This is a genomic window from Geodermatophilus sp. SYSU D01180, assembly GCF_054050415.1.
The window spans coordinates 1-57,671 of the sequence record NZ_JBJGZH010000010.1 but is presented as its reverse complement, the minus strand read 5'-3'; the positions used below and the strand labels follow the sequence as shown (position 1 = coordinate 57,671).

At 76.2% G+C, this 57,671-nt stretch carries 50 protein-coding genes, 2 tRNA genes, 1 other RNA gene and 1 pseudogene (1 of these 54 running past the window's edge); 18 read left to right on the top strand and 36 right to left on the bottom strand.

Annotated features, from left to right (window positions below; genetic code table 11):
• From ACI8AA_RS11415 to ACI8AA_RS11400, 4 genes are all read left to right on the top strand, one after another.
• Positions 1-24 (top strand) — tRNA-Pro (locus ACI8AA_RS11415) (it extends 50 nt beyond the left edge of the window).
• 82 nt (positions 25-106) lie between these two features.
• Complete coding sequence (locus tag ACI8AA_RS11410; protein ID WP_457044530.1) at positions 107-1,456, top strand: hemolysin family protein; 1,350 nt, start codon at positions 107-109, stop codon at positions 1,454-1,456.
• On the top strand, positions 1,453-2,571 hold the full coding sequence (locus tag ACI8AA_RS11405; protein ID WP_457044529.1) for a hemolysin family protein: 1,119 nt from the start codon (positions 1,453-1,455) through the stop codon (positions 2,569-2,571). Before ACI8AA_RS11410 ends, ACI8AA_RS11405 begins: the two co-directional genes overlap by 4 nt.
• Positions 2,572-2,575: 4 nt before the next feature.
• Positions 2,576-4,357: a prolyl oligopeptidase family serine peptidase gene (locus ACI8AA_RS11400; RefSeq protein WP_457044528.1), complete on the top strand. Its 1,782-nt coding sequence runs from the start codon at positions 2,576-2,578 to the stop codon at positions 4,355-4,357.
• 55 nt (positions 4,358-4,412) lie between these two features.
• Here the strand turns inward: ACI8AA_RS11400 and ACI8AA_RS11395 are convergent, their stop codons facing one another.
• The 3 genes from ACI8AA_RS11395 to ACI8AA_RS11385 all read right to left on the bottom strand — a co-directional run bounded on the left by ACI8AA_RS11395 (position 4,413) and on the right by ACI8AA_RS11385 (position 8,006).
• Positions 4,413-5,600 (bottom strand): glycosyltransferase 87 family protein, encoded by a 1,188-nt coding sequence (locus tag ACI8AA_RS11395; RefSeq protein ID WP_457044527.1) that lies wholly within the window; start codon positions 5,598-5,600, stop codon positions 4,413-4,415.
• A gap of 91 nt (positions 5,601-5,691) precedes the next feature.
• A complete protein-coding gene (locus ACI8AA_RS11390) occupies positions 5,692-6,741 on the bottom strand; it encodes an aspartate-semialdehyde dehydrogenase (RefSeq protein WP_457044526.1) in 1,050 nt (349 codons plus the stop codon).
• The gene (locus ACI8AA_RS11385; RefSeq protein ID WP_456942929.1) at positions 6,738-8,006 is read right to left on the bottom strand and encodes an aspartate kinase; all 1,269 of its coding nucleotides are present in this window, start codon (positions 8,004-8,006) and stop codon (positions 6,738-6,740) included. Before ACI8AA_RS11385 ends, ACI8AA_RS11390 begins: the two co-directional genes overlap by 4 nt.
• 94 nt (positions 8,007-8,100) lie before the next feature.
• Here ACI8AA_RS11385 and ACI8AA_RS11380 point away from each other — a divergent pair, with 94 nt between their 5' ends.
• The 3 genes from ACI8AA_RS11380 to leuA all read left to right on the top strand — a co-directional run bounded on the left by ACI8AA_RS11380 (position 8,101) and on the right by leuA (position 12,564).
• The gene (locus tag ACI8AA_RS11380; RefSeq protein WP_457044525.1) at positions 8,101-9,693 is read left to right on the top strand and encodes a phospholipase D family protein; all 1,593 of its coding nucleotides are present in this window, start codon (positions 8,101-8,103) and stop codon (positions 9,691-9,693) included.
• A gap of 294 nt (positions 9,694-9,987) precedes the next feature.
• The gene (locus ACI8AA_RS11375) at positions 9,988-10,650 is read left to right on the top strand and encodes a helix-turn-helix domain-containing protein (RefSeq protein ID WP_457044524.1); all 663 of its coding nucleotides are present in this window, start codon (positions 9,988-9,990) and stop codon (positions 10,648-10,650) included.
• Between the two features lie 177 nt (positions 10,651-10,827).
• On the top strand, positions 10,828-12,564 hold the full coding sequence (gene leuA / locus ACI8AA_RS11370; protein WP_457044523.1) for a 2-isopropylmalate synthase: 1,737 nt from the start codon (positions 10,828-10,830) through the stop codon (positions 12,562-12,564).
• A gap of 26 nt (positions 12,565-12,590) precedes the next feature.
• Here leuA and mnhG read toward each other — a convergent pair whose 3' ends face one another.
• From mnhG to ACI8AA_RS11330, 8 genes are all read right to left on the bottom strand, one after another.
• Positions 12,591-12,956 carry a monovalent cation/H(+) antiporter subunit G gene (gene mnhG, locus ACI8AA_RS11365; protein WP_456928369.1) on the bottom strand — a complete coding sequence of 122 codons (366 nt, stop codon included), beginning with the start codon at positions 12,954-12,956 and terminating at the stop codon, positions 12,591-12,593.
• On the bottom strand, positions 12,953-13,255 hold the full coding sequence (locus ACI8AA_RS11360; RefSeq protein ID WP_457044522.1) for a monovalent cation/H+ antiporter complex subunit F: 303 nt from the start codon (positions 13,253-13,255) through the stop codon (positions 12,953-12,955). The genes mnhG and ACI8AA_RS11360 overlap by 4 nt, the downstream gene beginning before the upstream one ends.
• Complete coding sequence (locus ACI8AA_RS11355; RefSeq protein WP_457044521.1) at positions 13,252-13,806, bottom strand: Na+/H+ antiporter subunit E; 555 nt, start codon at positions 13,804-13,806, stop codon at positions 13,252-13,254. The genes ACI8AA_RS11360 and ACI8AA_RS11355 overlap by 4 nt, the downstream gene beginning before the upstream one ends.
• Positions 13,803-15,461, bottom strand: coding sequence for a Na+/H+ antiporter subunit D (locus ACI8AA_RS11350; RefSeq protein ID WP_457044520.1), 1,659 nt, complete (start codon positions 15,459-15,461; stop codon positions 13,803-13,805). The genes ACI8AA_RS11355 and ACI8AA_RS11350 overlap by 4 nt, the downstream gene beginning before the upstream one ends.
• Positions 15,458-15,976, bottom strand: a complete 519-nt coding sequence (locus tag ACI8AA_RS11345; protein WP_457044519.1) for a Na(+)/H(+) antiporter subunit C — start codon at positions 15,974-15,976, stop codon at positions 15,458-15,460. The genes ACI8AA_RS11350 and ACI8AA_RS11345 overlap by 4 nt, the downstream gene beginning before the upstream one ends.
• Positions 15,973-18,840: a Na+/H+ antiporter subunit A gene (locus tag ACI8AA_RS11340; RefSeq protein WP_457044518.1), complete on the bottom strand. Its 2,868-nt coding sequence runs from the start codon at positions 18,838-18,840 to the stop codon at positions 15,973-15,975. The genes ACI8AA_RS11345 and ACI8AA_RS11340 overlap by 4 nt, the downstream gene beginning before the upstream one ends.
• Before the next feature lie 117 nt (positions 18,841-18,957).
• Positions 18,958-19,617 (bottom strand): response regulator, encoded by a 660-nt coding sequence (locus tag ACI8AA_RS11335; RefSeq protein WP_457044517.1) that lies wholly within the window; start codon positions 19,615-19,617, stop codon positions 18,958-18,960.
• A complete protein-coding gene (locus tag ACI8AA_RS11330) occupies positions 19,614-20,792 on the bottom strand; it encodes a sensor histidine kinase (RefSeq protein ID WP_457044516.1) in 1,179 nt (392 codons plus the stop codon). Before ACI8AA_RS11330 ends, ACI8AA_RS11335 begins: the two co-directional genes overlap by 4 nt.
• A 184-nt stretch (positions 20,793-20,976) precedes the next feature.
• Between ACI8AA_RS11330 and ACI8AA_RS11325 the strand changes: the two genes are divergently transcribed.
• The gene (locus ACI8AA_RS11325) at positions 20,977-21,684 is read left to right on the top strand and encodes a hypothetical protein (protein WP_457044515.1); all 708 of its coding nucleotides are present in this window, start codon (positions 20,977-20,979) and stop codon (positions 21,682-21,684) included.
• A gap of 59 nt (positions 21,685-21,743) precedes the next feature.
• Here ACI8AA_RS11325 and ACI8AA_RS11320 read toward each other — a convergent pair whose 3' ends face one another.
• Positions 21,744-23,504: an ABC-F family ATP-binding cassette domain-containing protein gene (locus tag ACI8AA_RS11320; RefSeq protein ID WP_457044514.1), complete on the bottom strand. Its 1,761-nt coding sequence runs from the start codon at positions 23,502-23,504 to the stop codon at positions 21,744-21,746.
• Positions 23,505-23,724: 220 nt separating this feature from the next.
• Between ACI8AA_RS11320 and ACI8AA_RS11315 the strand changes: the two genes are divergently transcribed.
• The 6 genes from ACI8AA_RS11315 (at position 23,725) to ACI8AA_RS11290 (ending at position 29,621) form a co-directional block, all read left to right on the top strand.
• Positions 23,725-24,498, top strand: coding sequence for a hypothetical protein (locus ACI8AA_RS11315; RefSeq protein ID WP_457044513.1), 774 nt, complete (start codon positions 23,725-23,727; stop codon positions 24,496-24,498).
• A 119-nt stretch (positions 24,499-24,617) separates the two neighbouring features.
• On the top strand, positions 24,618-26,123 hold the full coding sequence (locus ACI8AA_RS11310; RefSeq protein ID WP_457044512.1) for a Mur ligase family protein: 1,506 nt from the start codon (positions 24,618-24,620) through the stop codon (positions 26,121-26,123).
• Positions 26,124-26,201: 78 nt separating this feature from the next.
• On the top strand, positions 26,202-27,188 hold the full coding sequence (locus ACI8AA_RS11305; protein ID WP_457044511.1) for a pirin family protein: 987 nt from the start codon (positions 26,202-26,204) through the stop codon (positions 27,186-27,188).
• Between the two features lie 90 nt (positions 27,189-27,278).
• Positions 27,279-28,190: a DUF5996 family protein gene (locus ACI8AA_RS11300; protein ID WP_457044510.1), complete on the top strand. Its 912-nt coding sequence runs from the start codon at positions 27,279-27,281 to the stop codon at positions 28,188-28,190.
• A 34-nt stretch (positions 28,191-28,224) separates the two neighbouring features.
• Complete coding sequence (locus ACI8AA_RS11295; protein WP_457044509.1) at positions 28,225-29,196, top strand: pirin family protein; 972 nt, start codon at positions 28,225-28,227, stop codon at positions 29,194-29,196.
• Positions 29,193-29,621 carry a PPOX class F420-dependent oxidoreductase gene (locus ACI8AA_RS11290; protein WP_457044508.1) on the top strand — a complete coding sequence of 143 codons (429 nt, stop codon included), beginning with the start codon at positions 29,193-29,195 and terminating at the stop codon, positions 29,619-29,621. Before ACI8AA_RS11295 ends, ACI8AA_RS11290 begins: the two co-directional genes overlap by 4 nt.
• A gap of 11 nt (positions 29,622-29,632) precedes the next feature.
• Here the strand turns inward: ACI8AA_RS11290 and ACI8AA_RS11285 are convergent, their stop codons facing one another.
• The 3 genes and pseudogenes from ACI8AA_RS11285 to ACI8AA_RS11275 form a co-directional block, all read right to left on the bottom strand.
• The gene (locus ACI8AA_RS11285) at positions 29,633-30,070 is read right to left on the bottom strand and encodes a VOC family protein (RefSeq protein ID WP_457044507.1); all 438 of its coding nucleotides are present in this window, start codon (positions 30,068-30,070) and stop codon (positions 29,633-29,635) included.
• Between the two features lie 65 nt (positions 30,071-30,135).
• Positions 30,136-30,393, bottom strand: a pseudogene (locus ACI8AA_RS11280) (VOC family protein); the annotation flags it as partial.
• Positions 30,394-30,465: 72 nt separating this feature from the next.
• On the bottom strand, positions 30,466-32,538 hold the full coding sequence (locus ACI8AA_RS11275; RefSeq protein ID WP_457044506.1) for a TPM domain-containing protein: 2,073 nt from the start codon (positions 32,536-32,538) through the stop codon (positions 30,466-30,468).
• 98 nt (positions 32,539-32,636) lie between these two features.
• On the opposite strand from ACI8AA_RS11275, the gene ACI8AA_RS11270 reads away from it, so the two are divergent.
• A complete protein-coding gene (locus tag ACI8AA_RS11270; RefSeq protein ID WP_457044505.1) occupies positions 32,637-32,996 on the top strand; it encodes a Rieske (2Fe-2S) protein in 360 nt (119 codons plus the stop codon).
• A 66-nt stretch (positions 32,997-33,062) separates the two neighbouring features.
• Here the strand turns inward: ACI8AA_RS11270 and ACI8AA_RS11265 are convergent, their stop codons facing one another.
• The 20 genes from ACI8AA_RS11265 to ffs all read right to left on the bottom strand — a co-directional run bounded on the left by ACI8AA_RS11265 (position 33,063) and on the right by ffs (position 54,300).
• Positions 33,063-34,772 (bottom strand): ABC transporter ATP-binding protein, encoded by a 1,710-nt coding sequence (locus ACI8AA_RS11265; RefSeq protein ID WP_457044504.1) that lies wholly within the window; start codon positions 34,770-34,772, stop codon positions 33,063-33,065.
• Entirely contained in the window at positions 34,769-35,788 is a 1,020-nt protein-coding gene (locus tag ACI8AA_RS11260; protein WP_457044503.1) for an ABC transporter permease, read from the bottom strand. Before ACI8AA_RS11260 ends, ACI8AA_RS11265 begins: the two co-directional genes overlap by 4 nt.
• Positions 35,788-36,891, bottom strand: coding sequence for an ABC transporter permease (locus ACI8AA_RS11255; RefSeq protein WP_457044502.1), 1,104 nt, complete (start codon positions 36,889-36,891; stop codon positions 35,788-35,790). The genes ACI8AA_RS11260 and ACI8AA_RS11255 overlap by 1 nt, the downstream gene beginning before the upstream one ends.
• A 131-nt stretch (positions 36,892-37,022) precedes the next feature.
• Positions 37,023-38,669, bottom strand: coding sequence for an ABC transporter substrate-binding protein (locus ACI8AA_RS11250; protein ID WP_457044501.1), 1,647 nt, complete (start codon positions 38,667-38,669; stop codon positions 37,023-37,025).
• Between the two features lie 180 nt (positions 38,670-38,849).
• Positions 38,850-39,449 carry a recombination mediator RecR gene (recR, locus tag ACI8AA_RS11245; protein ID WP_387987503.1) on the bottom strand — a complete coding sequence of 200 codons (600 nt, stop codon included), beginning with the start codon at positions 39,447-39,449 and terminating at the stop codon, positions 38,850-38,852.
• A gap of 35 nt (positions 39,450-39,484) precedes the next feature.
• Positions 39,485-39,826: a YbaB/EbfC family nucleoid-associated protein gene (locus tag ACI8AA_RS11240; RefSeq protein WP_456928344.1), complete on the bottom strand. Its 342-nt coding sequence runs from the start codon at positions 39,824-39,826 to the stop codon at positions 39,485-39,487.
• 59 nt (positions 39,827-39,885) lie between these two features.
• Entirely contained in the window at positions 39,886-42,237 is a 2,352-nt protein-coding gene (locus ACI8AA_RS11235) for a DNA polymerase III subunit gamma and tau (RefSeq protein ID WP_457044500.1), read from the bottom strand.
• Between the two features lie 69 nt (positions 42,238-42,306).
• A complete protein-coding gene (locus tag ACI8AA_RS11230) occupies positions 42,307-43,278 on the bottom strand; it encodes a sugar kinase (RefSeq protein WP_457044499.1) in 972 nt (323 codons plus the stop codon).
• A complete protein-coding gene (locus ACI8AA_RS11225) occupies positions 43,275-43,934 on the bottom strand; it encodes a bifunctional 4-hydroxy-2-oxoglutarate aldolase/2-dehydro-3-deoxy-phosphogluconate aldolase (protein ID WP_457044498.1) in 660 nt (219 codons plus the stop codon). The genes ACI8AA_RS11230 and ACI8AA_RS11225 overlap by 4 nt, the downstream gene beginning before the upstream one ends.
• Entirely contained in the window at positions 43,931-45,079 is a 1,149-nt protein-coding gene (locus ACI8AA_RS11220; RefSeq protein ID WP_457044497.1) for a pyridoxal phosphate-dependent aminotransferase, read from the bottom strand. Before ACI8AA_RS11220 ends, ACI8AA_RS11225 begins: the two co-directional genes overlap by 4 nt.
• A gap of 28 nt (positions 45,080-45,107) precedes the next feature.
• Positions 45,108-46,004 carry an amidohydrolase family protein gene (locus ACI8AA_RS11215; RefSeq protein WP_457044496.1) on the bottom strand — a complete coding sequence of 299 codons (897 nt, stop codon included), beginning with the start codon at positions 46,002-46,004 and terminating at the stop codon, positions 45,108-45,110.
• Entirely contained in the window at positions 46,001-46,978 is a 978-nt protein-coding gene (locus tag ACI8AA_RS11210) for an ABC transporter permease (RefSeq protein WP_457044495.1), read from the bottom strand. The genes ACI8AA_RS11215 and ACI8AA_RS11210 overlap by 4 nt, the downstream gene beginning before the upstream one ends.
• Complete coding sequence (locus ACI8AA_RS11205; RefSeq protein ID WP_457044494.1) at positions 46,975-48,492, bottom strand: sugar ABC transporter ATP-binding protein; 1,518 nt, start codon at positions 48,490-48,492, stop codon at positions 46,975-46,977. Before ACI8AA_RS11205 ends, ACI8AA_RS11210 begins: the two co-directional genes overlap by 4 nt.
• Positions 48,493-48,496: 4 nt before the next feature.
• The gene (locus tag ACI8AA_RS11200; protein WP_457044493.1) at positions 48,497-49,693 is read right to left on the bottom strand and encodes a substrate-binding domain-containing protein; all 1,197 of its coding nucleotides are present in this window, start codon (positions 49,691-49,693) and stop codon (positions 48,497-48,499) included.
• Positions 49,690-50,730 (bottom strand): ABC transporter permease, encoded by a 1,041-nt coding sequence (locus ACI8AA_RS11195; protein ID WP_457044492.1) that lies wholly within the window; start codon positions 50,728-50,730, stop codon positions 49,690-49,692. Before ACI8AA_RS11195 ends, ACI8AA_RS11200 begins: the two co-directional genes overlap by 4 nt.
• Positions 50,727-52,001, bottom strand: coding sequence for a M20 family metallopeptidase (locus ACI8AA_RS11190; RefSeq protein WP_457044491.1), 1,275 nt, complete (start codon positions 51,999-52,001; stop codon positions 50,727-50,729). Before ACI8AA_RS11190 ends, ACI8AA_RS11195 begins: the two co-directional genes overlap by 4 nt.
• Positions 51,965-52,435, bottom strand: coding sequence for a pyridoxamine 5'-phosphate oxidase family protein (locus ACI8AA_RS11185; protein ID WP_457044490.1), 471 nt, complete (start codon positions 52,433-52,435; stop codon positions 51,965-51,967). Before ACI8AA_RS11185 ends, ACI8AA_RS11190 begins: the two co-directional genes overlap by 37 nt.
• Positions 52,432-53,292: an IclR family transcriptional regulator gene (locus ACI8AA_RS11180; RefSeq protein ID WP_457044489.1), complete on the bottom strand. Its 861-nt coding sequence runs from the start codon at positions 53,290-53,292 to the stop codon at positions 52,432-52,434. The genes ACI8AA_RS11185 and ACI8AA_RS11180 overlap by 4 nt, the downstream gene beginning before the upstream one ends.
• A 102-nt stretch (positions 53,293-53,394) precedes the next feature.
• Positions 53,395-54,066 (bottom strand): YceI family protein, encoded by a 672-nt coding sequence (locus ACI8AA_RS11175; protein ID WP_457044488.1) that lies wholly within the window; start codon positions 54,064-54,066, stop codon positions 53,395-53,397.
• 138 nt (positions 54,067-54,204) lie between these two features.
• Positions 54,205-54,300: signal recognition particle sRNA small type (ffs, locus tag ACI8AA_RS11170), an RNA gene on the bottom strand.
• 190 nt (positions 54,301-54,490) lie between these two features.
• On the opposite strand from ffs, the gene ACI8AA_RS11165 reads away from it, so the two are divergent.
• Positions 54,491-55,432, top strand: a complete 942-nt coding sequence (locus tag ACI8AA_RS11165; protein ID WP_457044487.1) for a DMT family transporter — start codon at positions 54,491-54,493, stop codon at positions 55,430-55,432.
• A 47-nt stretch (positions 55,433-55,479) separates the two neighbouring features.
• Here the strand turns inward: ACI8AA_RS11165 and ACI8AA_RS11160 are convergent.
• Positions 55,480-55,564, bottom strand: a tRNA-Ser gene (locus ACI8AA_RS11160).
• 164 nt (positions 55,565-55,728) lie between these two features.
• Between ACI8AA_RS11160 and ACI8AA_RS11155 the strand changes: the two genes are divergently transcribed.
• Positions 55,729-56,076 carry a hypothetical protein gene (locus tag ACI8AA_RS11155; RefSeq protein WP_456928340.1) on the top strand — a complete coding sequence of 116 codons (348 nt, stop codon included), beginning with the start codon at positions 55,729-55,731 and terminating at the stop codon, positions 56,074-56,076.
• A 43-nt stretch (positions 56,077-56,119) separates the two neighbouring features.
• The coding region (locus ACI8AA_RS11150; protein ID WP_457044486.1) for a protein kinase domain-containing protein at positions 56,120-57,671 on the top strand (1,552 nt) is incomplete at its 3' end.

Below are 57,671 nucleotides of genomic sequence, written 5' to 3'. Positions count from 1 at the left end.
CAGGTTCAAATCCTGTCACCCCGACTCCAGCTCAGGGGCCGCCTCCGGGCGGCCCCTGAGTCGTTCCCGGGGTTGGCCGGGTGCCGATGCGGGCACCGGGGACCCGATGACCGAGTGGCTGCTCCTCCTCGCCGCCGTGCTGCTGACGGCACTGACCGGCTTCTTCGTCGCGGCCGAGTTCTCCCTGACCACGGTCGACCGCGGCCGCGTCGAGGAGGCCGCCCGCGCCGGGGACGCCCGGGCCGGCGGCGTGGCGACCGCGCTGCGGACCCTGTCGACCCAGCTCTCGGCCGCCCAGCTCGGCATCACGCTGACGACGCTCGTCGTCGGCTACCTGGCCGAGCCCGCGATCGGTCAGCTGCTGCACGGCCCGCTCGAGGCGCTCGGCCTGTCGCAGGCGGCGGCCACCGGCGTCTCCTACGGCCTGGCGCTGGCCCTGGCGACGACGCTGCAGATGCTGCTCGGCGAGCTCGGGCCGAAGAACCTGGCGATCGCCGACCCGCTGGGCATCGCGAAGGTCGTGGCGCCGGGGATGCGGGCGTTCACCGCGGTCGCGGGCGTCGTCGTCAACGCGCTGCAGCGGCTGGCCAACGCGATCGTGCGCCGGCTGGGCTTCGAACCCCGCGAGGAGCTGGACTCCGCCCGCGGCGCCGAGGAGCTGGCCGCGGTGGCCCGCCGGTCGGCGGCCGAGGGCGACCTCTCCCCCGTCGCCGCCCGCCTGCTCGAGCGCTCGCTGGGCCTGCGCGCCAAGTACGCCACCGACGTCATGACGCCGCGGACCCGGCTGTGGACGCTGCGGGCCAGCGCCACCGCCGCCGACGTCATCGCCGCGGCCACCGAGTCGGGCAACTCGCGCTTCCCGGTCTACGGCTCCGACCTCGACGAGGTCACCGGGGTCGTGCACGTCAAGCGCGCGGTCGCCGTCCCGGAGGCCGAGCGGGGCCGCCGCACCGCCGGCGAGCTGGCCGACCCGGTGCTCGCCGTCCCCTCGTCCCTGCGGCTGGAGCGGCTGCTGGACCTGCTGCGCGAGCAGGGCCTGCAGATCGCGCTGGTGGTCGACGAGTGGGGTGCCACGCACGGCGTGGTGACGCTGGAGGACATCGTGGAGGAGCTGGTCGGGGAGATCACCGACGAGACCGACCGGCCGCTGCGCACCATGCGCCGGGTCGACGACGTGCGGTGGGCGCTGTCCGGGCTGCTGCGCCCCGACGAGGTGCTCGAGCGGACCGGGATCGCGGTGCCCGAGGGCCGGTACGAGACGCTGGCCGGGTTCCTCGCCGAGCGGCTGCAGCAGCTGCCCGAGGTCGGCGACTGCGTCGAGTTCGACGGCGCGCGGCTGACCGTGCAGAGCCTCGACGGCCGCCGGGTCGCCCGGATCCTGGCCGAGCGGACGGTGGTGCTGCCGCCGGGCGCCACGGCCTCGCGGGCACGGGCGCGGCAGGAGGCGACGGCGTGAGCGACGTCGTCAGCCTGCTGATCCTGGTCGGCCTGCTGCTGGGCAACGCGTTCTTCGTGGCCGCCGAGTTCGCGCTGGTGTCCGCGCGGGTCGACCAGATCGAGCCGCGCGTCGCGCAGGGCTCCGCGCGGGCGGCCAGGACCCTGGCCGCGATGCGCAACGTGTCGCAGAACATGGCGGGCGCCCAGCTGGGCATCACGCTGTGCTCGCTGGGCCTGGGCGCCGTCGGCGAGCCCGCCGTCGCCCACCTCATCGAGGCCCCGCTGCACGCGCTCCACGTGCCGGACGCCCTCCTGCACCCGATCGCGCTGGTCGTCGCGCTGGCGCTGGTGACCGTGCTGCACATGGTGCTCGGCGAGATGGTGCCCAAGAACATCACCATCGCCGGCCCGGACCGCGCGGCGATCGCGCTCGGTCCGCCGCTGGCCGCCTTCACCCGGCTGCTCAAGCCGGTCATCTGGTTCTTCAACACCACGGCGAACGGCTTCGTGCGGGCGTTCGGCGCCACGCCCACCGACGAGGTGGCGGCCAGCTTCGACGAGGCCGAGATCCGCTCGATGATCACCCAGTCGCGGCGCGAGGGGCTGCTGGGCACCGAGGTCAGCGAGCTGGCGGCCGGCGCGCTCACCTTCGAGCAGCACACCGTCGAGGACGTGCTGCTGCCGATGGACACCGTCGTCACCGTGCCGCGCTCCACCACGCCGCGGCAGCTCGAGGCCGTCGTCGCCGAGCACGGCTTCAGCCGCTACCCGGTCCAGGCCGACGACGGGGCGCTGACCGGCTTCGTGCACGTCAAGGACGTGCTGGGCATCGGGGCCGAGGGCCGGGACCGGCCGATCCCGGAGGAGCACGTCAACCGGCTGGTGCCGATCGCGCCCGGCACGGGGCTGCCCGAGGTGCTCTCGGAGATGCGCGCGCAGGGCGCCCACCTCGGCGGCGTGGTGGACGTCCGCGGCGGGGAGCGGCACACCGTCGGCCTGGTGGCGCTGGAGGACGTGCTCGAGCTGCTCATCGGCGACGTCCGCGATGCCGCCGCCGACGCCGCGGCCGAACAGGCCCGGGCGATCGCCGCCCGGGGCGGCCGGAGGGCCGGGGCGGGCGCCGGGGGAAGATGAGCGGGTGAGCGCCCCCGTCCTGTCCCCGGAGGTCACCGCCCGCTGGCAGGCCCGCTTCCGCGCGCCCCGTGTCAGCCTGCCCGACTGGGCGCTGCGCGCGCCGCAGCGCTGCCTGTACGCCTCGGACGTCAGCGGCGTCGTCGAGCAGTACGCGTGGGACCGCACCACCGACGCGCACCGCCAGGCCACCGACCGGCCCAACGGCACGCTGATCGGCACGCTGTCCCCCGACGGCGAGACGATCTGGTGGTTCGCCGACACCGACGGGGACGAGTTCGGCGTCTGGATGGTGCAGCCGTTCGCGGGCGGCGACGACCGGGTCGCCGTCCCGGAGGTCGGGCCGGCCTACCCGGCCGGGCTGGAGATCGGCTCCTCGCTCGTGGCGATCGGCCGCTCCACCGACGACGGCAGCGAGCTGTGGCTGGCGCCCACCGGCGGGACGCCGCGGGTGGTCTACCGGCACGAGGACCCGGCCTCGGTGGACGCCCTCACCCTCGACGACGAGCTGCTGGTCATGTCGCACTCCGAGCACGGCGACCCGCGCTACCCGGCGCTTCGGGTGCTGCGGACCGCCGACGACGCGGTCGTGGCCGAGAAGTGGGACGGCGAGGGCCGCGGCCTGCACGCGCTGGAGTTCGCCCCGCTGCCCGGCGACCGGCGGCTGCTGGTCGGCCACGAGCGGCGCGGCCGGGAGGAGCTGCTGGTCTGGGACGTCGCGGCCGACACCGAGACCGAGATCGTGCTCGACCTGCCCGGCGACGTGACCGCCGGCTGGTACCCGGACGGGTCGGCGCTGCTCGTCGGCCACGACCACGCCGCCCGCAGCGAGCTGTACCGCTACGACCTCGCCACGGGCGCGCTGGAGCGGCTGGACACCCCGCCCGGCGTCGTCCGCGGGGCCACCGCCCGCCCGGACGGGACCGTGGAGCTGGCCTGGTCGTCGTCGGAGCGCCCGCCGGTGATCCGCCGCGCCGACGGGCCCGTGGTGCTCGCCGCGCCCGGCGAGGAGCCGCCGGCCGCGCACCCGGTCGAGGACCGCTGGGTGCCCGGCCCGGGCGGGGACGTGCACGCGCTCGTCGTCCGGCCGGCCGGGGAGCCGCCGTACGCGACGGCGTTCCTGGTGCACGGCGGCCCCGAGTCCGCCGACGACGACTCCTACCGCGCCCGCCGCGCCGCCTACGTCGACGCCGGCTACGCGGTCGTGCACGTCAACTACCGCGGCTCCACCGGCTACGGCAGCGCCTGGCGCGACGCGCTGACCGGCCGGCCCGGGCTCACCGAGCTCGAGGACGTCGGCGCGGTCTACGACGCGCTGGCCGCCGAGGGCTTCCTCGACCCGGCGCGGGCGGTGCTCACCGGCGGCTCGTGGGGGGGCTTCCTCACCCTGCTGGGCCTCGGCACCCAGCCCGAGCGCTGGGCCGCGGGCATCGCCGAGGTGCCCGTGGCCGACTACCTGGCCGCCTACGAGGACGAGATGGAGGGCCTGCGGGCCTACGACCGGGCGCTGTTCGGCGGCTCCCCCGACGAGGTGCACGAGCGCTACGTGCGGTCCTCGCCGATCACCTACGTCGAGCAGGTGCGGGCGCCGGTGCTCGTCGTCGCCGGCGCCAACGACCCCCGCTGCCCGATCCGGCAGATCGAGAACTACCTCGCCGAGCTGGACCGGCTGGGCCGCCCGCACGAGGTGTACCGCTTCGACGCCGGCCACGGCTCGCTGGTCATCGAGGAGACGATCCGGCAGGTCGAGACGGCGCTGTCGTTCGCGCTGCGGCACGTCACACCGTGACGTGTGGTCTCGGGAGCGGGGGCCGGAGGCTCCCCGACCGGGACCACGGAGCGGCTCAACGGCGGTCGGGGACGGCACGTGGCCGCGGTGTCGGCCGGTAGGCCGACGGTGTCATCGCCCTCGAGGGGAGCAGGGCGACGACGGCGAGCGTCGTCAGCAGGTAGAGGTCCTCGACCACGAGCCCCGGGACGCCGAGGTCGTGGTGGTGGCCGGGGTCGGCCTCGGCGAACCAGATCGACGACGACGCCAGCACCAGCCCGGTGACGACGGCGAGCGCCGCGGCGGGCCGGCGCCCGGACGGCCACCCGGGTGCCGCCGGGCTGCCCGCGGCGACGTCCACGAGGACGATCAGCGCGGGCACCAGCCAGACGAAGTGGTGCGACCAGGCGATCGGGCTGACCAGGCAGGCGGCCAGGCCGGTGAGCGCCACGCCGGCCAGGTCGTCCCCGGCGCGGGCGGCCCGCACCGCGCGGGTGAGCACCAGGGCGAGGACGGCGACGGCGAGGACCAGCCACACCGCCCGCGGCGGCTCAGCGGGGTCGGTGAGCCGCGCCAGCCCGCCGAGGATCGACTGGTTGGACGTCTTGTCCAGCCGGCCCACCCGCTCGGTCTGCCACAGGGTCTCGGTGAAGAACCGCCACGAGGTCGCCGGCGCGACGGCGAACGCCAGCCCGGTCACGACCGCCGCGGTGCCGACCGCCACGGCTGCCGCCCGCCAGCGCCGCGTCAGCAGCAGGTACACGACGAACAGCCCGGGCGTGATCTTGAAGGCCGCGGCCAGGCCGATGCCGACGCCGGCCCACCGCCACCCGCGGCGCAGCGCGGCGACGTCGGCCAGCACCAGCGCGAGCAGCAGCAGGTTGACCTGGCCGAAGCCGATCGTCTCCCGCACCGGCTCGAGCACGAACACCACCGGCAGTGCGGCCGCCACGGCGAAGACCACCGGCCACCCGTGCCGGCGGGCCGGCGGGGCGACCAGCCACGCGGTGGTCCCGGCCAGCACCAGCAGGTTGAGCCCGGCGTGCACGGCCGCGACCGCCTCGATGGACAGCAGCGTCATGGGCAGCACCGCCAGCGCCGCGAACGGCGGGTAGGTGAAGCCGTAGTCGGTGCGGCCGAACGTGTAGTCGTAGAGCGGCCGGCCCGAGCGCCACCACTCGACCGCGCCGTCGTAGACGCGCAGGTCGAACCAGTTGTGCCAGGGGTCGTTGGGCCCCAGCGCCGAGACCAGGCCGGCGAGCACCGCCAGCGCGAGGACGACGGCGACCTGCGCGGCGACCCGCCACCCGGCCCCCGGACGGCCGACGGGTGCCCTGTCCCTCAGCGCGGCCCGCTCAGCGCCGGAGCAGCAGCTCGGCGATCTGCACGGTGTTGAGCGCCGCGCCCTTGCGCAGGTTGTCGTTGCTGACGAACAGCACCAGCCCGCGGTCGTCGTCGACGCTCTGGTCCTGCCGGATGCGCCCGACGTAGCTGGGGTCCTGCCCGGCGGCCTGCAGCGGCGTCGGGACGTCGGTGAGCTGCACGCCCGGCGCCCCGGTGAGCAGCTCGGTGGCGCGGGCGACGGTCAGCGGCCGGGCGAACTCGACGTTGAGCGACAGCGAGTGCCCGGTGAAGACCGGCACCCGCACGCAGGTGCCCGCGACCCGCAGGTCGGGGATGCCGAGGATCTTGCGGCTCTCGTTGCGGAGCTTCTGCTCCTCGTCGGTCTCGAACGAGCCGTCGTCGACGACGCTGCCGGCCAGCGGCAGCACGTTGAACGCGATCGGGCGCACGTACTTCTGCGGCTCGGGGAAGGCCACCGCCGCGCCGTCGTGGGTGAGCTCGGCGGCCTTGTCGCCGACGGCCCGGACCTGCCCGTCGAGCTCCTCGACGCCGGCCAACCCGCTGCCGGAGACCGCCTGGTAGGTGCTGGCGACCAGCCGGACCAGCTGCGCCTCGTCGTGCAGCGGCTTGAGCACCGGCATCGCGGCCATCGTGGTGCAGTTCGGGTTGGCGACGATGCCCTTGGGGATGTCGGCCAGGGCGTGCGGGTTGACCTCGGCGACGACCAGGGGGACGTCGGGGTCCCGGCGCCACGCGGAGCTGTTGTCGACGACGGTCACGCCGGCCTCGGCGAACCGCGGCGCCTGCGCCCGCGAGGTGCTCGCGCCCGCGGAGAACAGCGCGACGTCGAGCCCGGTCGGGTCGGCGGTGGCGGCGTCCTCGACGGTGATCTCGCCGTCCGCCCAGGGCAGGGTGCTGCCGGCGCTGCGGGCGCTGGCGAAGAACCGCAGCTCGCTGAGCGGGAACTGCCGCTCGGCGAGGATCCGGCGCATGACGGCGCCGACCTGGCCGGTGGCGCCGACGACACCGACCCGCAGGCCGTCGCGCTTGGAGATGCTCATCGTCCGGTCCCTCCGTAGACCACGGCCTCCTCCTCGTCGCTGCCGAGGTCGAAGGCGTCGTGCACCGCGCGGACCGCGAGGTCCACGTCGCTGTCGCGGCAGACCACGGAGATGCGGATCTCCGAGGTGCTGATGAGCTCGAGGTTGACGCCGGCGTCGGCCAGGGCGCCGAAGAAGCGCGCCGAGACGCCGGGGTGGCTGCGCATGCCGGCGCCGACCAGGCTCACCTTGCCGATGTGCTGGTCGAACCGGACGTCGCTGTAGCCGACGGTGTGCTTGACCTTCTCCAGCGCGGCGATGGCGGCCGGGCCGTCGCTCTTGGGCAGCGTGAAGGAGATGTCGGCGAGCTTGCTGGCCTCGGCCGACACGTTCTGCACGATCATGTCGATGTTGATCTCGGCGTCGGCCAGCACGCGGAAGATCTGCGCGGCCTCACCCGGCCGGTCCGGGACGCCGTAGACGGTGATCTTGCCCTCGCTGCGGTCGTGCGCGACGCCGGTGATGATCGCCTGTTCCACGCTGAGGTCCTCCATCGAGCCGGTCACCACGGTGCCGGGGAGCTGTGAGTAGGAGCTGCGGACGTGCACCGGGATGCCGTAGCGGCGGGCGTACTCGACGCAGCGGAGCATGAGCACCTTCGCGCCGGAGGCCGCGAGCTCGAGCATCTCCTCGTAGGTGACCGTCTCCAGCCGCCGGGCGTTGGGGACGATCCGCGGGTCGGCGGTGAAGACGCCGTCGACGTCGGTGTAGATCTCGCAGACGTCGGCCTGCAGCGCCGCGGCGACGGCGACCGCGGTGGTGTCCGACCCGCCGCGGCCGAGCGTGGTGACGTCCTTGGTGTCCTGGCTGACGCCCTGGAACCCCGCGACGATGACGACCGAGCCCTCGTCCAGCGCCGAGCGCAGCCGGCCGGGCGTGACGTCGATGATCCGCGCCTTGCCGTGGCTGGAGGTCGTGATCACGCCGGCCTGCGAGCCGGTGAAGGACCGGGCCTCGTAGCCGTGCGTGCTGATCGCGATGGCCAGCAGCGCCATGGAGATGCGCTCGCCCGCGGTGAGGAGCATGTCCAGCTCGCGGCCGGGCGGCTCGTCGGTGATCTGCGCGGCCTGGTCGAGCAGCTCGTCGGTGGTGTCGCCCATCGCCGAGACCACGACGACGACGTCGTTGCCGGCCTTCTTCTCCGCGACGATGCGCTCCGCGACGCGCTTGATGTGGGCGGCGGAGGCCACGGAGGAGCCACCGTACTTCTGCACGACGAGGGCCACGGGTCCACAGGCTACCGATGCCGGCCTCCTCCCCCGTGAATCAGCCCGGCGCGGTCCCGTTGCGCCCCGCCGCCGCGGGCGATGTGATCACCGGGTGACCGCTCCCGAGCACTGGCTGCTCAGCGCCGAGGAGCGCGGCAACGCGGCCACGGAGCTGCCGGCCTGGACCGAGGGCAACCTCGCCGTGCCGCTGGTGCACGGCGCCACCTACTTCGACCGGCTGGTCGAGTGCGTCGAGGGGCTCGACGAGGGCGACCACCTGTTCTTCACCGACTGGCGCGGCGACCCCGACGAGGAGCTGCGCCCGGGCGGGCCGACCGTCGCCCAGCTGTTCACCGAGGCGGTGCGCCGCGGGGTGACCGTGCGCGGGCTGGTGTGGCGCTCGCACGTGGACTGGCTGTCGTTCAGCGCCCGCGAGAACCGGGCCCTGGACCGGGAGGTCGAGGACGGTGGCGGCCTGGTGGTGCTCGACCAGCGGGTGCGCCGTGGGGGCAGCCACCACCAGAAGCTCGTCGTCTGCCGGCACGACCAGGACCCGACGAAGGACACCGCCTTCGTCGGCGGGATCGACCTGTGCCACAGCCGCCGCGACGACGCCGAGCACCGCGGCGACCCGCAGACGCTGCCGATGGCCGCGGCGTACGGCCCCACCCCGCCCTGGCACGACGTGCAGCTGATGATCCGGGGCCCGGCCGTCGCGGCCCTGGACACGGTGTTCCGCGAGCGGTGGGACGACCCCACCGACCCCGACGAGGGCAACCCGATCGCGCACGTCGTCGACCGGTTCCGCCGGGGCCGCATGTTCGCCGACCCGCTGCCGCCGCAGCTGCCGCCCCCGCCGCCGATGGGGCCGCACCTGGTGCAGAACCTGCGGACCTACCCGGCGATCCGGCCGCGCTACGACTTCGCCCCCGACGGCGAGCGGTCGGTGGCCCGCGGCTACTCGAAGGCCATCCGGCGGGCGCGGCGGCTGATCTACCTCGAGGACCAGTACATGTGGTCGGCGGAGGTGGCGGAGCTGTTCGCCGACGCGCTGCGCGAGCACCCCGACCTGCACCTGGTCGTCGTCGTGCCGCGGGTGCCCGACCAGGACGGTGCGGTCGCCCAGCGGCCGCAGTACGTGGGGCGCTGGCAGGCGATCGAGATGTGCCGCCGGGCCGGTCGGGACCGGGTGCACGTGTACGACGTCGAGAACCACGAGGGGACGCCGGTCTACGTGCACGCGAAGGTGTGCGTGGTCGACGACGTATGGGCCAGCGTGGGCAGCGACAACTTCAACCGCCGCTCCTGGACCCACGACAGCGAGCTGTCCTCGGCCGTCCTCGACACCACCCTCGACCCCCGCGAGCCGCGCGACCCGGCCGGCACCGGCGACGGTGCGCGCCCCTTCGCCCGCGACCTGCGGCTGGTGCTCGCCCGCGAGCACACCGACCGGGCCGAGGACGGCAGCGAGGACGCCGACCTGCTCGACCCGGCCACGTTCGTCGCGACCCTCGACGCCGCGGCCGACGCGCTCGACGCCTGGTACGACGGGGGCCGCCGTGGCCCCCGCCCGCGCGGCCGGCTGCGCCACCACAGGGCCGAGCGGCTGACGCTGCCCACCCGCCTCTGGGCGACGCCGCTGTACCGCCTGGTCGACGACCCCGACGGCCGTCCCCTCCGCCTCCGCCGCCGCCGCGAGTTCTGACCCGCGGGACGCCTCACCGCACCACCCGCCGGCGGCGGCCGCTCCCACCCCGCCTCCGCCCCACCGGTCCGACCGGCCGGTCCCGGCGCACCCGCCCCGCCCGTGCCGGCCCGGGCAGTGCCACCTCCCGAGCGAACTCGTGCTCTGCCCACACCTGTGTGCAGAGCACGAGCGTCCGCAGACCCATAACAGGACCGGCCTTCGTGCACTGCCTACACCTGTGTGCAGAGCACGAGCTTCCACAGGAGGACATCCGGCAGCTCTCGCGCGAGTCCCGGCAGCGACGCTGGCCGGGTGTCCGACTTCTCCCTGTCCGGACTGCTCCGACGCATCCGTCGCGTCGCGGACCTGTCGCAGCGGGAACTGGCCCAGGCCGGAGGGCTGCCCAGCTCGACGGTGGCGGCCGCAGAGGCCGGGACGCGCGGGCTCGACGCCCGCGCGCTGGCCCGCCTGGCGGCCGTCGCGGGCTTGCGGCTGGCGCTGCTGGACGACGAGGGGCGGGAGGTGGCGCCGATGGACGGCGCGGCCGTGCGGGACGAGGGCGACCGGCACTTCCCCGCGCACCTCGACACCCGGCACGGCGACGACGGCTGGTGGCACGGGCCGCACCGGTACGACCGCACGCCGGTCACCTACACGTTCACCCGCGACCGGAGGAGCAGGGACGACCGCCGCCGGGTGCGCGGGACCCCGGAGGACCACCAGCTCCCCCGGCCGGGGGACGCCCTGGCCGACCGGGCCGCGGCCCGGCGGGCCGATGCGGCGAGGGCCCGCGCGGGGGAGCTGGAGCGCCGGCGGGCGGCCGGGCTGCTCCCGCCGCCCGCGCCGGAGTTCCGCTGCGTGTGCCCGCCGGCCTGCGACGACCTGCTGCTCGACGAGCCCCCGCCGGCGCCGGGCCGGCCCGCACCGCCCGCCCCGCACGCGCCGGACTGCGCGTGTGGCTGCGACCTGAGCTGACCCGCTGCTACCGTGGGCTCCGTGCGCGGCAGCCTCCTGCTTACCCGCCGCGGCGAGGCCTCCTCCTAGGTCGGCTCCCTCGCCGCGGAGATCCTGCCGTGGTCGATGACGTCCCGGTGCCCGCTGACCGCCCCCCAGGAGCGACAGTCCAGCCCGCACCAGAGGAGTCATCCCACCGTGACCAGCCCCCAGCACCCGCACGCCCGCAACCCCCAGCGCCCGTCGGGGATGCCGATCTCCCGCTACGCCCCGTTCCAGCCGGTCGACCTGTCCGACCGCACCTGGCCGCAGAAGGTCACCACGGTGGCCCCGCGCTGGTGCGCCGTCGACCTGCGCGACGGGAACCAGGCCCTGATCGACCCCATGAGCCCCGACCGCAAGCGCCGGATGTTCGAGCTGCTGGTGCGGATGGGCTACAAGGAGATCGAGGTCGGCTTCCCGGCGGCCAGCCAGACCGACTACGACTTCGTGCGCCAGCTCGTCGAGGACGACCTGGTACCCGACGACGTCACCATCCAGGTCCTCACCCAGGCCCGTGACGAGCTGATCGAGCGCACCTTCGAGTCGCTGCGCGGCGCGAAGCAGGCGATCGTCCACCTCTACAACTCGACCAGCACGCTGCAGCGCCGCGTCGTCTTCGCCAGCGACCGCGCCGGCATCGTCGACATCGCCGTCCACGGCGCCCAGCTGGTCCGCAAGCTGGCCGAGCAGGCCGGCGACACCGAGATCCGGTTCGAGTACAGCCCCGAGTCCTTCACCGGCACCGAGCTGGACTTCGCCGTCGAGATCTGCAACGCGGTCACCGACGTCTGGGAGCCGACCCCCGACCGGCCGACCATCCTCAACCTGCCGGCGACCGTCGAGATGGCCGAGCCGACCGTCTACGCCGACCAGGTCGAGTGGATGCACCGCAACCTGGGCCGCCGCGACGCCGTCGTGCTGAGCCTGCACCCGCACAACGACCGCGGCACCGCCGTCGCCGCCGCCGAGCTGGGCTACCGCGCCGGCGCCGACCGCATCGAGGGCTGTCTGTTCGGCAACGGCGAGCGCACCGGCAACGTCGACCTGGTCACCCTGGGCCTGAACCTGTTCAGCCAGGGCATCGACCCGCAGATCGACTTCTCCGACATCGACGAGATCCGCCGCACGGTCGAGTACTGCAACCAGCTCGGCGTGCACGAGCGGCACCCCTACGGCGGGGACCTGGTCTACACCGCCTTCTCCGGCTCCCACCAGGACGCCATCAACAAGGGCTTCAAGGCCCTCGAGGCCGACGCGGCCGCCGCCGGGAAGCCGGTCGAGCAGATGCCGTGGGCGGTGCCGTACCTGCCGATCGACCCCAAGGACGTCGGCCGGAGCTACGAGGCGGTCATCCGGGTCAACAGCCAGTCCGGCAAGGGCGGCGTCGCCTACATCATGAAGACCGAGAACCACCTCGACCTGCCCCGGCGGCTGCAGATCGAGTTCAGCGGGGTCGTCCAGCGGCACACGGACGACGAGGGCGGGGAGGTCACCGCCCAGCAGATGTGGGCCGCGTTCACCAGCGAGTACCTGCCCGACCCCGACGCCCCGTGGGGCCGGTTCGCCCTCAGCGGCCACCGGCACACCGCCCACGGCGAGCAGCTCGACGAGATGGTGGTCGAGCTGACCGCCGACGGCGTCCCGGTCACCGTGCAGGGCCGTGGCAACGGCCCTATCGCCGCGTTCGTCGACGCGCTGAAGACCCTCGACGTCGACGTCCGGGTCCTGGACTACGCCGAGCACGCGCTGTCCGCCGGTGGCGACGCCCGCGCCGCCGCCTACGTCGAGTGCGCGGTCGGCGAGCGGGTGCTGTGGGGCGTGGGCATCGACCCGAACATCGTCAGCGCCTCGCTGCGCGCCGTCGTCTCGGCGGTCAACCGGGCCCTGCGCTGAGGACGCGGACCCGGGGCTCCGCGGTGTCAGTCGCCGCGGAGCCCCGGGTCCGCGTCCCGGCCGGCGTGCTCGGCCACCTCGTCGACGACCAGCAGGTCCCGGCGCACGTGCCGGCGGCGGTAGGCGATCCGGCTGACCATGTGCGCCGACAGCGGCGCGGTGAGCACCTGCAGCATCGCCACCAGCAGCAGCACCCACATCGCGGGCGTCCCGGCCAGCCGGATCGCCCCGCCGACCAGCACCAGCAGCAGCCCGGTGACCTGCGGCTTCGTGGCCGCGTGCAGGCGGGTCAGCACGTCGGGGAAGTGCAGCAGCCCGAGCCCCGCGGTGAACGCGAGGAACGACCCGAGCAGCAGGCAGACGGTCGCGACGACGTCGAGGACCGCGCTCACGGCCGCTCCTGCCCCGCCGGGTCCTCGCCGGAGGGCCGGTCGAGCACCATGCCGCCGACGTAGCGGACCACCGCGATCGCGCCGATGTAGCCCAGCAGCGACACGACGACGAGCACCGGCACCGCGGACGCGTCGCGGGACAGCGCCACGTGCACACCGAGCCCGCCGGCCGTGATCACCAGCATCGCGTCCCCGGCCACGACCCGGTCCAGCAGCGACGGCCCGCGGGCCAGCCGCACCAGCGCGAGCAGTGCCCCCGCCCCGATCAGGCCGAACGCGACGACGCCCACCCAGTTCACCGCGCCACCTCCGCGGGCTCCCGGTCCAGCGCGGCGCGCTCGCGGGACCGGCCGAACGCCCGCACCACCCGGTCCTCCATGGCCAGCACCCCGGCGCGCTGGCGCTCGAGGTCGTCGCGGTCGCGGACCTCGAGCAGGTGGACGGCCAGCACCCGGTGCTCGCGGTCCAGGTCGAGCACCACCGAGCCGGGGACCAGGCTGAGCGCCTCGCTGATGACGGCGAGCAGCAGGTCGGAGTCGGTGCGCAGCTGCACCCGGATGACGGCGCTGCGCAGCGGCGGGCCCGGCCGCAGCGCGCGCCAGGCCACCTGGGCGCTGGAGACGACGAGGTCGACGGCGAACACCGCGAGGAACCGCAGCAGCGCGAGCGGCCGGATGCGGATGTTCTCCACCACTGCCGGGAGCGGCACCACGCGGGTGACGAGGACGGCGACCAGCACGCCGCCCAGCACGTTCGCCCACGACCAGGTGCCCCACAGCAACACCCAGACCAGCACCAGCCAGACCAGCGCGGGCAGCTGGCGCAGCAGGTGGCGGGCGCGGTCGCTCACCGCTCCCCCTCCACGGCCGTGCGGTAGGGGCCGCGGTCGAGCAGGTCGGTGGCGGCGCGGCCGGCCAGGCCGTAGAGCGGGCCGGCCAGGGCGGTGAGGGCGACGGTCAGCGCCACCAGCGCCGCCGTCGCGCCGACCAGCAGGCGCGGCAGCCGCTCCGCGGGCTCGCCCGGGTACTCGTCGGCCTCCTCGGGCCCCTCGGACGCCGTCGCCACCGCCACCTGCCGCTGCCACGCCGCCGACGGCCGGGCAGCGCCGTTCCCCGACGGGCGGGCCCCGGCGCGCGGCCCCGCGTCGGCCGCCGCCGCGGCCGCGGTGTCGGCGCCGGGCTCCTGCGCCCGCGGCCGCCAGAACGCGCGGGTCCACACCCGGGCCACCGCCAGCAGGGTGAGCAGGCTGGTCACCAGCCCGGCGCCGACCAGCACCAGCGCCAGCGGGCGGCCGTCGGCGACCCCGGCCTGCAGCAGGCCCAGCTTGCCGAGGAACCCGGACAGCGGCGGGATGCCGGCCAGGTTCAGCGCCGGCAGCAGGTACAGCACCGCGAGCAGCGGGGAGGCGGCGGCCAGCCCGCCCAGCCGGCGGATCGACGTCGACCCGCCGGTGCGCTCGACCAGCCCGGCGACCAGGAACAGCGTGGTCTGGACGACGATGTGGTGGACGACGTAGAACACCGCGGCGGTCAGCCCCGCGACGCTGCCCAGCGCGATGCCGAACACCAGGTAGCCGATGTGGCTGACCAGCGTGAAGGACAGGATCCGCCGCAGGTCGGTCTGCGCGACCGCGCCGAGGATGCCGACCACGAGCGTGGCCAGCGCCGCCGCCATCAGCAGGGTGTCGAGCGCGCCGTCGGGGAACAGCAGCGTCTGCGTGCGGATGATCGCGTAGACGCCGACCTTGGTGAGCAGCCCGGCGAACACCGCGGTCACCGGCGCCGGCGCGGTCGGGTAGCTGTCGGGCAGCCAGGCCGAGAGCGGGAAGACGGCGGCCTTGATGCCGAAGGCGATGAGCAGCAGCGCGTGCAGCAGCGTGCGGGTGCCCTCGGGGAGCTCGGCGAGCCGCACCGACAGGTCGGCCATGTCCACGGTGCCGGTGGCCGCGTACACCAGGCCGATCGCGGCGAGGAACAGCAGCGACCCGACCAGGCTGACCACGACGTAGGTGATCCCGCCGCGCACCCTCGGCGCGGACCCGCCGAGGGTGATGAGCACGTAACTGGCGGTCAGCAGCACCTCGAAGCCGACGTAGAGGTTGAACAGGTCGCCGGAGAGGAACGCGAACCCGACGCCGGCCATGAGCACGAGGAACGTCGGGTGGAAGATCGACACCGGCGCCTGCTCGCCGCCGTCGGCGGCGCCCTGGCCGACGGCGAACAGCAGCACGCCGAGGCCCACGGTGTGCGCCACCACCAGCATCAGCGCCGACAGCCGGTCGACCACCAGCGAGATCGCCTGCGGCACCGGCCAGTCGCCGACCGCCACCGCGACCGCCCCCGACCGGTCGGCGAGGGCCAGCAGGGCCACCGACACGCCCAGGACCGCGGCGAGCACCGCGACGCTGAGCGCCCGCTGGGTCCGCGTGTGGCGGCTGAGCAGCAGCGAGACGGCCGCGCCCAGCAGCGGCAGGACCACCGGCAGCGGGGCGAGGACGCGGATCACCGGGACCGCCGTCGGGCCGAGGGCAGGTCGACGTCGTCCGCGGGGGTGCCCGGCGGCGGCTGCCCGCGGCGCCGGGGCGGCTCGGCGTGGAACGGGCGCCGGTCCTCGGCGGCCAGCCGGTCCGGGTCGATCTCGTCGGGGTCCTCGCGGCCGGTGCGGCGGCCCTCCCGGGTGGCCAGCCGGCGGTCCTCCTCGTCGGCCTCCACCGCCTCCTGGCGGGCCAGCCGCCACGAGCGGTGGATCACCGCCAGCAGGAACGCCGAGACGCCGAAGGTGATGACGATGGAGGTGAGCACGAACGCCTGCGGCAGCGGGTCGGCGAGATCGCCGTCGCCGCGGCCGAGCAGCGGCGCGCTCCCCGCCGGGCCGGCGGCGCTGATGAGCAGCAGGTTGGTGGCGTTGCCCAGCAGCAGGAAGCCGAGCAGCACCCGGGTGAGGCTGCGGTCGAGCAGCAGGAAGACCCCGGCGGCGTACAGGCCGCCGATGACCACGGGCAGGACGACGGTCGGCGTCACCGGGCCACCACCTCCCCCGGCGCGACCTCGACCGGGTCGTCCTCGTCCTCCTGGCGGTCGAGCTCGGCGCCGAGGCTGCGCAGCACGTCGAGCACCAGGCCGACGACGACCAGGTAGACGCCGACGTCGAAGAACAGCGGCGAGACGAGCTTGACGTCCCCCAGGACCGGCAGCGTCCACTCCCAGTAGGTGGACTCGAGCACCTGCCCGCCCAGCACGAGCGCGGCGACGCCGGTGCCGCCGGCCAGCAGCAGGCCCGCGCCGAGCAGCCGGCCGGGGTCCAGCGGCGCGGCCTCGCCGAGCTCGTAGCGGCCGCCGGCCAGGTAGCGCAGCACCAGCGCGAGCCCCGCGACCAGGCCGCCGGCGAACCCGCCGCCGGGGGCGTTGTGGCCGGCGAACAGCAGGTACAGCGAGAAGACCAGGACGGTGTGGAACAGCATCCGGACGACGACCTCGAGCACCACCGACCGGCGCCGCGGGTCCAGCGTGCCGCCGGCGGCCAGCCACTCCCCGACCGGCGCGCGCCGGGACCGCCCGGTGGCCTGGTCCTCGCGCTCGGCGCGCTCGATCGCCCCGGTGCGCCGCCGCAGGAAGACCAGGCTGGCCACGCCGGTGGCGGCGACGATGAGCACCGAGATCTCCCCGAAGGTGTCCCAGGCGCGGATGTCGACCAGGGTCACGTTGACGACGTTGTCCCCCTGCGCCTCCTCGGCGAGCCGGGCGTACTCGTCGGACACCGGGGCGGCGTCGCGGGCGGACAGCGCCACGGCGGACACCGCGCCCATGAGCAGGCCCACGCCGACGGCGAGCAGGCCGCGGCCGGTGCGCTCGCGGCGGCGGTGCCGCTCGGACACGTCCTTGGGCAGCTTCCGCAGCACCAGGACGAACGCCACGATGGTCACCGTCTCGACGAGGAACTGGGTGAGCGCGAGGTCCGGCGCGCCGGCGATCACGAAGAACACCGCCAGCCCGTAGCCGGTGACGCCGACGACCAGCGCCGCCGACAGCCGCTGCCGCACCCGCACCGCCATGGCCGCGGCCAGCAGCACGACGACGCCCACCAGCACCTGGACCGGGCTGTCCCAGGCCCGCCACTCCGCCGGCCGCTCCGCGACCGTGGTGAGCAGCGCGCCCGGCAGCAGGACGACCGCGGTCAGGATCGTGCCGAGGTAGGCCGGCAGCGACCCGCGCTGCGTCGTCCCGGTGACCAGGACGGCGAGCCGGTCGACGCCCTGCAGCACGTTCCAGTAGCCCTCGTCGGCCGATGCCCGGACCGTGAGCCGCCGCTGCACCCGGTCCACCGTCGCCCGCCCGGCGAACAGCGCGGCGCCGCCGAGCAGGGTGAGCGCCGACAGCGCCAGGGCCGGCTGGAGCCCGTGCCACAGCGCGAGCTCCTCGGCCTCCGGCGCGTACGTGGGCAGCTCGTCGGCGTAGCGGCCGACGACCGGCTCGAGGCCCTTCGCGAGGACGCCGCCCACGAGGCCGAGGCCGGCGAGGACGACGGGGGCGGCGAGGAACAGCGGCCCCGGCGGGTGCGCCACCTCCGTGGCCGGGCGGCCGGCCTTGGCGGCGAACGCGCCCCACAGGAAGCGCAGCGTGTAGCCGACGGTGAGCACCGACCCGAGCACCAGCCCGGCGAGGACCAGCAGCGCGGCGGTGCGGCCGGGCAGGCCGCCGTCGAGCAGCGCGGTGAAGGCCGCCTCCTTGCCGACGAAGCCGAGCAGCGGCGGCAGCCCGGCCATCGACGCCGCGGCCAGGCCGGCGACGGCGGCGAGCACCGGCATCCGGCGGCCGAGGCCGGACAGCTCGCGCAGGTCGCGGGTCCCGGTGGCGTGGTCGACGACGCCGACGGTGAGGAACAGCGTGGACTTGAACAGCCCGTGCGCGAGCACCATGGCCAGCCCGGCGCGGGCGAGCTCGGCGCTGCCCGCGCCGACCAGCGCGACCAGGAAGCCGAGCTGGCTGACCGTGCCGAAGGCGAGCAGCAGCTTGAGGTCGGACTGGCGCAGCGCCCGGTAGCCGCCGACCAGCATCGTGGCCACGCCCAGGCCGAGCACCAGCGGCCGCCAGCCGGGCAGGTCGGCGGTGCCGGGCGCCAGCCGCGCGACCAGGTAGACGCCGGCCTTCACCATGGCCGCCGCGTGCAGGTAGGCACTCACCGGCGTGGGCGCCTCCATGGCCGCCGGCAGCCAGAAGTGGAACGGCACCAGCGCGGACTTGGTCGCCGCGCCGGCCAGCACGAGCAGCACGCCGGCGACGACGGCCGGCCCGCTGCCGGGGTCGGCGACGATCGCCGACAGCCGCGACGTGCCGGCGGCGTGGGCGAGCACCACGAGCCCGGCCAGCATCGCCAGGCCGCCGGCGGTGGTGAGCACCAGCGCCTGGGCGGCCGCCCGCCGCGCCGCCAGCGCCGTCCCCGACCCGCCGATGAGCAGGAAGGAGAAGACCGTCGTCAGCTCCCAGGCCACGTAGAGCAGGTAGACGTCGTCGGCGAGGACCAGCGCCAGCATGGAGCCGGCGAAGGCGGTCAGGCAGCCGGCCAGCCGGCCGGTGCCCTCGGCGTCGGGCTCCACGTAGCGGCTGCAGTAGAGGAGCACCAGCGCGCCGACGCCGGTGACCAGGCCGGCGAACACGAGGGCGAGCGGGTCCAGCCGCAGCGTCACCGACAGGTCGAGCGCGGGCACCCAGGGCACGGTCTCGCGGACGTCGTCGCCGGACGCGACCGCCGACAGCTGCGCGAGCGTCCAGGCGAACCCGGCCGCGGGCACCAGCGCGAGGGCGAGGAAGGCGTCGCGCCCCCACCACCGCACCAGCACCGGCGCGGCCAGGGCGGCCACCAGGTGCGCGAGCAGCAGTGCGGTCACGGGGCTCCCGGGTCGGCGGCGGAGGGGAGCACGCGACGACGGCGGTGCGGCGGCGTCACCCCCTCGTGGGGGTACCGCCGCTCCGGCGCCGGGAAACCGACGGCGCGGAGAACCGGCTCACCTACCCGGCGTCACCAGGCCCGACTCGTAGGCGAAGGCGACCGCCTGGACCCGGTCGCGCAGGCCCAGCTTGAGCAGCACCCGGCTGACGTGCGTCTTCACCGTCGCCTCGCCGAGGTACAGCCGCGCGGCGACCTCGGCGTTGGACAGCCCGGCGGCGACCAGCGCGAGGACGTCGGTCTCCCGCTCGGTCAGCGCGGCGAGCGCGGCGGCGCGGCCGGGGTCGGGCGCGGGCGCGGCGGCGAAGGACCGGATCACCCGCAGCGTCACGGCCGGGTCGAGCAGCCCCTGCCCGGCGGCGACGGTGCGCACCGCGGCGACCAGGTCCTCGGGCGGGGCCACCTTGAGCAGGAACCCGCTGACCCCGGCGCGCAGCGCGGCGGCCACGTACTCGTCCTCGTCGAAGGTGGTGAGGACGACGACGCGGGTGGGCAGGCCGGCCTCGACGATCCGGCGGGCCGCCTCGAGCCCGTCCGTGCCGGGCATCCGGACGTCGAGCAGCACCACGTCGGGCGCGAGCTCGGTGACCACCCGCACGCCGCCGGCGCCGTCGCCGGCCTCCCCGACCACCTCGATGTCGGGCTCGGCGGCCAGCACCATCCGCAGGCCGGTGCGGATCATCGACTGGTCGTCGACCAGCACCACCCGGATCGTCACGCGCCCACCGCCGCGGGCGCGCTCGCCGGCGCGGGCACCGGGAAGCCGGCGCGGACCCGGTAACCGCCGCCGCGGACCGGCCCCACGGAGAGGTCGCCGCCGGCCACGGCCACCCGCTCGCGCATGTGCAGCTGCCCGTGCCCGCCGGTGCCGGGGACCGGCGGCGGCACGGGGACCCGCGGCCGGCCGTCGTCGGTGACGGTCACCGTCACCCGGCCCGGCGTCCAGGTGACCTCCACGCGCGTGGCCGCGGCACCGGCGTGCCGGACCACGTTGGACAGCGCCTCCTGCGCCACGCGGACGGCCGCGACGTGGACCAGCTGCGGCAGCTCGGCCGGCTCCCCGGTGACGACCAGCTCGACCGGCATCCCGCCGGCGCGCAGCTCGGCGAGGACGGCGTCGAGCCGGGACAGCGACGGCTGCGGCGCCGGGTCGCCGGCGCCGGACTCGCGGAGGATGCCGACCACCCGGCGCATCTCGTCGACCGACTCGCGGCCCAGCCGCTCGAGGCCGAGCAGCACGTCCTGCGCCTCGGGGTGGTCGGGCAGCAGCCGGCGCAGGCCGCCCATCTGCAGCACCATCACGCTCACCGCGTGCGCCACCGAGTCGTGCACCTCGCGGGCGATGCGCGCCCGCTCGGCCACCACCGCGGCGCCGGCCACCGCCTCCTGCTGCTCGGCCAGCCGCACGGCGAGCGCCTGCAGCGCCAGCGAGCGCTGGTGCGACTGCCGCACGAGGACCCCGACCGCCCAGGCGGTGCCGGTGACGACCAGGTAGAAGACGCTCTCCCAGGTGGAGGGGCCGAACACGACCCCGCTGACCACCACGACCAGCGTCGCGACGACGGCCGCGCGCAGCCCCCGCCGCACCGGCAGCACCGCGGCGGCGTGCCCGACGAGCACCGCCATCGCGATCAGCTGGGCGCCGCCGGGACCGGGCGTCCCCAGCGCGTAGTTGCCGAGCACGCTCAGCCCGCCGGCCACCGCGGCCGCCTCGGGCCGGCGGGTGCCCAGGGCCACCACCGCCCCGACGACGACGCCGGGCACCGCGGTGACCAGCGGGAAGCGGAAGGTCTCGTCGATCGCCGTCTCCACGACCGCCAGCACCGCGAGCAGCAGGCCGAGGGCCGGCCAGAACAGGCGGCGGAGGGACGGGGAGGCGGACCAGCGGGGCACGGCGAGCACGGTAGGGGCCCGCGGGGGTGCCCGGGATCCCCCGCGCGGCCGATGGACACCCGCCGTCCCTCCCCCTCGCGGCGGAGGACGGTCGGTCCGCCGGGACGGACGTGCGGAGGGCCGCGCGGCCGGAGGGTCCTCGCCGACGCACCGCAGACGGCGGTGCCTGGACCGACGAGGACCGATGACCACCACCCCGCTCCCCACCCGCACCTCCGCCGCTCCCGAGGCGCGCCCGGCACGCAGCGCCGGCTCGCTGATGCTCCCGCTCGCCGGCGCCGCCCTGGTCGGCGGCTCGCTGCTCTACGTCGCCGGCCTGGCCACCTCCCCGCCCCAGGCGTCCCCGGCCGATGCCGACTACATCGCCTCGCTGGCGGCCGACCCCGGCCGGACGGCGCTGTCGGCGCTGCTCCTGCACTACGGCAACATGGCCCTCGGCCTCGCCTGGCTGGCCGCCCCCGCGCTGGTCCGCGGCCGCCGCGGCCGGATCCCGACGGTCGTCGGCGCCCTGCTGTCCGCGATCGGCCTGGTCACCGTGACCGGCATGGTGCTCTACGACTTCTGGACCGGCGGCATCGGCCGGGAGCTGCCCGCCGACACCGCGCTGGCGCTGTTCGAGTCCGTGCAGAGCTCCCCGGCCGTGGCGGTGGTCGGCACCGTGACGCTGTTCGGCCTGCTCGGCCCGCTGGTCGGGTTCGCCGGCCTGGCGCGGGCCGGCGTGATCGGCTGGTGGCTGCTGGTCCCGGCCGTGGCCTGCCTGGTGGCGTCGGCGGTGCTGACCTTCAGCCCGCTGCTGTACGCCGGCTTCGCGCTGGTCGGCGCCGTCCCCGCGTTCGTCGTCGGGGCGCGGATGGTGCAGCGCCGCCGCGCCGAGGCCGCCGTCGCCGCGTGAGCACCCTCCGCCCCCGGACGGCGCCCCGGCCCCTCGACGGGCCGGGGCGCGGTCCCGCGTCAGCCCTCGGCGAGCTCCGCGGCGGCCAGCCAGTCGGTCTCGACCTGGTCCTTCTCGGCCAGCAGGGTCCGCAGCCGGCCGTCGAGCTCCATGACCCGCGCGTGGTCGGTCGCCGCGGCGGCGAGCTCGGTGTGCAGCCGCTCCTCCTCCGCGCCCAGCTTCTCCAGCCGGCGCTCGAGCCGGGCGGCCTCCTTGCGGGCGGCGCGCACCTCGGCCGCCGAGGGCCCGGCCGGGGCGGGCGCCGGGGCCGCGCCGCCGGCGGGCGCGAGACCGGAGCCGGCCGAGGGCAGCGCGGCCTCCCCGGCGGCCCGGCGGGCGAGGTACTCCTCCACCCCGCCGGGCAGCGCGGCCAGCGAGCCGTCGCCCATCAGCGCGACCACCGAGTCGCACACCCGGTCGACGAAGTACCGGTCGTGGCTGACCACCAGCACCGTGCCGGGGAAGGAGTCGAGCAGGTCCTCGAGCTGGGTGAGCGTGTCGATGTCGAGGTCGTTGGTCGGCTCGTCGAGCAGCAGCACGTTGGGCTCGGCCATGAGCAGCCGCAGCAGCTGCAGCCGCCGCCGCTCGCCGCCGGAGAGGTCGCCGACCGGCGTCCACTGCCGCGACGCCGGGAAGCCGAACCGCTCGGCCAGCGACGACGCGGAGATCTCCTGGTTCCCGATCCGGGCGATCCGCGCGACCTCCTGCACCGCCTCGAGCACCCGCAGCCGGCCGGGCAGCTCGGTGACGTGCTGGGACAGGTACGCCGGCGCGACGGTCTGCCCGCGCACCACCCGGCCGCGGTCGGGCTCGGTCTCGCCGACCAGCAGCCGCAGCAGCGAGGTCTTGCCGGCGCCGTTGACGCCGACCACGCCGATCCGGTCGCCCGGGCCGACGTGCCAGGTCAGGTCGCGGAACAGCGTCCGCGGGCCGTCGTCGGAGGGCACCGCGTAGTCGACGTCCTCGACGTCGTAGACGGTCCTGCCGAGCCGCCGGGCGGCGAAGCCCTTGAGCGCCATCGACTCCCGCGGCGGCGGCTCGCCGGCGATGAGCGCCTCGGCCGCCTCGATCCGGAACCGCGGCTTGCTGGTGCGCGCCGGCGCGCCGCGGCGCAGCCAGGCCAGCTCCTTGCGCACCAGGTTCAGCCGCCGCTCCTCGGTCACCGCCGCGACGCGGGCGCGCTCGGCGCGGGCCAGCGTGTAGGCCGCGTAGCCGCCGTCGTAGGCGTGCACCGCGCCGTCGGCGACCTCCCAGGTCTGCGTGCAGACCTCGTCGAGGAACCACCGGTCGTGGGTGACGACGACCAGCGCGCCGACCCGCCGCCTGACGAAGTCGGCCAGCCAGGCGACACCCTCGACGTCGAGGTGGTTGGTCGGCTCGTCGAGCACCAGCAGGTCCAGCGGCCGGATCAGCTGCGCGGCCAGGGCCACCCGCCGGCGCTCGCCGCCGGACATCGGGGCGACGGGTGAGTCCAGGCCGAGCCGGTCGAGCTCCAGGCCGGTCAGCACGCTGCGGACGGCGGGGTCGGCGGCCCACTCGTGCTCGGCGGCGAACAGCGTCTCCGGCAGGACGACGTCGCGGACGGTCGCGCCGGGCGGCAGGGTGCCGGACTGGTCGAGGACGCCGACGGCGAGGTCGCCGCGCCGGGTGACCCGGCCGGAGTCGGGGTCCTCGCGGCCGGTGAGGACGCCGAGCAGCGTGGACTTGCCGCTGCCGTTGCGCCCCACGACGCCGATCCGCTCGCCGACGGCGACGCCGAGCGAGACGTCGTCGAGCAGCACGGTCGTGCCGTGTGCCTTGGAGACCCGCTCGAGGTTGAGCAGGTTCAGCGGGGCGCTCAGGGCCGGGTCCAGGTCATCGGACCCCAGTATCCCCGGCTGTCCGCACGTCCCGGCCGCCTGGGGGCGGTCCGCTAGTGGACCCCAAGGCACCCGCAAGTGACGTCCGGAGAGTCATCGCCAGCACACCCCGGGTGTCCGGGGCGGACGAGCGGAGGACGACATGAGCATGACGGCAGCGGCCCACGACGCGGCGTTCCCGGGCCCGGCGCCGGCGGCACCGCGCCTGCGGGCGGTCCCGCCGCTGGCCGAGCCGGCCCCGGAGACGACGGCGCTGTGGTGGGCCCGGCTGCTCCGCCGCGGCCCCGGTCCCGTCGAGTACTCGCTCGTGGCCGTCAACTCCGATCGCTTCCCCGACGGCACCCCGGTCGACATGACCGCCGTCGACGCCCGCGGCCGCCGCCCCGCCGGCTGGCAGGTCGACGTCCGGCACCGCGCCTCCGACGGCCGGGTGGTGCGCATCGACGTCGCCGAGGAGCTGTCCGGGACCTGCCCGCCCATGTGGTTCGCCGAGGTCACCCACGCGACCAGCGCGGTCCCCGCCGCCTCGCTGCTGGCCTTCCGCGGCAACGCCTTCCGGCCCGGCGCGGTCGTCCGCCCGCACGAGGTCACCGCCGCCGGGGTCCGGATGACCGACCGGATCGCCGAGGTCCGCTGGTGGATCCGCTCCGGCCTGGTCGACGACGTCACCGTGGAGCCGGTGTACCGCGGCCGCGGCGTGGCCCGCACCCTGCTCACCGCTGCCGAGGGGCTGCGCTTCCTGCGCGGCTGGGCGCCGCTGCGCTCCGACGGCCGGCTCACCGACGCCGGCGCCGCGTGGCTGGAGTCGGCGCCGCCGGCGTGGCGGCCGCGGCTGGCCGACCGCAGCGAGGTGCTCCCCGACGCCGACGCCGAGGAGGAGCTCACCGGCGTCGCCCGGCTGCTGCGGGGCTTCTAGACGAGGCGGGACGTCGCGGATGGGCCCACCGGACCTCGTCCGACCTTCTCGCACTGCGGACATGTCGTGCGCCACCTGACGTCGGCCCGGTGCCCCTCCCCGCGGTTCCCTGGTCCGCGGTGGAGCGCCGCGCCGCCACCGTCCCCGGCGGGCCGGTCCGCCGCGCCGGGGGCGCCGACGCCCTGACCGTGCGCGGCCTGGTCACCGACTCCCGCCGGGTGGTCCCCGGCTCGCTGTTCGCCTGCGTCCGCGGGGCGGTCAGCGACGGGCACCGGCACGCCGGAGCCGCCGCGCGGGCCGGTGCCGCGGCGCTGCTGGTGGACCGGCCGGTCGACGTCGCGCTGCGCCAGCTGTGCGTCTCCTCGGTGCGGGCCCAGCTCGGCCCGCTCGGCGCGCTGCTCGCCGGCGACCCGGCCCGCGCGCTGCGCCTGGTCGGGGTGACCGGCAGCAACGGCAAGACGACGACCGGCGCGCTCGTGCGCGGCGTGCTCGAGGCGGCGGGCACCCGCACCGGCGTCGTCGGCACGCTCGGCGCCTCCGTCGGCACCCGCTCGCGCGAGACGTCGCTGACCACGCCCGAGGCCCCGGAGCTGCACGAGCTGCTGCGCTGGATGGTCGACGCCGGGGCGCGGCGGGCCGTCGTCGAGGCGTCCTCGATCGCGCTGGACACGGGCCGCGTCGACGGGCTCTGCTGCGACGTCGCGGTGTTCACCGGCTTCGAGGAGGACCACCTCGACCACCACGGCCCCCTGGAGCAGTACTGGGCGAGCAAAGCGCGGCTGTTCGAGCGCGACCGCGCGGCGGCCGGTGTCGTGGTCGTCGACGAGCCGTGGGGCCGGCGGCTGGCCGCCCAGGTGCCGGTGCCGGTGACCCGGGTGGGCTCGGCCGCGGACGCCGACGTCCGGGTGCTGGGCTGGCGCACCGGCGCCGGTGGCACCGAGGTGCTGCTGGCCGACGACGCCGGCGGGCACCGGGTGCGCAGCCCGCTGGTCGGCCGGGTGCACGTGACCAACCTGGCCGCGGCGTGGGCCACCGGGCGGGTGCTCGGGGTGGACCCGGCGCGGATCGCCGACGGCCTGGCCACGGTCGCGCCGCCGCGCGGGCGCAACACCGTGCTCGGCGGGCGCGGGCGGCCGCTGGTCGTCGTGGACTACGCGCACACCCCGCGCGCGCTGGCCGCGGCGATCACCACCGCCCGCGATCTGTGCGGACCCGGCGGCCGGGTGCACCTGGTGCTCGGCGCCCGCGGCCGCCGCGACCGGTACAAGCGGCAGGGGCTGGGCGAGTCCGCCCGCGCGGCCGACGTCGTCTGGCTGACCAACGAGGGCAGCCACGGGGAGGACCCGGCGGCGATCGTGGCCGAGCTGCGGGTCGGGCTGCTGGGGGCGGACGCGGCCGTGCGCACCGTCCCGGACCGGCGCGCGGCGATCCTGGCGGCGGTGCGCGCCGCCGGCCCGGCCGACGTCGCACTCCTCGTGGGCCGCGGGCACGAGACCCGGCTGCTCGACACGGCCGACCCGCGCGACGCCGTCCACCTCGACGACGCCGAGGTCGCGAACACGGCGCTGCTCGTCGAGCACGGGCCGCCGGCCGGCGGCGCGGCCGAGGACGAGCTCGCCTCCTGACGCGCGAGGGGGAACAACCGAGGCCGGTCCGGTGCTACGGTCGCCGCTGGTTGAGAGCTCAACTGAGGGAGGCCGGCCATGCCCGCCGTCACCGTCGAGGACACCACCACCCTGCCCCGCGTCCCGGTCCCCGCGCCGGGCACCGTGCGGCGCCGCACCCGCTCGGTGACCACCGCGCCGTCGGGCTTCGAGGGCGAGGGGTTCCCGGTCCGCCGCGCCTTCGCCGGGGTGGACCTGCGCGACCTCGACCCGTTCCTGCACATGGACCAGATGGGCGAGGTCGAGTACGCCCCCGGTGAGCCCAGGGGCACCTCCTGGCACCCGCACCGCGGCTTCGAGACCGTCACCTACATCATCGACGGCACCTTCGAGCACGCGGACTCGCACGGCGGGGGCGGCACGATCAGCAACGGCGACACGCAGTGGATGACCGCCGGCGGCGGCGTGCTGCACATCGAGCGGCCGCCGGAGCACCTGGTGGTCAGCGGCGGGCTGTTCCACGGCCTGCAGCTGTGGGTGAACCTGCCGCGGGCGCAGAAGTGGGTGCAGCCGCGCTACCAGGACCTGCGCGCCGACCGGTCGGTGCTGCTGGCCAGCCCCGACGCCGGGGCGTTCCTGCGGGTCATCGCGGGCGACGTCGCGGGGCACCGCGGGCCGGGCTCCACCTACACGCCGATGGCGATGGTGCACGCCACCGTCTCCCCCGGCGCGACGCTGGACCTGCCGTGGGACCCCTCGTTCAACGCGCTGGTCTACGTGCTGTCCGGCGCCGGCGCGGTCGGCATCGACGGGGCGCCGGTCCGCACCGGGCAGCTCGCCGTCCTCGGGCCCGGGGACACCGTCACGGTGCGCGGCGCCGAGCGGCAGGAGTCGCGGACGCCGGCGCTCGACGTCGTCGTCCTCGGCGGCCGGCCGATCCGCGAGCCGATCGCCATGTACGGGCCGTTCGTCATGAACACCCGGCAGGAGCTGCTCGACGCGTTCGCCGACCACCAGGCCGGCCGGCTCGGCAGCATCCCGGCCACGTACGCGCACGGCACCGTGCGCGGCGAGACGGGGCAGTGAGCACCGGGCGGTGAGCACGGCCCCGGCGGCGGCTTCCGCGCCGCCGCCGGGGCCTGCATGCTGGCCGCGACCCCCGACCGAGGAGCCCCCGTGCCCGTCTTCCCGCCGATCCCGCTGGCCGAGTGGGCCGACACCAAGGACACCTTCCATCGGTTCCTGCAGGTCGTGGGCAAGCTGCGGCTGGCCAACGCCCCGCGGCGCAACCACTGGTGGCACGTCCCCTTCCACCTCACCGGTCGCGGCCTGACCACCCGGCCGATGGGCTTCGACCCCGTCTTCGCCGTCGACCTCGACCTGGTCGACCACCGGCTGGAGATCGCCGTGGCCGACGGGCGGCGGACGTCGTTCCCGCTGCCCGGGCTGAGCGTGGCGGCGTTCTACCGGCAGCTGCTCGGCGGCCTGTCGGCGCTCGGCCTGCCCGCGACCGTCGAGCTGCCCGTCCCGTTCGACCTGGCCGACCGCACGCCGTTCGCCGAGGACGAGCACCACGCCGCCTACGACCGCGCCGCCGTGACCCGCTACTGGGTGGTGCTCGGCCAGGTGGCCCAGGTGCTCGAGGAGTTCGCCGGCCGCAGCTACGCCAAGACCAGCCCGGTGCACCACTTCTGGCACACCCTCGACCTGGCCGTCACCCGCTTCTCCGACCGCCGGGTGGAGCAGCCGGCGGCGGTCGACCCGGTCACCCGCGAGGCCTACTCGCACGAGGTGATCAGCGCCGGCTTCTGGTTCGGCGACGACCAGGTCCCGGAGCCGGCGTTCTACTCCTACACCGCACCCGAGCCCGCGGGCCTGGCCGAGGAGCCGCTGCGGCCGGAGGCCGCGCGGTGGATCGACAGCCGCGGCGCCCACCTCGCGCTGCTGCCCTACGAGAACGCGCGGACGGCGGCCGACCCGCGCGCCACCGTCCTGGACTTCCTGGAGAGCGCCTACGCCGCCGGCGCCCGCCGCGCCGGCTGGGACCTGGGCGCGCTGCGCTGCCCGACCGCGCCCGAACCCCGCTGACCCTGCCCACCGTCCGGCGTCCGGAGGTCCGCCCGTGAGCAACACCGAGCCCCGTCCCACCCCGCGCGAGGTGGGCGGCCTGGACGGCACGACCGCCGGGCCGGCCCTCGACCTGCTGCCCGCCAAGGAGGTGCCGCTGGGGACGAACACCGTCGTCCGGCGGCTGCTGCCGACGCTGGGCCGCCGGATGGTCGGCGCCTGGGCGTTCGTCGACCACTACGGCCCCGACGACGTCGCGGCGACCTCCGGCATGCAGGTGACGCCGCACCCGCACACCGGGCTGCAGACGGTGTCCTGGCTGCTCCAGGGCGAGGTGCACCACCGCGACTCGCTCGGCAGCGACGTCACCTTCGGCCCCGGCCAGCTCGCGCTCATGACCGCCGGGCACGGCATCGCGCACTCCGAGCAGTCGCCGGTGCCGCACCCGCGGTTCCTGCACGGCGCCCAGCTGTGGGTCGCGCTGCCCGACGCCACCCGCGACACCGCGCCGGCGTTCGAGCACCACGCGACCCTGCCCGGGTTCACCTCCGACGGGCTGACCGCGACGGTGCTCATGGGCGGCTTCGGTGGCGCGGTGTCACCGGGCACCGCGCACACGCCGATCGTCGGCGTCGACCTGGACCTGGCCGCGGGCGCCGACGTCGAGGTGCCGCTGGAGCCGGACTTCGAGCACGCGCTGCTCGGCGCCTCCGGCGGGGCCGACGTCGAGGGCGCGCCGCTGGCGCACGGGGCGATGGTCTACCTCGGCACCGGCCGGCGGTCGGTGCGGATCCGGACGGAGGCGGCCACGAAGCTGCTGCTGCTCGGCGGCGAGCCGTTCGAGGAGCGGTTGGTCATGTGGTGGAACTTCGTCGGCCGGTCCGGCGAGGAGGTCACCGAGTACGCCGAGCGGTGGAACGACGGCGACCCGCGGTTCGGCGTCGTCGCCGGGTTCGACGAGGACCAGCGGCAGCTGGCCCCGCCGCTGCCGCCGGTGCCGCTCAAGGCCCGGGGGCGGGTCCGGTGACCGTGCACGACCGGCACCTGGCGTTCCTGGCGGAGCACCAGATGGGCGTGCTGGCCACGGTCAAGCGCGACGGGCGGCCCCAGGTGTCCAACGTCGGCTACGCCTACGACCCGGAGCGGCGGCTGTTCCGGATCTCGGTGACCGACGACCGGGCCAAGACCCGCAACCTCCGGGCCGACCCGCGGGTCACCCTGCACGTCACCTCCCGGGACTTCTGGTCGTGGGTGGCCGTCGAGGGCACCGCGGAGCTCACCCCGGTCGCGGCCGACCCGCACGACGCCACGGTGGAGGAGCTGGTCGCCTACTACCGCGGCGTCTCCGAGGAGCACGAGGACTGGGACGACTACCGCCGGGCGATGGTGGCCGAGCGGCGCCTGGTCGTCCGGTTCACCCCTGAGCACACCTACGGCCAGCTGCCCGGCTGACCCGGCCCGGCTCACGCCGCGGGCGGCTCCTGGAGCACGGAGAAGCCGGCGCCCCACGGGTCCACGACCACGGCGAAGCGGCCGAACCGGGTGTCCTCGGGCGCCGCGGTGACCTCCCCGCCCGCGGCCTCGACCGCGGCGACCGCCTCGTCGGTGGAGGCGACGGAGAAGCAGGTCGTCCACCCCCTCGGTGCGCCGGGGACGACCCCGCCCAGGCCGCCGAGCGGGCGCTCGCCGGTGGCGAAGGTGGTGTAGCCACCCGTGCCCTCCAGCTCCTCGAAGCGGAAGCCGAACACCGCCGCGTAGAAGGCCCGCGCCGCGGCCGGGTCGTCGACGGCGGCCTCGTTCCAGGCCAGCGAGCCGGGCTCGCCGTACACCTCGACGCCGGTGTGCGCGCCGGCCTGCCACAGGCCGAACTGGTCCCCCTGCGGGTCGCGGGCGACGGCCATCGCGCCCAGCGGCCGATCTCCACCGGCTCCACGACGACGGTGCCGCCGGCCGCCCGGATGCGGTCGCAGGACGCCGCGGCGTCGCCCGTGGCGAAGTACGTGGTCCACGACGGCGAGGCGCCCGGCTCCGTCAGCGGGCCCAGGCCGGCCGCCCGGTACCCGTCCCTGAGCGCGTTGACGTACCCGCCGGACCCCGGCGCGTCCTCGGTCCAGTCCCAGCCGAGCAGCGAGCCGTAGAACGCCTTCGCCGCCGCGGGGTCGGCGGCGCCGTAGTCGACCCAGCAGGGCGTGCCGTCGGGCCAGGGGGTCTTCCGGGTGGGCACGGCTCCTCCTCGGGGTCGGGAGGGCACCGTCCCAGGAGGGGCCGACAGCCGGCCGCCCCGGGGAGTCCCCGGCTAGAAGCGGCCGCCGCCGCTGCGGCCGCGGCTGCGCGAGCCGCCGAAGCTGCCGCCGCGCGGCCGCCCGCCACCGGCGCCGCCGCCGGAGCCGCCACCGAACCCACCGCCGAGGCCCCCGCCTCCGTAGCCGCGGCCGTGCCCGCCGCCGAAGCCGCCGGCCAGGATGCCGCCGAGCACGAGGCTGCCGAGGTCCACGCCGCCGCGCCCCCCGCCGTAGCCGTACCCGGGCGCGTAGCCCGGCCCGTAGCCGCCGCCGTACCCGCCGCCGCCGTAGCCCGAGGACCAGGTCGCGACGTCGGACTGGGCGAGCTGCAGCGCCGACTGCGCGAGCTGGTCGGCCAGCTGCGCCTCCCGCAGCGCGCCCTCGGGGTCGGTGCGCCCGGTGCCGACGGCGGCGTCGAGGTGGCGCTGCGCCTCGGCCAGCCGCGTGCGGGCCTCGGGGCCGACCGCGCCGCGGCGGGTGGCGACGAAGTCGGCCGTGGCGGCCACCGCCGAGCGGGCCCGCAGCAGCGTCTGGTCCAGCGCCGCGGCCGCCCGGCGGGCCCGGGTCTGCGCGTCCCGGGCGACGGCGAGCGCCTGCTCCAGCGCCAGGTCCGCCTCCTCCAGCCGGCGCAGCGCGGTGAGCGGGTCGGGCAGCGCGCCGTCCGCGGAGCCCATGGCCTCCTCGGCGGCGGCGAGCCCGGCCTCGGCCCGGGCGATCTGCGGCCGCAGCCCGCCGGCGTCCCCCGCGGCGACCAGCGCGCGGGCCTCGGCGAGGTCCTCCTCGGTCTCGGCGCGGACGGCGGGCAGCCGGGCGGCGGCCTCCTCGAGGTCGCGCTCGAGCCGGGCGACGGCGTCGAGCAGCGTGCCGACCTGGGCCACCGCGTCCTCGGCCGCCCGCAGGTCGCCCACCGCCTCGCCGGAGCGGCCGGCGTCGAGCGCGGCGCGGGCCTCGGCGACCTCCTGCTCGGCCGCGGCCAGCCGCGCCCGGGCCTGGTCGAGGTTGTCGGCCACCGGCGCCAGCGCGGACGCCGCGTACCGCCGCTGCAGCCGGGCCGCCCGCTGCTCGTCCTGCGGCAGCCGGCCGTGCAGCGCGGTGATCCGCGGGCCCAGCGCCTCCAGCGCCTGCGGGGCGGTGCGCTCGAGGTCCCGCAACTGGTCGAAGGCCTGCGCCTGCTCGTCGAGGCGGGCGTCGGCGGCCGCGGTGAGCTGCAGGATCTCGCCCAGCACCCGCCGCCGCGTCGGCTCGTCCTCCGGCACCTCGTCGTCGAGCTGCTGGCGCAGCGTGAACGCGCGGGTGAGCTCCTGCCGCGACTGCCCCAGCGCCTCGGTGAACCCGGCGACGGCGGCCTCCCCGTACTGCAGCCGGGCGAAGTCCAGGTCCAGCTGCGAGGTCTTCACCGCCTCGTCGAGGTCGAGCAGCGCGGCGCTGGCCCGGCCCTGCAGCTCCTCGGTGGGCACGCCGGCGTGCGGGTCGGGCCGCTCGATCCGCGTCGTCGCCGGGGGCTGCCCGTCCCGCCGGCGGCGCCGGGACCGCGCCACCAGCCAGGCGCCCCCGCCGACGACGGCGACCCCGCCGACGACCGCGGCGGTGAGGGCCCCCGAGCCGCCGTCCGTGCCGGTGCCGGAGCCCGCCGCGTCGCCGACGCCCTCGGCGAAGGCCACCCCGGCGCCGGCCCAGTCGTCGGCGCCGAGCTCGGGCTCGACGTCCCGCGCCAGGAAGTCCTCGATCTCCGCGTTGCTCTGCGGGAACGCGTCGTCGACCCAGTAGCCGTAGCGCCGGTCGTCCACCGCGACGGCGAACAGCACGTCGGTCGACCCGAGCCCGGACGCCTCCGCGGTGGCCCGCGCCCACGCGCCCTGCTCGACGCCGTCGAAGCTGGCCACGTAGACGACGAACGCCTGCGTGCCGTCCTCGGCCTGCCGCTCGTCGACCGCCTGCTGCACCTGCGCGAGGCCCCCGGAGCCGAGCACGCCGGCGCGGTCGGTCACCTCGTCGGGGACGTCGAAGGGCGGCTCGGCCAGCGCCGGGCTCCCACCGGCGACCAGGACCGCGGCCGTGACTGCGAGGACCCCCATCAGCCGGCGCACGCTCCCGACCCTAGGGGGGCGCTCACCGCCCGGCCGGGTAGGACGGGCACGACCGGGTAGGGGGCGGTCGACCCAGTCCCGGCCCGAGGAGGACCACCGTGAGCGACACCGACCGCATCCCCGCCGACCGGCTGCCTCCGGGGACGGTGGGGCGGGCCGGGAAGTGGGCCGTGGGCAACCGCGAGGGCGAGTACTTCGCCGTGTCCCGCCGCTGCCGGCACCAGCTCGCCGACCTCTCCGAGGGCTCCCTCGACGAGAACGGCTGCCTGGTCTGCCCGTGGCACCAGGCCCGCTACGACGTCCGCACCGGCGACATGGTCGAGGGCCCGCGCGGCTTCCTCGGCTACCACGGGCCCACGCCGGGCTACACCCAGCTCGTCCGCGGCTACGCGAAGGTGCTGCGGCTGCGGGTGAAGCGGGCGCTGCGCCGCGGCGACGACGTCGTCGTGGAGGACTGAGGCAGTGGCGGACCGAGGGACCGGAGCGGTCCCTCGGTCCCGGCGCCCGGGACGGGGGACCGCCTCCTAGGCCTCGGCGAGCTCCTGCCAGGTGGCCCGGCGGGCGGCCTGCTCGGCCGGGTCGGGGACGGGCAGCGACGCCAGCAGCCGCTGGGTGTACGGGTGCCGCGGCGCGCCGAGCACCTGCTCCCCGGTGCCCTCCTCGACCAGCCGGCCGCGGTACAGCACGGCGATCCGGTCGGCCAGCAGGTCGACGACGGCGAGGTCGTGGCTGATGAACAGCGCCGCGAAGCCCAGCTCGCGCTGCAGCTCGGCGAACAGCTCCAGCACGCGGGCCTGCACCGAGACGTCGAGCGCCGAGGTCGGCTCGTCGGCGATGAGCAGCTCGGGGTCCAGCGCCAGGGACCGGGCGAGGCTGGCCCGCTGGCGCTGCCCGCCCGACAGCTCGTGCGGGTAGCGGTCGCCGAACGCCCGCGACAGCTGCACCGCCTCGAGCAGCTCGTCGACCCGGCCGCGGGCCTCGTGCGCGTCGCCCGCGCGGCCGTGCACGACCAGCGGCTCGGCGACGGCGTCCGCCACGGTCAGCAGCGGGTTGAAGCTGGAGGCCGGGTCCTGGAAGACGAACCCGATGCGCTCGCGGACCGGCCGGAAGCGCTTCTCCTTGACGCCGTTCATCTCGGTGCCGAGCACCGACAGGGACCCGCCGGTCACCTTCGTCAGGCCGGCGATGGCCCGCCCGATCGTCGTCTTGCCGCTGCCGCTCTCCCCCACCAGGCCGAGCACCTCGCCCGGGCGGATGGCGAAGGAGACACCGTCGACGGCGGTGAAGTCCGGCCGGCGCAGCCGGCCGGGGTAGACGATGCGCAGGTCGCGCGCCTGCACCACCGGCGCGGCGGTGTCCCAGCCGGCCGGGCGCGCGGCAGCGCGCTCCGCCGTCCGCGCGCGGCCCTGGCCGAGGCGCGGCACCGAGCCGAGCAGCTGGCGGGTGTACTCCTCGCGCGGGGCGGAGAACAGCGTCCGGACGTCGGCCTGCTCCACCACCCGGCCCTGGTACATGACCGCCACCCGGTCGGCGAGGTCGGCGACCACGCCCATGTTGTGGGTGATCAGCACGATCGCGGCGCCGAACTCGTCGCGGCAGCGGCGCAGCAGGTCGAGGATCTCGGCCTGCACGGTGACGTCGAGGGCCGTCGTCGGCTCGTCGGCGATGATCACGCCCGGGTCGAGGACCAGCGCCTGCGCGATGACGATGCGCTGCTTCTGCCCGCCGGAGAACTGGTGCGGGTAGTGGTCCACCCGCGTCTCCGGGTCGGGGATGCCGACCCGCCGGAGCACGTCGACCGCCTTGGCGCGGGCCTCCTTGCGGGACAGCCGGCCGTGCGCCCGCAGCCCCTCGGCGATCTGCCAGCCGACCGGGTAGACGGGGTTGAGCGCAGTCGAGGGCTCCTGGAAGACCATCGCCGCGTCCCGGCCGCGCACCTCGCCGAGCCCGGACCGGGACAGCGTGACGACGTCGTGCGCGTCGCTGCCGTCCTTGCGGGTGAGCAGCACCGCGCCGCGGGTGGTCGCGGTCTCCGGCAGCAGCCCGAGGATGCTGCGCGCGGTCACGGTCTTGCCGCTGCCGCTCTCCCCCACGATCGCCAGCACCTCGCCGGCGGCCACCGACAGGCTCACGTCCTGCACCGCGGCGACGGTGCCGGCGTCGGTGGCGAAGGAGACCGACAGGTCCTGGATGTCGACGACGGGCTCGCCGCCGACGGGCAGGGTGGTGCTCACCGGACCTCCTCGATGCCGGCCAGGCCGGCCGGACCCGCGCCGAGCACGCCGCCCGGCACCACGGACACCTCGCCGGTCTCCCCCGACTCGGCGGCCCGGCGGCTGCGCAGCCGCGGGTCGGCCAGGTCGTTGAGGCTCTCGCCGACGAGGGTGAGGCCCAGGACCACCAGGACGATGGCCAGGCCGGGGAACACCGACGTCCACCAGATGCCGCTGGTGACGTCGGACAGCGCGCGGTTGAGGTCGAAGCCCCACTCCGCGGCGGCGGTCTGCTCGATGCCGAACCCGAGGAAGCCCAGGCCGGCGAGGGTGAGGATCGCCTCGGAGGCGTTGAGCGTGAGGATCAGCGGCAGCGTGCGGGTGGCGTTGCGCAGCACGTGCCGGGTCATGATCCGCCAGTGGCCGGCGCCGATCACCTTCGCCGACTCGACGAACGCCTCGGCCTTGATCCGCACCACCTCTGCCCGCACCACGCGGAAGTACTGCGGGATGAAGATGACGGTGATCGACAACGCCGCGGCCAGGATGCCGCCCCACAGGCTCGACTGCCCGCCGCTGATCACGATCGCGACGACGATGGCGAGCAGCAGCGACGGGAAGGCGTAGACGGCGTCGCAGACGACGACGAGAACCCGGTCCACCCAGCCGCCGAAGTAGCCCGACACCAGCCCGAGCAGCACGCCGACGAAGATCGACAGCACCACGGCGACGACCACGACGAGCAGCGCCGTCCGGGTGCCGTGGATGACCCGCGACAGGACGTCGTAGCCGCCGACGGTGGTGCCGAGCAGGTGGTCGCCGGACGGCGGCTGCTGGGCGCCGAACGAGCCGGACTCGTCGCGCAGCTGGGCGAAGCCGTACGGGGAGAGGACGTCGGCGAGCAGCGCGGTGAGCAGGAAGAGCCCGGTCAGCACGAGGCCCGCGACGAGCATGCCGCGCTGCAGCCCGACGCTCTGGCGCAGCTGGCGGACCAGCGGCAGCCCGCGCCTGCGCCGCGGGGTCACGGTGGTGGCCATCAGTACCTCACTCGCGGGTCGATCAGCGCCGCGATCACGTCGACGACGAAGTTGGTCACGGCGACGATGACGGCCAGCAGCACGACCATGCCCTGGACGGCGACGAAGTCGCGGGCCTGCAGGTACTGCACCAGCTGGAAGCCCAGGCCCTTCCACTCGAAGGTCGTCTCGGTGAGGACCGCGCCGCCGAGCAGCAGCGCGATCTGCAGGCCCATGACGGTGACGATCGGGATGAGCGCGGGCCGGTAGGCGTGCTTGCGCAGCAGCCGGCGCTCGCTGACGCCGCGCGAGCGGGCGGCCTCGACGTAGCCCATGCCCAGCGTGCCGATCACGTTGGTGCGGACCAGCCGGAGGAAGACGCCGGCGGTGAGCAGGCCGAGCGCGACCGCGGGCAGGACGGCGTGCTCGAGCACGTCGCGGACGACCTCGCCGTTGCCGGTGCGGATCGCGTCGACCAGGTAGATGCCGGTCGGGTCGTCGACGCCGGTCTGGATGAGGATCTCGCTGCGGGTGGAGGCCCGGCCGGCGACCGGGAGCCAGCCCAGGCCGCTGGCGAAGACCAGCTTGAGCACCATGCCGGCGAAGAAGACGGGGGTGGCGTAGCAGAAGATCGCGAACACGCGCAGGACGGCGTCGGGCCAGCGGTCGCGGGCGTAGGCGGCGAAGCGGCCCAGCGGGACGCCGACGACGAACGCCACGAGCAGCGCGTACAAGGCCAGCTCGAGCGTCGCGGTGCCGAACTCGGTGAGCACCTCGAGGACCGGGCGCCGGTCGGAGAGGGTCGTGCCGAAGTCCAGCCGGACCAGGTTCCCGAGGAACTCCCCGTACTGCACCAGCAGGGGGCGGTCGTAGCCGGCCTCGCGCACGCGCTGGGCCAGCTCGTCGGCGGGCAGCCGGCCGCCGAGCGCGGCGGTGATCGGGTCGCCGGTGGACCGCATGAGGAAGAAGACCGTCGTCACGAGGACGAAGACGGTCGGGATGATCAGCAGGAACCGGATCAGCAGGTAGCTGCCCAGCCCGCCACCGCCGCGGCGCCGGCGACCGCCGGCGGGGGCGGCGTCGGCCTCGGGGCCGGTGCCGGTGAGCTCGGTCGTGGTGGTCATGTCTCCTGCTCGTTCGGGTCCGGTGAGGACCGGTGCCGGGTCGCGGTCACATGGTCCGCCTCACACGGGTCGGCCCCGGGCGGCCTCCGTTCGGGAGGCCACCCGGGGCCGGGGTCGTCCGCCTGCCTGCGTCAGCCGCGGGACAGCGCGCCGTAGCGGAACTTGAAGGACGCGTCCAGGGTGTCCTGGGCGCCCTCCACACCGGTCCGCACGACGGCGACCTGCGCGCCCTGCAGGTAGGGCACCGTCGACAGGTCGGCGGCGACCAGCTGCTGGATCTGCTCGATCAGCGCCTGCCGCTGCGCCGGGTCGGCGGTGCTGGCCTGCTGCAGGATCAGGTCGTTGACCTGCTGGTTGGCGTAGTGGTTGCTGAGGAAGTTCTCCGTGAGGAAGAACGGCGTCAGGTAGTTGTCGGCGTCGGAGTAGTCCGGGAACCACCCGAGCTGGTAGGCCGGGTAGGCGTCGGCGGTGCGCTGCTCGGAGTACTGCGTCCACTCGGTGGTCTGCAGGTCCACCTGGAACAGGCCGGTCGACTCGAGCTGGTCCTTGATGAGCGCGTACTCGTCACCGGAGCTCGGGCCGTAGTGGTCGTTGGAGTACTGCAGCGAGAGCTGGACCGGGGTCTGCACGCCGGCGGCCTGCAGGGTCTGGGCCGCCTTGTCGGCGTCGGGGCCGCCCTGGCCGTCGCCGTAGAGGTCCTGCAGCGGCGTGATGGCGCCGGTCAGGCCCTCGGGGACGAAGGAGTACAGCGGGGTGTAGGTGCCGCGGTACACCTGGTCGGCGATCTCCTGCCGGTCGAGCAGGTGGGCCACCGCCTGGCGGACGGCGAGCGCCTTGGCCGGGTCGGCCTCGGGCGTCGTCGCGCCGTAGGGCTGGGTGTTGAAGTTGAAGGTGATGTAGCGGATCTCGCCGCCGGGGCCGTCGACGACCTCGACCTCGTCGTTGCCGCGCAGGTCGTCGATGTCGGTCGCCGACAGGCTGCGGAAGGCGACGTCGACCGCGCCCTCCTCGACGTCGAGCTTGAGGTTCGACGCCTCGGCGTAGTACCGGACGTTGATCGCGCTGGTCTTCGGTGCGCCGAGCAGGCCCTGGTAGTCGGGGTTGGCCTCGTAGGAGATGAGGTCGTTCTGCTCGTAGCTGGTGATCGTGTACGGGCCGGCGAAGGCGTTGCCGTCGACGATCTCGGCGTCGGGGGTCAGCGCGTCGGCGGCGAAGACCTCCTCGTCGACGATCGGGCCGGCCGGGCTCGACAGGATCTGCGGGAAGACCTGGTCGTCCGGCGAGGTCAGGTTGAAGACGACGGTGGTGTCGTCCGGGGTGTCGACGCTGGCCAGGTTGTACAGCAGCGACGCCGGGCCGTTCGGGTCGTTGATGGCGACCATGCGGTCGAACGAGAACTTGACGTCCGAGCTGGTCAGCTCGTGGCCGTTGGCGAAGGTCAGGCCGTCCTTGAGCGTCACCGTGTACTGGTTGGGCGCGGTGAACTCGGCCGACTCGGCGATGTCCGGCTCGACCTCCGGGCTGCCGTACGGGGTGTTCAGGAGGAACGGGTAGACCTGGTTCATGACGGCGAACGAGCCGTTGTCGTAGGAACCGGCCGGGTCGATCGTCGTGATGACGTCGGTGGTGCCGATGATCAGCGCGTCGCCGCCGTCACCCGAGCCGCCGCCGGAGCCGCCGTCGTCGCCGCCGCCGCAGGCGGTGAGGGCGAGCGCCGTGACGGCGATGCCGGCGGTGGCCGCGCGCGCGCGACGGCCGGGGGTCCCTACGGGAGTCATCCGCTACCTCGTTCTCGAGCGCGGCCGCGCGGCGCCACGGGGGCGCCGACGTGCGGCCGCCGTGGCCTGTGGCTGTCCATGGGTAGCACACGTCTCTCAGCGCTCAGAGACCTCGGCGGCGGGCGTTACCCGACCGTGACGGCCCGCCCGGCCACCCGGTGTCCACCGGGTGGCCACCTGCTAGGCGTCGATGCGGCGGCGACCCTCGAACGCGCGGCCCAGGGTGATCTCGTCGGCGTACTCGAGGTCGCCGCCGACCGGGAGCCCGCTGGCCAGGCGCGAGACGGTGAGGCCCAGCGGGCCGACCAGCCGGGCCAGGTACGCGGCGGTGGCCTCGCCCTCGAGGTTGGGGTCGGTGGCGATGATCAGCTCGGTGACGGTGCCGTCCATGAGCCGCGTCATCAGCTCCTTGACCCGCAGGTCGTCGGGGCCGACGCCCTCGATCGGGCTGATCGCGCCGCCGAGGACGTGGTAGCGGCCGCGGAACTCACGCGTGCGCTCGATGGCGACGACGTCCTTGGGCTCCTCGACGACGCAGATGACGTCGTCGGAGCGGCGCGGGTCCTTGCAGATCCGGCACTGCTCGCCCTCGGCGACGTTGTAGCAGGTCACGCAGAAGCGGACCTCGGCCTGCACGCGCTGCAGCGCGGCGACCAGCCGGCCGACGTCGGCAGACTCGGCGGCCAGCAGGTGGAAGGCGATGCGCTGCGCGCTCTTGGGCCCGACGCCGGGCAGGCGGCCGAGCTCGTCGATGAGGTCCTGGACGGCCCCCTCGTACACGGTGCTCCTCGGGAAGAGTGGTGCGGACGGGCCGGTCAGGCGCCGGGCAGCCCGGGGAAGCCGCCGCCGAGACCGCCGGCCAGGGGGCCCATGCGGTCGGCGGTCAGCTCGCTCGCCAGGCGCGAGGCGTCGCGGACGGCGGCGACGACGAGGTCCTGCAGGGTCTCCACGTCGTCGGGGTCGACGGCCGACGGCGCGATGGTGACCGACCGCAGCTCGCCGTCGCCGCTCATCGTGGCCGTGACCAGGCCGCCGCCGGCCGAGCCGGTGACCTCCTCGTTCGCCAGCTGCTCCTGCGCGGCGGCCAGCGCCTGCTGCATCTGCTGGGCCTGCTGCAGGATCGCGGACAGGTCGGGCTGGCCACCACCGGGGAACATGACCCGAGGGTAGGCCGCCGGTCCGACATCCGGGGGGACGGCGGCCGGGACCGGCGCGGTCAGCCCTCCAGCGGCTGGGCGCCCAGCTGGGCGCGCAGCAGCGCGAGCGCCGCCTGCTCCGGGTCGACGGAGGACCCGCGGTCGGCGGCGGGGTCGTCGCCCTCGGCCGCCCGCTGCGCCATGAGCTCGCGCGCCTCGGCCGCCTCCGCCGCCCGGGCCGCCTCGCGCGCGGCCTCCGGGGACGGGCCGGCCGGGCCGGAGCCGCGGGTGGCGCCCTCGACGACCGCCTCCACCTTCCAGCGCACGCCGAGCAGCTCGTTGAGCGCCTCGCGCAGCACGTCCTTGTTGAGGTCGTCGCCGATCCGGCGGGCCAGCGCGGGCGACGACGTCGACAGCGTGAGCACGCCGTTGCGCAGCTCGTGCACCTGCGCGTTCTTGAGCAGCGCCTCGGTGGTGCGCTTGTGCCGCTTGACGACGGCGAGCAGCTCGGGCCACACCCGGCGGACGTCGCCGGTGCCCAGCCCGCCCTCGCCGGCGTCCCCGGCCGCGGCCTGGTCGGCGGGCGGGTTCGCGGACACCACCGGCGTCGGCTCCCCGCCGCGCGGGGCGGGGGCGGACTCGGCGGCGGCCCGCGGCGGCGCCGCCGGGGGGCGCGGCTCGGCCACCCGGGCCGCCGCGGCGCGCGCGGCGGCCGGCTGGGCCGGGTGCGGCCAGTCCTCGTCGTCGGTCGGCTCGGGCGGCAGCGGGATGTCGGGCTCGCCGGTGGCCACCCGCACGCCGGACCGGGGACCGGCCGGGGCGGGCGCCGGGCGGGACGCCGCCGATCCGGGCGGCGTGGTCTCGGGCCAGTCGTCGGCCGCGGCTGCCGGGGAGGACGCGGCCGGGGACGCGGCGGCCGGGGCGGGGCCGGGGGCACCGGCGCCGGGCGCCCGGGTCTCGGGCCAGTCGTCGGCGGGTGCGGGGGACGCCGCGGCGGGCGCCGGGCTCGGCAGCGGGCCCGCGGCCGCCGGGGCGGGCGGGGCCGCGGGCGGCTCGGGCGCGGCCGGGGGCTGCGCGGTGCGCTGGGAGGGGCGGACGTACTCGCGCCGCGGCGGGCCGCCGCGCTCGGCCGGCGCCGGCTCCTCGCGGACCAGCGCGGGCCGCGCGGCCTCGCGGGCGGGCGCCGCGGCCTCGCGGGCGGGCGCCGCGGCCTCGCGGGCGGGCGCCGCGGCCGCAGCACCGGCCATGGCCCCGGCCTCCGGCACGCCGCCGATCGCCAGCCGCCGCTCGAGGCGCTCGAGCCGCTGCAGGGCACCCGCGGCGGTGTCGTCGGTGGCCGGCAGCAGCATCCGCGCGCAGACCAGCTCCAGCAGCAGCCGCGGCGCGGTGGTGCCGCGCATCTCGGTCAGCCCGGCGTGCACGGTGTCGGCGAGCCGGGACAGCGTGGCCGACCCGAGCGCCTTGGCCTGCTGCACCATCAGGTCCAGCCGGTCCGGCGGGCAGTCGAGCAGGCCGTTGGCGCCGGCGTCGGGCACGGCGTCGAGGACGATGAGGTCGCGCAGCCGGTCGAGCAGGTCGGTGGCGAAGCGGCGCGGGTCGTGCCCGGCCTCGACCACGCGGTCGACGGCCCGGAAGACGCCGGGCGCGTCCTGCGCGGCCAGCGCGTCGATGGCCTCGTCGAGCAGCGCGTCGTCGGTGACGCCGAGCAGCCCGACGGCGCTGGCGTAGGTGACGCCCTCCGGCCCGGCGCCGGCCAGCAGCTGGTCGAGGATCGACAGCGAGTCGCGCACCGAGCCGCCGCCGGCCCGCACGACCAGCGGGAACACCGTGGGCTCGACCTGCACGCCCTCGGCGGTGCACGTCTTCTCCAGCAGGCCGCGCAGCGTCGTCGGGGGCACCAGCCGGAACGGGTAGTGGTGGGTGCGCGAGCGGATCGTCGGCAGCACCTTGTCCGGCTCGGTCGTCGCGAAGACGAAGACCAGGAACTCCGGCGGCTCCTCGACCACCTTGAGCAGGGCGTTGAAGCCCTGCGTGGTGACCATGTGCGCCTCGTCGACGATGTAGACCTTGTAGCGGCTGTTCACCGGCGCGAAGAAGGCGCGTTCCCGCAGGTCGCGGGCGTCGTCGACACCGCCGTGGCTGGCCGCGTCGATCTCGATGACGTCGAGCGAGCCCGGGCCGTCGGGGGCCAGCGCGACGCAGGAGCCGCACTTCCCGCACGGGGTCGACGTCGGCCCCTGCTCGCAGTTGAGCGAGCGGGCGAGGATCCGCGCCGACGACGTCTTGCCGCAGCCGCGCGGGCCGCTGAACAGGTAGGCGTGGTTGACCCGGCCGCCGTCCACGGCGTTGACCAGCGGGGTGGTCACGTGCTCCTGGCCGACCACCTCGGCGAAGGTCGCCGGGCGGTACTTCCGGTAGAGCGCCAGAGCCACGCGGCGAGGTTACGCGGCACCGCGGACAGCCCGGTGGACCTCGGGCCCGCCGGTGCCCCGCGGCCGCGCTCAGCGCACGACGGTGCCCGGGTCGGCGTCCAGGAGCGCCAGGTCGGCGCGCGAGGGCAGCCCCTCCCAGTCGCCGGGCACGGTCACCGCGAACGCCCCCGCCGAGGTCGCCAGCGCCAGCCGCTCCTCCGCCGGCAGCCCCAGGCACAGGCCGCCGAGGTAGCCCGCGCCGAACGCGTCCCCGGCCCCCACCGGGTCCACGACGTCGACCCGGTGGGCCGGGACGCGGCGGAGGACCCCGTCGATGATCGACAGCGAGCCCGCCGCGCCCTTCTTCAGCAGCACCTGGCGGGGTCCCAGCGCCCCGAGCCCGGCGAGCAGCGTCCGGTCGTCCGGGCCCTCGACGAGCAGGCGGGCCTCCTCCTCGGTCGCCAGGACGACGTCGGCGGCGCGCACCAGCTCGTGCAGCACGGGCCCCGCCTCGGCCGCGGACCACAGCGCGCTGCGGTAGTTGAGGTCCACCGACACCGGCACGCCCGCCGACCGGGCCTCCTCCACGGCCGCGAGGACCGCCTGCCGCGCGGAGGCGCTGAGGGCCGGCGTGATCCCGGTGACGTGCAGGACGCCGGCCGCGGCGACGACCGCGGGGTCGACGTCGTCCGGGGACAGCCGGGAGCCGGCGCTGCCGGAGCGGTAGTAGAGGACGCGGGTGGCCCGCGCGGTCCGCCGCTCCTTGACCATCAGCCCGGTCGGGGCGCCGGGGTCGACGACGGCGGTCGCGGTGACGCCCTGCCCGCGCAGCGTCATCGTGACCATCCGGCCGAACTCGTCGTCCCCGACCCGGCCGATCCAGGTGGCCGGCACGCCCAGCCGCACCGCGCCCACGGCCAGGTTGGACTCGGCGCCGGCGACGCCGAGCCGCAGCGCGGGCGCGTGCCGCAGCAGGCCGACCTCCGGGGGCCACAGCAGCGCCATGGTCTCCCCCAGCGTGACGACGCCGCGGACCACGGCCGGGTCCCCCGCCGCGGTCACGCGCCGGACCGCCCGCGGGCCACCGCGTCGAGCGCGGCGCGGGCCCGGCCGGCCAGCCCGGCCAGCTCCGCGTCGTCCTCGAGCGCCCGGCCCAGCAGCGGGCCGCCCATCCCGACGGCGAGCGCGCCGGCCTGCAGGTAGCCGGGCACGTCCTCGACGCCGACGCCGCCGGTGGGCACCAGCGGGACGTCGTCGAGGGGGCCGCGCACCTCGCGCAGGTACCGCGGGCCGCCGGCCGACCCCGCCGGGAAGACCTTCACCGCGGTCGCCCCGAGGTGCCAGGCGCGGGCGATCTCCGTGGGCGTGAGCGCGCCGGGGTACCAGGCCAGCCCCCGCTCGGCCGCGCGCCGCCCGACCGCCTCGTCGGTGTTCGGGGCGACGACGAAGACGGCGCCGGCGTCGGCGGCCCGGTCGACCTCCTCGGGCCGGCGCACCGTGCCGACGCCGATCTCGGTCCCCGCGCCGGCCCCCGCGGCCAGCCGGCCGACGACGTCCAGGGCGCCGGGGGTGTTCATCGTGACCTCGAGGCAGCGGACGCCGGCGTCGAGGAGCACCTCGCAGGCGGCGGCCAGCCGCTCCCCGGAGCGGCCGCGCAGGATGGCGACCAGGCCGCTCCCGGCGAGCACCGGCCCGGGCTGCAGGCGGGCGCCGGTCACCGCGCGGCGCCCATCCGCCGGATGCCCTCGAGCAGGTCGTCGGTGTCGGTGGCCAGCGACAACCGCACCCACCCCTCCCCGAGCGGCCCGAACGTGGTGCCGGGCGCGACGGCGACGGAGTCCCGCCGCAGCAGCTCCAGGGACCACGCCCCCACGTCCCCGCCGCTGCGGTCCCGGACGTCGACCCAGAGGTAGAAGGCCCCCTCGGGGCGCAGGTACCCCATCCCGCAGGCGCCGAGCGCGTCGACGGCGAGGTCGCGCCGCTGCCGGTAGGTCTCGCGCATCACGACGACGTCGTCCTGCGGCCCCTGCAGCGCGGCCAGCGCCGCGGCCTGGGCGGGGGCGTTGACGCAGGCCAGCAGCGGCTCCTGCAGCTTGGCCGCCTGCCGGGCGACGTCCTCCCCGGGGCTGACCAGGTAGCCGACGCGCAGCCCGGTCATCGCGTAGGTCTTGGAGAAGCTGAAGGCGCTGAGCACACGGCCGTCCCGGTCGAACCGGCCGGGGCTGACGTGCGGCCGGTCGAAGGTCAGCGCGTCGTAGCACTCGTCGGAGAGCAGCCAGAGGTCGTGGTCGTCGGCGAAGCGGACCAGCGCCTCGACGTCGGCGGCCGGCAGCACCGTGCCGAGCGGGTTGGACGGGGTGTTGACCACGATCAGCCGGGTGCGGTCGGTGACCAGACCGGCCAGCTCACCGGGGTCGGGGCGGAAACCGTTCTCCGGCCGCAGGGGGTAGCGCACCGGGACCGCCTGCAGCAGCTGCACCGCCATGGCGTAGTTCGGCCAGCCCGGGTCGGGGATGAGCACCTCGTCGCCGGCGCCGATCGTCAGGGACAGCGCGTTGTGCAGCGCCTGCGCCCCGCCCGCGGAGACGACCACCTGCGCGGGCGTCGTCGGGAAGCCGTTGACCGTGCTGACCTTCTCCGCGATCGCCCGCCGCAGCGGGTCGATCCCGGCGTTCGGGACGTAGTGGGTCTCCCCGGCGGCGTAGGCCGCCCGCGCGGCCTCGACGACGTGCGCCGGCGAGGGGAAGCTCGGCTCCCCCACGTGCAGGCCGATCACCGGGCCGGGCAGGCTCCACGCGAGGTCCATCACCTGTCGGATGCCGGAGCGCGGCATGGTCTCCGCTCCGGCGGCCAGGCTGGGCATGGGTCGGTCGTCTCCTCGTCGGGTCGGGTCAGGCCGCGGGGGCGGCCAGGCGGGGGAAGAGCGCGCGGGCGGTGCCGCCCGTCACGCGGGCCGCCTCCCGCTCGGTCAGGTCCGGCAGCGCGGCCGCCACCAGGCCGCAGACGGTGTCGTACCCCGGGACGTCGCTGGGCCACGGGTGGTCCGAGCCCCACAGCAGGCGGTCGGCGCCGTAGGCCGCGGCCAGCCGGCGCGTGACCGGGAACAGGTCGGCGTACGGCGGCTCCTCGGCGGAGAGCGCGTACTGGCCCGAGACGAGCACGTGCACCCGCGGCGCGTCGGCCAGCCGCAGCAGCCGCTGGACCAGGGGCTCGGGCAGCGGGTCGTCGAACCGGGGCCGGCGGTGCTCGTCCACCCACATGTCGTGGGGGCAGAAGCCCAGGTGGTTGAGCACGACGACGAGGTCGGGCAGCAGCCGCACGAGCTCCTCGAGCAGCGGCAGCTGCGGCGGCGGCAGGTAGCTCCACAGCGGCAGCCCCTCCTCGGCCATCAGCCGGAGCACCGGCAGGGCCGGGGACTCCGCGACGGGCCGGGACGGGTCGCCGAGCCAGCCGGTGCGCAGGGCGCCGAGGTCCCAGCGCTCGCGCCGCCGGCGCAGCGCCGCGACCGGGTCGGCGCCGGCGGTCCCCAGCTCGGCCCCGGTGGCGACGGCGACGCCGGCGAAGCGGGCGGGGAACCGGTCGAGGGCGTCGGCGACGTCGTCGTCGTGGGCGTCCAGGGCGACGAGCACCGCGGCGCCCACGCCCGCGGCGTCCATCCGGGCGAGCAGGTCCTCGGCGGGCGCCTCCCGGTCCGCCGGGGCGAGCTCGTCGACGCCGCGCGGGGAGGCGGCGGCGGACCGGAAGACGTGCGCGTGCCCGTCGACCACGCCGTCCACGCCGCCGCTCACCTCCGGGTCCGGGTGACGAACACCGCCGCCGCCGCGAGGATCACGACGCCGCGGATGAGGTCGGTGAGCGTCGCCGGCAGTTGGAGCAGGGTGACCGAGCTGCTGACCAGCGACAGCAGCACCACGCCGCCCATCGTGCCCACCAGGCTGCCGCGGCCGCCCAGCAGGGACGTGCCGCCGAGGACGACGACGGTGATGGCCGACAGCTCCAGGCCCTGCCCGGCGGTGGGCGACCCGACGGTGGCCCGCGCGGCCAGCAGCACGCCGGCCAGGGCGGCCAGGACGCCGGCCAGGACGTAGGCGGTGACCAGGACCCGCGCCACCGGGACGCCGTTGGACCGGGCCGCCGCCTGGTCGCCGCCGACGGCGAACAGCTGCCGCCCGAACGCCGTCCGGTGCAGGACGAACGCGACGACGGCGAGGGCCAGCAGCAGCACGCCGAAGGAGTAGGGCACCGGGCCGACCCGCTGCAGCGCGATCGTCGACAGCGCGGTGGTGACCCGCCCGGTGGGCGTCGTGCTGATCGTGAAGGCCGCGCCCTGGATGAGGTAGAGCGTGGCCAGGGTGATGATGAACGGCGGCAGCCCCACCCGGGCGACGAGCACGCCGTGCAGCAGGCCGACCAGCGCGCCGAGCAGGAGCATCCCGACGACGACGGGCGCCGTGCGGATGGGGTAGCCGTTGATCAGGATCGCCGTCAGCAGGGCCGTCAGGGTGGCGAGCGAGCCGACCGCCAGGTCGATCCCGCCGCTGAGCACGACGAGGTGCTGGCCGAGCGCCGCCAGCCCCAGGACCACGGTGGCCGTGAGGACGTTGGCGATGTTGGCCGGAGCCCAGAAGCCGCCGGCGTCGGCCACGGTGAGGGCCAGCACCGCGACCAGGACGACGATCCAGACCGCCGCCCCGGTGCGGGTGAGGCTCGCGAGCAGGGACCCGCGGGTGCGGGCGGGGGCGATCCCGGCCGCGGCGCTCACCGCGTCACCCCCGCGGTGTCCAGGGCGAGGTGCATGACGTTCTCCTCGGTGACGTCCTCGCCGGCCAGCTCGCCGACGACGCCCCCCGCGCGGCAGACCAGGACGCGGTGGGACAGCCCGAGGACCTCGGGCAGGTCGCTGGAGACCACCACCACCGCCATCCCCTCGGCCGCGAGGCCGGCGATCAGCCGGTAGATCTCGGCCTTGGCGCCGACGTCGACGCCGCGGGTGGGCTCGTCGAGCAGCAGCACCCGCGGGCCCCGCCGCAGCCACTTGGCCAGCACGATCTTCTGCTGGTTGCCGCCGGAGAGCTGCCAGGTGCCCTGCTCCGGCCCGGACGCGCGGATGCCCAGGCGGGCCTGCTCCTCCTGGAACACCGCCCGCTCCCGGCGGGCGGAGAGGAACCCGCCGCGCAGGACCTGGCCCAGCGCGGCCAGCGTGGTGTTGGCGCGCACCGGCAGCGGCAGGACCAGCCCGTCGGTCTTGCGCTCCTCCGGGACCAGGGCGACGCCGGCGGCGATGGCGCGGCGGGTGCCGGTGGGCACCGGGCGCCCGCCCACCTCGACCGTGCCCGCGGCCCGGCGGTGCTCCCCCGCGATGGTCCGCAGCAGCCGGCTGCGGCCGGAGCCGACCATGCCGGCGACGCCGACGACCTCGCCGGCGCGCACGTCGAGGTCCAGCGGCGCGGGCGTCCGGTGGGTGCTGACCGGGACCAGGCCGCGCACCCGGAGCACCGTCTCCGCGGCCGGCTCGGGCAGCGGGGGGAAGACGGCGTCGACGTCGCGGCCGACCATCTCGCGGATGATCCGCGGCACGTCGTAGTCCGGCGCCGGGCCGGTCGAGACGACCCGCCCGTCGCGCAGCACGGTCACGTCGTCGGCGAGGTCGGTGACCTCCTCGAGGAGGTGGCTGATGTACACCACCGCCACGCCGTCGGCGGCCAGCCCGCGGACGACGCCGAACAGCGCCTCCAGCTTGTCGCCGGAGAGCACCGCGGACGGCTCGTCCAGCACGATCACCCGGCTCTTGCGCACCAGCGCGCGGGCGATCTCGACCATCTGCTGGTTGGCCAGCGAGAGGTCCTCGGCGCGGGTGCGGGGGTCGAGGTCGCCCAGGCCGACGCGGGCCAGCGCGGCCCGGACCTCGCGGTCCTGGGCCGGCCGGTCGAGCAGGCCCCGCGCGGTCCGCTCCTGGCCGAGCATCACGTTGTCGGCGACGCTCATGGCCGGGAGCACGGTCAGCTCCTGGTAGACGGCGCTGATCCCGGCCGCCATCGCCTGCCGGGGGTCGGTGAACCGGACCGGCTCGCCGTCGAGCAGCAGCTCGCCCTCGTCGGGGACCTGGTTGCCGGTGAGGATCCGGACGAGCGTGGACTTGCCGGCCCCGTTCTCACCGACGAGGGCGTGGACCCGACCGGGCCGACACGAGAGGTCGGCCCGGTCGAGCGCCCGCACGCCGGGGAAGGACTTGCTCAGTCCCCGGGCCTGCAGGACGGCCGTCGTGGAGGACGCCATCGCCTCAGCACAGCCCCAGTTCGCGCAGCTGCTCGTCCGGCAGACCGGAGGGGACGAACAGGTTGTCGCTGCACTCGGGCCGCACGTACTCGTCGATCTGCTCGTGCGTGAAGCTCGGGCTGTCGATGTAGACCTTGTCGAGGACCGGCTCGCCCTCGAGCACCGACATCGCCGTGTCCAGGCACTCGGTGCTCTGCTCGGGCGGGAAGGACGACAGCGCGAACCTCACGTCGGTGCCCTGGACCGCCTTGAGGAACGCGTTGATCGCGTCACCGGTCATCGGCGGCACGGGGCGCCCGGCCTCCTGGTAGGCCTGCACGACGCCCAGGTCGCCGTAGCCGGAGTCCGACCAGATGCCGTCCAGCTCCGGGTACTGCGTCACCAGGTTGGCGGCCACCGTCTTGGCCACCGTCGGCGACCACTCGGTGTACTGCTCGGTGACGACCTCGATGCCCGGGTACTGCGAGAACACCTCGAGCGCCGCGGCCTTCTGGTACTCGGCGGTCGGGACGCCGGCCAGCCCGCTGAGGACGGCCACCTGGCCCTCGCCGCCCAGCTGCTGCACCAGCCACTCGGCGTACATGGTGCCGAGCAGCTCGTACTGGCGGGTCACGGTGGACACCGCGCCGCTGTCCGCGCCGAGCCGGCCGGCGCAGAGGACGACCGGGATGCCCTGGGCCGCGGCCGCCTGGACCTGGCCGGTGATGCCGTCGCCCATGGGGACGACGACCATCGCGTCCGGGTCCTGCGAGGCCAGCTGCTGGATGTTGTCGACCTGGGCGGTGGCGTCGCCGTTGGCCGAGGCGTAGAGGACCTCCACGCCGAGCTCCTCGGCGTGGGCGCGGAAGGCCTCCTCGTTGGTCAGGCCCCAGGAGTTGGTCGGGCCCTGCGCGGCGAAGGCGATCCGGTAGGTGTCGCCGCTCTTCGGCTCGGCGGCCCACTCGGCGGTGTCGACCTCGCAGATCTCCTCCTCGACGGGCTCGAGCTCCTCGAGGCCGAGCTGCTCGGACGCCGTGGTCCACGCCTCCCGGTAGGTCGCCTGCGCCTCCTCCGAGTTGGCGCACTCCTCCCCGCCACCCCCGCCGGCGGACGTGCCCTCCTGCTCCGTGCCGCAGGCCGCCACGAGCGCGGCCGCCATGCCGAGAGCCAGGGGCAGGCGCAGCCGGCCCCCGCGGCGCGAGGTGCTGACGTGTGTCCTCATCGCACTCCATCCCTCTGCTTGTTCCGACGGGGGGACCGGACGGTCCACCCGCTGCTCTGGAGCCAGACGGCGAGCAGGATCACCGCGCCGCTCACCACCAGCTGCGCCCCCGCCCCGGCGCCGAGCTGCCGCAGCCAGGCGAGCAGCACGGCCAGGAGGACGACACCGGCGACCGTCTGGCCGATCCGGCCGCGCCCGCCGGTGAGGGCGATGCCACCGATCACCGCGGCGGCGACGGAGTTCAGGTCGAGGCTGCGGGACAGGCGCGCGTCCACGTAGCCGATGTAGCCGGCGTTGATCAGCCCGGCGAGGACCGCGAGCAGGGCCGCGGCGACGAAGCAGCCGACGACGATCCACCCGGTGCGCACCCCGGACAGCGCCGTCGCCCGGGCGTTGGCCCCGGTGGCGTAGAGCCGCCGCCCGAGGCCGGTGCGGGACAGCACGACGCCCGCGACCACCGCGACGGCGAGGAAGACCCAGGTGGGGACGGGGACCCCGAGCCACCGGCCGGTCCCCAGCCCGCCGAGCCCGCCGGGGATGTCGCCGGAGGGCGCGCCCCGGGTCCAGGCGGTGATGACGCCCTGGACCAGCACGAAGGTGGCGAAGGTGGCGACGAACGCCGGCACCAGCCGCCGCACGACGAGCAGCCCGTTGAGCAGCCCGACCACCGCGCCGGCGCCGAGGGCGAGCAGGACGGCGCCGAGCAGCCGGTCGTCGTCGCCCTGCGTGTACTCGGCGAGGATCACCGTGGTCAGCCCGACGACGGCGCCGATCGACAGGTCGATGCCCCCGACCAGCAGCACCAGGGTCTGGCCGATCGCCGTCACGCCGATCAGGCCGACCTGGAACAGCACCAGCCGCAGGACCCCGCCGCTGTAGAAGCCCGGCGTCGTGATCGCCGCCAGCAGCAGGACGACCGCGAGGCCGGCCAGCGGGGCCACCAGCGACAGGGCCCGGCGCAGCAGGTCCCCGCCGGCGCCGGGGCCGGCCGCCGCCGTCCCCGCCGCGGCGCCCTGCGGCGGCGCGCCGGCGGTCACGACGCCCCCTCCCGGTCCTGCGCCGTGAAGGCCCGGGCCAGGTGCTCGTACAGGTCGACGGCCCGCCGGACGGCGGCGACCGAGACCCACTCGTCGGCCCCGTGCGCCCGGCGCAGCAGGCCCGGCCCGAGCGCCGGCAGGGTGGCGATCCCCTGGGCGGCGGCGAACCAGGTCGCGTCGGTGGTGCCGGGGAAGACCGACAGCGGCGGCGCGCCGCCCAGCACGGCCGCGCAGGCCTCCTGCGCGGCCCGGGCGACCGCGTGCCCCGCGGGCACGGCCGCCGGCGGCAGCCAGTCGTTGGGGGCGGCGTCGTACTCCACCGCGAGGTCCGCGCCGGTGTCGCCGGCCACCCGGGCGGCCAGCCCGGTGAACGCGTCGGTCACCGCGCCCCGGTCCATCCCCGGCAGGAGCCGCACCTCGGTGTCGACGGCGACCCGGCCGGGCAGCACGCCGTAGCCGACGCCGCCGCGGAAGGTCATGCCGGTGTTGACGGTGGCCGCCCAGCCCTCGAGCGCGTCGTCGTTGGCCGGCACGGCGAGGGCGAGGTCATCGGCGACGGCGGTGACCAGGCGGGCGGCGTCGACCCCGGCGTTGCGGGTGCCCGGCACGCCGGACAGGCTCGAGTGGCCCTGCCGGCCGCGGGCGACCAGCCGCAGCCGGGCGATCCCGCGGCTGACCAGGTGCACCCGGTCGAAGTCGTCCTCGATACCGCCGGGCTCGCCGATCACCACGGCGTCGGCGTCGAGCGGGCGGGTGGAGGCGACGTGGTGGGCGCCGTAGGTGGCGCCGTCCTCCTCGTCGGCGGTGAGGAGCAGGCTCAGCCGGCCCCGCCCGCCGGGGTCGCGGGCCAGCCGGGACGCGGCCACCAGCATGGCCGCGATCGCGCCCTTCATGTCGGCCGAGCCCAGCCCGTACAGCCGGTCGCCGTCGACGTCGGCGCCGAGCGGGTCGACGGTCCAGGTGGCGTCCCCGACCGGCTTGGTGTCCAGGTGGCCGGACAGCACGAGGTGGCTGCCGCCGGGCCCGAGGTCCAGCGTCACCAGCAGGTTGGGGCGCGCCGGGTCCAGCGTCAGCACCTCGGCGGCGGGGAGGCCGAGGACCGGCAGCGCGTCCCGCACGACGCCGGCGACGGCGCGCTCGTCCCCCGGGGGGTTCGGGCTCGGCGTCCGCACCAGCGTCCGCGCGAGCTCGACGACGTCGAGGACGTCGCCGGCCGGTCCGTCCGCCGCCTCGGTCACTTGTACCGCCGCGCCCAGTCCTGCCCCTGCCACGTCTGGAACGTGACCGGGACGAGCCGGTAGAGCCAGCGCGGCTTGTCCAGCGTCGGCTCGAGGTACTTCGGGCCGTTCTCGCCCAGGTAGCGGGTGGACATGCGCTCGGCGACGGGCACCCACCGCCCGCCCACGTTGGGCCGCTCGACCAGCTCGGCGCGGCACTGGGCCACGACCTTCCGCTGGGCGCCCTCCTCGTCGACGGTGATCGCGCAGCGCGGCTCGGCCTCGAGGTAGCGGCCCCACGCCGCCTTCTCGCGGGGCACCACCCAGAACGCCTCGCCGTCCCACTCCTGCCAGCACGGCACCACGTACGGCCAGCCCTGGTCGTCCAGGCAGGCCAGGCGGGCGATCCGCGGCTCGGCCAGGAACGCGGCGACCGCGTCCTCGTCGAGCTTGCCGACCTTGCCGCGCCAGCTCTCGTCCTCGCTCACGGGGTCCTCCTCTCGGCGCCCGGGGTCTCCGGGCCGCTGGTCAGGACGCCGGCCGGGCCGTCCCCGTCCAGCGGGGCGCCCAGCCGGCGGGACAGCTCCCTGGTCACCCGGAGCACGTCGGGCGCCAGGCGCTGCACGTCGTCGCTGGTGAAGCGGTAGGCGGGCGCGGACACCGACAGGCCCGCCACGACGGCGCCGGTGTGGTCGCGGACGGGGGCGGCGACGCAGCGCACGCCCTCCTCGTTCTCGATCTCGTCGGTGGCGTAGCCGCGCTCGCGGACGCCGCGGACGTGCCCGAGCACCGCGGCCGCGTCGGTGAGGGTGTTCTCGGTGCGCCGCTCCAGCGGGTCGGTCAGCAGCGCGAGCACCTGGTCGTCGTCCCGCCCGGCCAGCAGCACCTTGCCGATGCCGGTGCAGTGCAGGGGGTTGCGGGAGCCGGGGCGGGCCGCCGGGCGGACCGGCTTGGGGCTGTTCACCGCGGCGACGTAGAGCACCTGCCGGCCGTCCAGGACGCCGAGGAAGCAGGTCTCGCCGCTGAGCTCGACCAGCTCCTCCATGAGCTCGGCCGCCTGCGAGCGCAGGTCCAGCCGGTCGAGGAAGGACTGGCCCCAGGCGGCGACGCGCGGGCCCAGCGTGTACGCGCCCTGGCCGTCCACGCGGAGCACCTCGGCCCGGCAGAGGACGTCGAGCAGCCGCAGCGCCGTGGGGCGCGGCAGGCCGCTGGCCTCCACCAGGTCGACCAGGCGCAGCGGGCGGTCGCTGTCGGCCACGTGCTCGACCAGCCACAGGCCCTTGACCAGGGCCTTGGCCGATCCGGCCGCGGAAGTGGACGCAGCGTCCAGTTCGGCTTTGGACACGGGGTCCATCTTGTGCGGATCCCGTTCCCGCACAAGACCCCGGCGCGTGACGATCTCGTTTCGCGGCGCCCCGGCGCCGCCGGGCGCGGGAGCGCCCGGGGCTCAGAGCGTCAGCTTGAGCAGGAACTCGACCCGGCCGCGGTCCTCGACGCGGACGAAGCCCAGGTTCGGCGCCGAGATGCCGAAGTCGGCGAACACGACCGGGACGGCGCCGGAGACCTCGACCCCGTCGGCGGTGCGGACGACGGACAGCTCGGCCTGCACCGGGCGGGTCGCGCCGCGCAGCGTCAGGTCGCCGGTCACCGGCACCGTCACCGGGGTGCCGCCGAGCTCGGGCAGGTCCACGGGCCCGCGGACGGTGAAGGTCGCCGTCGGGTACGTGCCGACGTCCATGACGTTGCTGCGGAAGTAGCCGTCGCGCTGGCCGGAGTCGGTGGCGACGCTCGCGACGTCGACGGTGACCTCGGCGGAGGCGATGTCCCCGCCCTGCACCACCACCGAGCCGGTGACGCGGTCGGTGGTGCCGGCGACGGTCACGTCGGCCCCGTTGAGCACCTCGTCGACCCGGTAGCCGGCCGAGGAGCCCGGGGCGACCGTCCAGGTCCCGTCGGTGTCGGCGGCGAGCTCGACGTCGGAGGGCTGCGCCTGCACGGTCGGGGCCGCGGCGGCGTCCTCCTCGAGCGCGGCGTAGACCAGCGGGCCGACGCCCAGGCCGAGGGCGAGGACCGCGACCAGTCCCCCGACGATCCACCACGCGCGACGGCGACGGGCCATGACGAGCTCCTCTCCTTGACGGTTCAAGGATGCTGGCGCACCGACCTGGGAGCCGGCTGTGAGCCGCGTCATGGAGCCGCACCGCGCCGCGGACGTCGAGGAGCCGCGCCGGGAGGGCGGGAAATCGTGCCCGGAAAGAGAAGGGACCCCCCGCGCACCCGCCAGAGCCCGCTTATCCTTGCTGCCTTCCGGCCCTGGGGAGGTTCACGGGGTGACGCCACACGAGGGGTCTGCGCTCCACTGTAGAGGACGCCGCCCGCTAGCCTCACGGCCCATGGCCCCCCGGCGCGCCCTCGTCCTGCCCCCGCCCCGCTCCTGACCCGGAGCACCGCGGGCCGACCCGCGCGGCCGGCACCCCCGCCGCCCGCCGCTGCGCCGTGCTCCGGACCCGGTCCCCCGTCCGGAACCAGCGCCCAGGAGCGTCGTGTCCACCCTGTCCTCCCCCGCCCTCTCCTCCCCCGCGGCGAGCCGCGGGTTCCTCCTCGTCGTCCTCGCCTCGCTGTGCTGGGGCACCTCCGGCCTGTCCGCCCGGCTGATCGCCGACCGCAGCGACCTGTCCGCGCTCGACATCGCCTGGTACCGCCTCGCGATCGGCGCCGCCGCCCTCGCGGTCGCCCGGCTCGCGACGTCGCGCCGCCGCACCGCCGCCGTCCCCGTGACCCGGCCGGTCGCCGTCCGGCTCGCCCTCGTCGGCGCCGGGCTGGGCGCCTACCAGCTCGCCTACTTCAGCGCGGTCGAGCGCGCGGGGGTGAGCATCGCCACGCTCGTCGCCCTCGGGCTCGCGCCGCTGCTCATCGCCGTCGGCGGCACGCTGCTCGGCCACGGCCGGCCGGACCGGGCGACGGTCGTCGCGCTGACGGTCGCCCTGGTCGGGCTCACCCTGCTGGTCGGTGTCTCCGCCGGCGCGGACACCGGGACGACGGTGCTGCTCGGCGCCCTGATGGCCAGCGGCTCGGCGCTCGGCTACGCCGTCGTCACGCTGGCCGGGAGCGGCGTGCCGGCCGGCGTCCCGGTCACCCTGGCCGGCTTCGCCGGGGGCGCGCTGCTGCTGACCCCGGTGGCCCTGGCCGAGGGACTGTCGGTGCCCACCGACGGCGCGGCGCTGGCCGTGCTGCTCTACCTGGGCCTGGTGCCGAGCGCGCTGGCCTACGGCCTGTTCTTCACCGGCGTGCGGACGGTGCCCGGCGCGGTGGCCTCGATCGTCACGCTGCTCGAGCCGCTCACCGCGACCGTCCTGGCCACCGCGTTCCTCGGGGAGCGGCTGGCCCCGGCCGCCGTGGCGGGCGGCCTGCTGCTGCTCGCCGCCGTCGCCGGGCTCTACCTCGGCCAGCTGCGCCGGGCGCCGGAGCCGGTGGCCGGGGTGTGAACCACGACGGGCCCCCGGCGGTCAGCCGGGGGCCCGTCGTGTCGGTGCGGAGGATGGGAGATTCGAACTCCCGAGGGGTTGCCCCCAACCCGCTTTCCAAGCGAGCGCCATAGGCCACTAGGCGAATCCTCCAGTGCGCCGATCGTACCGGGCGCCGGGCCGCGGGTCAGCCGCCGCCCCGGCACGGGCGCGCCGCCCCGGGTGGTCGGCGGGAGCGGCACGGGGCAGGCTGGACCGGTCGCACACCGCACGGGCACCACACGGGGCCGCACGGGGGAACCGAGGAGGCAGGACGGATGAGCGAGCCGGATCAGGTCCGACCGGAGGTCGTGGAGGCCATCGTCGCCGTCCTGCACGGGGCCGACCCGGCGGGGCTGCCGCCCTCGGCGACCGCGGAGGAGAAGGCGGCCGCCAAGGACCGCTACCTGTCGGAGTTCGCCGCCGAGCGCAGCAAGCGCGACCGCCAGGCCCAGGCGTGGGAGCTGCTGCTGACCCGCGGCTACGACGAGCCGCCGACGTGGGTGCGGCTGTTCGACGACCTGGCGCCCGACGCGGTCGAGCAGCTGGGCGAGCTCTACGACGTCCTGCCCGAGGGGGCGCAGGAGGAGTACGCGCGCCGCTACGGCGTCCCCAGCACGGTCTGAGCCGGCCCGTGCCGGGCGCCCTCCTGCGGGGTAGGAGCCGCCCGTGACCTCCACCGTCCCCGGCCGCCTGGTGGCCGGCCGCTACCGCCTCCTGGAGCGGATCGGCGGTGGCGGCATGGGTGCGGTGTGGCTGGGGCGCGACGAGCTCCTCGACCGCCGGGTGGCGGTCAAGCAGGTGCTCCTGCCGGCCGGCGCCGACCCGGAGACGACCGACCATCACCTCCAGCGGGCGCTGCGCGAGGGCCGGATCGCCGCGCGGCTCACCCACCCGCACGCCATCTCGGTCTACGACGTGGCGCTGGAGCGGGGCATCCCGTGGCTGGTCATGGAGTACCTGCCCTCCCGCAGCCTGGCCGTGGTGCTGGCCGAGGACGGGCCGCTGCGCACCGACCAGGTGGCACAGGTCGGCGCCCAGCTGGCCGACGCGCTGGCCGCCGTCCACGCGGCCGGGATCGTGCACCGCGACGTCAAGCCGGCCAACGTCCTCATCGGCCGCGGCGACCGGGTCGAGGGCCTGGTCAAGATCACCGACTTCGGCATCTCGCACGCCAGCGGCGACGTCACCCTCACCCAGACCGGCCAGATCACCGGCACGCCGGCCTTCCTCGCCCCGGAGGTCGCCCAGGGCGCCGGGATGACACCGGCCAGCGACGTCTTCTCCCTGGGCGCCACCCTCTACACCTGCGTGGAGGGGCAGCCCCCGTTCGGCATGGACGACAACGCGCTGCGCCTGCTGCACCGGGTCGCCGGCGGGCAGATCCGCCCGCCCGCCCGCGCCGGGTCGCTGGAGCGGCCGCTGCTGCGGATGCTCGCCCGCGACCCCGCCGACCGGCCGGAGATGACCGAGGTCCGCGACGCGCTCGCCAAGCTGGCCGCCGGCCGCGACGGCGACACGACGACGGTGCTCCTGGCCCGCACCGACCTGCGGTCCTCCCGCGACCCGGACCGGACGGCCGCGGTGGCGGCGCCGGTGCCCCCGACCGACCCGGCGGCCCGCGCGGACCCGCCGACCGCCGTCCAGCCCGCGGCCGCCCCCACCGGCCCGCCGACCCCCGGACCGGTGCCCGCCGCCCGCCCGGAGCCGGGGCCCGCCGCCCGTCCCGGGCCGGACCGGACCGGACCGACCGTCGGGGCCCGGCGCCGGCGCCGCCGTCCGCTGCTGGTGGCCGCGCTGGTCCTGCTCGTCGTGCTCGCCGCGTCGCTGGGCACCTGGCTGGCCGTGCGCGGCGACGCCGGCAGCCCGTCGGCCGACCCCGCACCGCAGAGCACGGCGGACCCGACGGCGCCGGGCACCGAGCCGGCCCCCGCACCGGCGACGGGGACCGGACCCGCCGGGGAGCCCACGGAGGAGCCCACCCCGGAGCCGGCGGAGGAGACGACACCGGCGGACGAGGCCGAGCCCGCGTCGGACGCGGCGGCCGAGGCGCGGCAGACCCTCGAGCAGTACTACGAGTACCTGCCCGGCGACCCGGAGAGCGCGTACGCGATGACCGGGCCGAGCCTGCGGTCGCGGGCGAGCTTCGACTACTACCGGGACTTCTTCGGCCGCTGGGACGAGGTGTCGCTCGTCGACGTCCGGGACGTCGACGAGCGGG

Coding starts and splice junctions, on each gene's coding strand:
- ACI8AA_RS11390 (WP_457044526.1), bottom strand. CDS start 6,741: ATGAGCATCTCCAAGCGCGACGGCCTGCGGGTCGGTGTCGTCGGCGCC.
- ACI8AA_RS11200 (WP_457044493.1), bottom strand. CDS start 49,693: ATGAGGACACACGTCAGCACCTCGCGCCGCGGGGGCCGGCTGCGCCTG.
- ACI8AA_RS11250 (WP_457044501.1), bottom strand. CDS start 38,669: ATGACTCCCGTAGGGACCCCCGGCCGTCGCGCGCGCGCGGCCACCGCC.
- ACI8AA_RS11260 (WP_457044503.1), bottom strand. CDS start 35,788: ATGGCCACCACCGTGACCCCGCGGCGCAGGCGCGGGCTGCCGCTGGTC.
- ACI8AA_RS11255 (WP_457044502.1), bottom strand. CDS start 36,891: ATGACCACCACGACCGAGCTCACCGGCACCGGCCCCGAGGCCGACGCC.
- ACI8AA_RS11315 (WP_457044513.1), top strand. CDS start 23,725: ATGAGCATGACGGCAGCGGCCCACGACGCGGCGTTCCCGGGCCCGGCG.
- ACI8AA_RS11305 (WP_457044511.1), top strand. CDS start 26,202: ATGCCCGCCGTCACCGTCGAGGACACCACCACCCTGCCCCGCGTCCCG.
- ACI8AA_RS11285 (WP_457044507.1), bottom strand. CDS start 30,070: ATGGCCGTCGCCCGCGACCCGCAGGGGGACCAGTTCGGCCTGTGGCAG.
- ACI8AA_RS11205 (WP_457044494.1), bottom strand. CDS start 48,492: ATGGCGTCCTCCACGACGGCCGTCCTGCAGGCCCGGGGACTGAGCAAG.
- ACI8AA_RS11325 (WP_457044515.1), top strand. CDS start 20,977: ATGACCACCACCCCGCTCCCCACCCGCACCTCCGCCGCTCCCGAGGCG.
- ACI8AA_RS11220 (WP_457044497.1), bottom strand. CDS start 45,079: ATGCCCAGCCTGGCCGCCGGAGCGGAGACCATGCCGCGCTCCGGCATC.
- ACI8AA_RS11410 (WP_457044530.1), top strand. CDS start 107: ATGACCGAGTGGCTGCTCCTCCTCGCCGCCGTGCTGCTGACGGCACTG.
- ACI8AA_RS11155 (WP_456928340.1), top strand. CDS start 55,729: ATGAGCGAGCCGGATCAGGTCCGACCGGAGGTCGTGGAGGCCATCGTC.
- ACI8AA_RS11175 (WP_457044488.1), bottom strand. CDS start 54,066: ATGGCCCGTCGCCGTCGCGCGTGGTGGATCGTCGGGGGACTGGTCGCG.
- ACI8AA_RS11240 (WP_456928344.1), bottom strand. CDS start 39,826: ATGTTCCCCGGTGGTGGCCAGCCCGACCTGTCCGCGATCCTGCAGCAG.